The 52,787-nt window shown below is 46.0% G+C and carries 73 protein-coding genes and 1 pseudogene (1 of these 74 only partly in view); 62 read left to right on the forward strand and 12 right to left on the reverse strand.

Features of this window, described 5'->3' with window-relative positions; all coding sequences use genetic code 11:
• The first annotated feature begins 114 nt into the window (after positions 1 to 114).
• The 32 genes from rpsJ (at position 115) to ICN49_RS00345 (ending at position 17,015) form a co-directional block, all read left to right on the forward strand.
• Positions 115 to 426, forward strand: a complete 312-nt coding sequence (gene rpsJ, locus ICN49_RS00190; protein WP_011901899.1) for a 30S ribosomal protein S10 — start codon at positions 115 to 117, stop codon at positions 424 to 426.
• A 198-nt stretch (positions 427 to 624) separates the two neighbouring features.
• Positions 625 to 1,281, forward strand: coding sequence for a 50S ribosomal protein L3 (rplC, locus tag ICN49_RS00195; RefSeq protein ID WP_216164387.1), 657 nt, complete (start codon positions 625 to 627; stop codon positions 1,279 to 1,281).
• Positions 1,282 to 1,292: 11 nt separating this feature from the next.
• Positions 1,293 to 1,913, forward strand: a complete 621-nt coding sequence (gene rplD, locus ICN49_RS00200; protein ID WP_216164225.1) for a 50S ribosomal protein L4 — start codon at positions 1,293 to 1,295, stop codon at positions 1,911 to 1,913.
• The gene (gene rplW / locus ICN49_RS00205; RefSeq protein ID WP_076024545.1) at positions 1,910 to 2,224 is read left to right on the forward strand and encodes a 50S ribosomal protein L23; all 315 of its coding nucleotides are present in this window, start codon (positions 1,910 to 1,912) and stop codon (positions 2,222 to 2,224) included. The genes rplD and rplW overlap by 4 nt, the downstream gene beginning before the upstream one ends.
• A 2-nt stretch (positions 2,225 to 2,226) precedes the next feature.
• The gene (gene rplB / locus ICN49_RS00210; RefSeq protein WP_216164228.1) at positions 2,227 to 3,057 is read left to right on the forward strand and encodes a 50S ribosomal protein L2; all 831 of its coding nucleotides are present in this window, start codon (positions 2,227 to 2,229) and stop codon (positions 3,055 to 3,057) included.
• A gap of 20 nt (positions 3,058 to 3,077) precedes the next feature.
• Positions 3,078 to 3,356 (forward strand): 30S ribosomal protein S19, encoded by a 279-nt coding sequence (gene rpsS, locus ICN49_RS00215; RefSeq protein WP_216164231.1) that lies wholly within the window; start codon positions 3,078 to 3,080, stop codon positions 3,354 to 3,356.
• Positions 3,357 to 3,366: 10 nt separating this feature from the next.
• Positions 3,367 to 3,696, forward strand: coding sequence for a 50S ribosomal protein L22 (gene rplV / locus ICN49_RS00220; protein ID WP_216861054.1), 330 nt, complete (start codon positions 3,367 to 3,369; stop codon positions 3,694 to 3,696).
• 8 nt (positions 3,697 to 3,704) lie between these two features.
• On the forward strand, positions 3,705 to 4,526 hold the full coding sequence (gene rpsC / locus ICN49_RS00225; protein ID WP_216164234.1) for a 30S ribosomal protein S3: 822 nt from the start codon (positions 3,705 to 3,707) through the stop codon (positions 4,524 to 4,526).
• A 2-nt stretch (positions 4,527 to 4,528) separates the two neighbouring features.
• Positions 4,529 to 4,942: a 50S ribosomal protein L16 gene (rplP, locus tag ICN49_RS00230; protein ID WP_100379479.1), complete on the forward strand. Its 414-nt coding sequence runs from the start codon at positions 4,529 to 4,531 to the stop codon at positions 4,940 to 4,942.
• Between the two features lie 14 nt (positions 4,943 to 4,956).
• On the forward strand, positions 4,957 to 5,151 hold the full coding sequence (rpmC, locus tag ICN49_RS00235) for a 50S ribosomal protein L29 (protein WP_216164238.1): 195 nt from the start codon (positions 4,957 to 4,959) through the stop codon (positions 5,149 to 5,151).
• 12 nt (positions 5,152 to 5,163) lie between these two features.
• Positions 5,164 to 5,433 (forward strand): 30S ribosomal protein S17, encoded by a 270-nt coding sequence (gene rpsQ / locus ICN49_RS00240; protein ID WP_216164241.1) that lies wholly within the window; start codon positions 5,164 to 5,166, stop codon positions 5,431 to 5,433.
• A 186-nt stretch (positions 5,434 to 5,619) separates the two neighbouring features.
• Positions 5,620 to 5,988 (forward strand): 50S ribosomal protein L14, encoded by a 369-nt coding sequence (gene rplN, locus ICN49_RS00245; RefSeq protein WP_087908804.1) that lies wholly within the window; start codon positions 5,620 to 5,622, stop codon positions 5,986 to 5,988.
• A gap of 9 nt (positions 5,989 to 5,997) precedes the next feature.
• The gene (gene rplX / locus ICN49_RS00250; protein ID WP_216164244.1) at positions 5,998 to 6,306 is read left to right on the forward strand and encodes a 50S ribosomal protein L24; all 309 of its coding nucleotides are present in this window, start codon (positions 5,998 to 6,000) and stop codon (positions 6,304 to 6,306) included.
• Between the two features lie 16 nt (positions 6,307 to 6,322).
• On the forward strand, positions 6,323 to 6,865 hold the full coding sequence (gene rplE / locus ICN49_RS00255; RefSeq protein WP_216164247.1) for a 50S ribosomal protein L5: 543 nt from the start codon (positions 6,323 to 6,325) through the stop codon (positions 6,863 to 6,865).
• A 9-nt stretch (positions 6,866 to 6,874) separates the two neighbouring features.
• Positions 6,875 to 7,180, forward strand: a complete 306-nt coding sequence (gene rpsN / locus ICN49_RS00260; protein WP_011901913.1) for a 30S ribosomal protein S14 — start codon at positions 6,875 to 6,877, stop codon at positions 7,178 to 7,180.
• Between the two features lie 24 nt (positions 7,181 to 7,204).
• Entirely contained in the window at positions 7,205 to 7,600 is a 396-nt protein-coding gene (rpsH, locus tag ICN49_RS00265) for a 30S ribosomal protein S8 (RefSeq protein WP_216164250.1), read from the forward strand.
• Between the two features lie 11 nt (positions 7,601 to 7,611).
• Positions 7,612 to 8,145, forward strand: coding sequence for a 50S ribosomal protein L6 (gene rplF, locus ICN49_RS00270; RefSeq protein WP_216164253.1), 534 nt, complete (start codon positions 7,612 to 7,614; stop codon positions 8,143 to 8,145).
• 13 nt (positions 8,146 to 8,158) lie between these two features.
• A complete protein-coding gene (rplR, locus tag ICN49_RS00275) occupies positions 8,159 to 8,512 on the forward strand; it encodes a 50S ribosomal protein L18 (RefSeq protein WP_216164256.1) in 354 nt (117 codons plus the stop codon).
• 18 nt (positions 8,513 to 8,530) lie between these two features.
• On the forward strand, positions 8,531 to 9,049 hold the full coding sequence (rpsE, locus tag ICN49_RS00280) for a 30S ribosomal protein S5 (RefSeq protein ID WP_215328357.1): 519 nt from the start codon (positions 8,531 to 8,533) through the stop codon (positions 9,047 to 9,049).
• A 24-nt stretch (positions 9,050 to 9,073) separates the two neighbouring features.
• Positions 9,074 to 9,265 (forward strand): 50S ribosomal protein L30, encoded by a 192-nt coding sequence (rpmD, locus tag ICN49_RS00285; RefSeq protein ID WP_216164259.1) that lies wholly within the window; start codon positions 9,074 to 9,076, stop codon positions 9,263 to 9,265.
• 24 nt (positions 9,266 to 9,289) lie between these two features.
• Complete coding sequence (rplO, locus tag ICN49_RS00290) at positions 9,290 to 9,730, forward strand: 50S ribosomal protein L15 (protein WP_216164261.1); 441 nt, start codon at positions 9,290 to 9,292, stop codon at positions 9,728 to 9,730.
• Positions 9,731 to 9,748: 18 nt separating this feature from the next.
• Complete coding sequence (secY, locus tag ICN49_RS00295; protein ID WP_216164264.1) at positions 9,749 to 11,086, forward strand: preprotein translocase subunit SecY; 1,338 nt, start codon at positions 9,749 to 9,751, stop codon at positions 11,084 to 11,086.
• 4 nt (positions 11,087 to 11,090) lie between these two features.
• The gene (infA, locus tag ICN49_RS00300; RefSeq protein ID WP_015420252.1) at positions 11,091 to 11,309 is read left to right on the forward strand and encodes a translation initiation factor IF-1; all 219 of its coding nucleotides are present in this window, start codon (positions 11,091 to 11,093) and stop codon (positions 11,307 to 11,309) included.
• 34 nt (positions 11,310 to 11,343) lie between these two features.
• Positions 11,344 to 11,460 (forward strand): 50S ribosomal protein L36, encoded by a 117-nt coding sequence (gene rpmJ, locus ICN49_RS00305; RefSeq protein ID WP_012357167.1) that lies wholly within the window; start codon positions 11,344 to 11,346, stop codon positions 11,458 to 11,460.
• 24 nt (positions 11,461 to 11,484) lie between these two features.
• Positions 11,485 to 11,850 (forward strand): 30S ribosomal protein S13, encoded by a 366-nt coding sequence (rpsM, locus tag ICN49_RS00310; RefSeq protein WP_216164267.1) that lies wholly within the window; start codon positions 11,485 to 11,487, stop codon positions 11,848 to 11,850.
• 18 nt (positions 11,851 to 11,868) lie between these two features.
• The gene (rpsK, locus tag ICN49_RS00315) at positions 11,869 to 12,276 is read left to right on the forward strand and encodes a 30S ribosomal protein S11 (RefSeq protein WP_011901923.1); all 408 of its coding nucleotides are present in this window, start codon (positions 11,869 to 11,871) and stop codon (positions 12,274 to 12,276) included.
• A gap of 117 nt (positions 12,277 to 12,393) precedes the next feature.
• Positions 12,394 to 13,017 (forward strand): 30S ribosomal protein S4, encoded by a 624-nt coding sequence (gene rpsD, locus ICN49_RS00320; RefSeq protein WP_216164271.1) that lies wholly within the window; start codon positions 12,394 to 12,396, stop codon positions 13,015 to 13,017.
• A gap of 23 nt (positions 13,018 to 13,040) precedes the next feature.
• Positions 13,041 to 14,021 (forward strand): DNA-directed RNA polymerase subunit alpha, encoded by a 981-nt coding sequence (locus ICN49_RS00325; protein WP_015420255.1) that lies wholly within the window; start codon positions 13,041 to 13,043, stop codon positions 14,019 to 14,021.
• 16 nt (positions 14,022 to 14,037) lie between these two features.
• Positions 14,038 to 14,430 (forward strand): 50S ribosomal protein L17, encoded by a 393-nt coding sequence (gene rplQ / locus ICN49_RS00330; RefSeq protein WP_216164274.1) that lies wholly within the window; start codon positions 14,038 to 14,040, stop codon positions 14,428 to 14,430.
• A 68-nt stretch (positions 14,431 to 14,498) separates the two neighbouring features.
• Positions 14,499 to 14,840 (forward strand): divalent-cation tolerance protein CutA, encoded by a 342-nt coding sequence (cutA, locus tag ICN49_RS00335; RefSeq protein WP_216164277.1) that lies wholly within the window; start codon positions 14,499 to 14,501, stop codon positions 14,838 to 14,840.
• A 5-nt stretch (positions 14,841 to 14,845) separates the two neighbouring features.
• The gene (gene dsbD, locus ICN49_RS00340) at positions 14,846 to 16,507 is read left to right on the forward strand and encodes a protein-disulfide reductase DsbD (RefSeq protein ID WP_255535343.1); all 1,662 of its coding nucleotides are present in this window, start codon (positions 14,846 to 14,848) and stop codon (positions 16,505 to 16,507) included.
• Between the two features lie 4 nt (positions 16,508 to 16,511).
• Entirely contained in the window at positions 16,512 to 17,015 is a 504-nt protein-coding gene (locus ICN49_RS00345) for an MOSC domain-containing protein (RefSeq protein WP_216164282.1), read from the forward strand.
• On the opposite strand, the gene hemB is transcribed toward ICN49_RS00345, so the two are convergent.
• Positions 16,995 to 18,014: a porphobilinogen synthase gene (gene hemB, locus ICN49_RS00350; RefSeq protein ID WP_216164283.1), complete on the reverse strand. Its 1,020-nt coding sequence runs from the start codon at positions 18,012 to 18,014 to the stop codon at positions 16,995 to 16,997. The genes ICN49_RS00345 and hemB overlap by 21 nt on opposite strands.
• Positions 17,998 to 18,663, reverse strand: coding sequence for a ribosome biogenesis GTP-binding protein YihA/YsxC (gene yihA / locus ICN49_RS00355; RefSeq protein ID WP_216164287.1), 666 nt, complete (start codon positions 18,661 to 18,663; stop codon positions 17,998 to 18,000). Before yihA ends, hemB begins: the two co-directional genes overlap by 17 nt.
• A gap of 114 nt (positions 18,664 to 18,777) precedes the next feature.
• Here yihA and ICN49_RS00360 point away from each other — a divergent pair, with 114 nt between their 5' ends.
• Positions 18,778 to 19,509: a c-type cytochrome gene (locus ICN49_RS00360; protein ID WP_216164290.1), complete on the forward strand. Its 732-nt coding sequence runs from the start codon at positions 18,778 to 18,780 to the stop codon at positions 19,507 to 19,509.
• Between the two features lie 86 nt (positions 19,510 to 19,595).
• Here ICN49_RS00360 and lysA read toward each other — a convergent pair whose 3' ends face one another.
• Both lysA and lptM read right to left on the reverse strand, forming a co-directional pair.
• The gene (lysA, locus tag ICN49_RS00365; protein ID WP_216164293.1) at positions 19,596 to 20,894 is read right to left on the reverse strand and encodes a diaminopimelate decarboxylase; all 1,299 of its coding nucleotides are present in this window, start codon (positions 20,892 to 20,894) and stop codon (positions 19,596 to 19,598) included.
• Positions 20,891 to 21,082 (reverse strand): LPS translocon maturation chaperone LptM, encoded by a 192-nt coding sequence (lptM, locus tag ICN49_RS11710; protein ID WP_223146601.1) that lies wholly within the window; start codon positions 21,080 to 21,082, stop codon positions 20,891 to 20,893. Before lptM ends, lysA begins: the two co-directional genes overlap by 4 nt.
• 47 nt (positions 21,083 to 21,129) lie before the next feature.
• On the opposite strand from lptM, the gene cyaY reads away from it, so the two are divergent.
• The gene (gene cyaY / locus ICN49_RS00370; RefSeq protein WP_216164295.1) at positions 21,130 to 21,510 is read left to right on the forward strand and encodes an iron donor protein CyaY; all 381 of its coding nucleotides are present in this window, start codon (positions 21,130 to 21,132) and stop codon (positions 21,508 to 21,510) included.
• 12 nt (positions 21,511 to 21,522) lie between these two features.
• Here the strand turns inward: cyaY and aroB are convergent, their stop codons facing one another.
• Genes aroB through ICN49_RS00390 form a run of 4 tightly spaced genes read right to left on the reverse strand, consistent with a single transcriptional unit; the run spans position 21,523 to position 24,936 of the window.
• Positions 21,523 to 22,605: a 3-dehydroquinate synthase gene (gene aroB, locus ICN49_RS00375; protein ID WP_216164298.1), complete on the reverse strand. Its 1,083-nt coding sequence runs from the start codon at positions 22,603 to 22,605 to the stop codon at positions 21,523 to 21,525.
• A gap of 7 nt (positions 22,606 to 22,612) precedes the next feature.
• Positions 22,613 to 23,143 (reverse strand): shikimate kinase, encoded by a 531-nt coding sequence (locus tag ICN49_RS00380; protein WP_439650834.1) that lies wholly within the window; start codon positions 23,141 to 23,143, stop codon positions 22,613 to 22,615.
• A 6-nt stretch (positions 23,144 to 23,149) separates the two neighbouring features.
• Positions 23,150 to 24,259, reverse strand: coding sequence for a secretin GspD/PilQ domain-containing protein (locus ICN49_RS00385; protein WP_216164300.1), 1,110 nt, complete (start codon positions 24,257 to 24,259; stop codon positions 23,150 to 23,152).
• Positions 24,256 to 24,936 carry a hypothetical protein gene (locus ICN49_RS00390; protein WP_216164303.1) on the reverse strand — a complete coding sequence of 227 codons (681 nt, stop codon included), beginning with the start codon at positions 24,934 to 24,936 and terminating at the stop codon, positions 24,256 to 24,258. The genes ICN49_RS00385 and ICN49_RS00390 overlap by 4 nt, the downstream gene beginning before the upstream one ends.
• 139 nt (positions 24,937 to 25,075) lie before the next feature.
• On the opposite strand from ICN49_RS00390, the gene ICN49_RS00395 reads away from it, so the two are divergent.
• From ICN49_RS00395 to hisD, 16 genes and pseudogenes are all read left to right on the forward strand, one after another.
• Positions 25,076 to 27,412, forward strand: a complete 2,337-nt coding sequence (locus ICN49_RS00395) for a penicillin-binding protein 1A (protein WP_216164306.1) — start codon at positions 25,076 to 25,078, stop codon at positions 27,410 to 27,412.
• An 11-nt stretch (positions 27,413 to 27,423) separates the two neighbouring features.
• Positions 27,424 to 28,128 (forward strand): transposase, encoded by a 705-nt coding sequence (locus tag ICN49_RS00400; RefSeq protein ID WP_216164309.1) that lies wholly within the window; start codon positions 27,424 to 27,426, stop codon positions 28,126 to 28,128.
• A gap of 194 nt (positions 28,129 to 28,322) precedes the next feature.
• Positions 28,323 to 33,068, forward strand: a complete 4,746-nt coding sequence (locus ICN49_RS00405; protein WP_216164311.1) for a glutamate synthase-related protein — start codon at positions 28,323 to 28,325, stop codon at positions 33,066 to 33,068.
• A gap of 47 nt (positions 33,069 to 33,115) precedes the next feature.
• Positions 33,116 to 34,579, forward strand: a complete 1,464-nt coding sequence (locus ICN49_RS00410; protein ID WP_216164314.1) for a glutamate synthase subunit beta — start codon at positions 33,116 to 33,118, stop codon at positions 34,577 to 34,579.
• 10 nt (positions 34,580 to 34,589) lie between these two features.
• Positions 34,590 to 35,444, forward strand: a complete 855-nt coding sequence (locus ICN49_RS00415; protein WP_216164317.1) for an ABC transporter ATP-binding protein — start codon at positions 34,590 to 34,592, stop codon at positions 35,442 to 35,444.
• Between the two features lie 2 nt (positions 35,445 to 35,446).
• Positions 35,447 to 36,229 carry a lipid asymmetry maintenance ABC transporter permease subunit MlaE gene (mlaE, locus tag ICN49_RS00420; RefSeq protein ID WP_216164396.1) on the forward strand — a complete coding sequence of 261 codons (783 nt, stop codon included), beginning with the start codon at positions 35,447 to 35,449 and terminating at the stop codon, positions 36,227 to 36,229.
• A gap of 21 nt (positions 36,230 to 36,250) precedes the next feature.
• Positions 36,251 to 36,733, forward strand: coding sequence for an outer membrane lipid asymmetry maintenance protein MlaD (mlaD, locus tag ICN49_RS00425; protein ID WP_215321296.1), 483 nt, complete (start codon positions 36,251 to 36,253; stop codon positions 36,731 to 36,733).
• Positions 36,730 to 37,482: an MlaA family lipoprotein gene (locus ICN49_RS00430; protein WP_255535345.1), complete on the forward strand. Its 753-nt coding sequence runs from the start codon at positions 36,730 to 36,732 to the stop codon at positions 37,480 to 37,482. The genes mlaD and ICN49_RS00430 overlap by 4 nt, the downstream gene beginning before the upstream one ends.
• Positions 37,483 to 37,535: 53 nt before the next feature.
• Positions 37,536 to 38,177: an MlaC/ttg2D family ABC transporter substrate-binding protein gene (locus ICN49_RS00435; protein WP_216164320.1), complete on the forward strand. Its 642-nt coding sequence runs from the start codon at positions 37,536 to 37,538 to the stop codon at positions 38,175 to 38,177.
• A gap of 18 nt (positions 38,178 to 38,195) precedes the next feature.
• Complete coding sequence (locus ICN49_RS00440; protein WP_216164323.1) at positions 38,196 to 38,453, forward strand: STAS domain-containing protein; 258 nt, start codon at positions 38,196 to 38,198, stop codon at positions 38,451 to 38,453.
• A gap of 5 nt (positions 38,454 to 38,458) precedes the next feature.
• Positions 38,459 to 39,142: pseudogene (locus tag ICN49_RS00445) on the forward strand (ABC transporter ATP-binding protein); the annotation flags it as partial.
• A gap of 64 nt (positions 39,143 to 39,206) precedes the next feature.
• Entirely contained in the window at positions 39,207 to 39,995 is a 789-nt protein-coding gene (locus tag ICN49_RS00450; protein WP_216164328.1) for an ABC transporter permease, read from the forward strand.
• Between the two features lie 33 nt (positions 39,996 to 40,028).
• Positions 40,029 to 40,277: a BolA family protein gene (locus tag ICN49_RS00455; protein ID WP_216164331.1), complete on the forward strand. Its 249-nt coding sequence runs from the start codon at positions 40,029 to 40,031 to the stop codon at positions 40,275 to 40,277.
• A 49-nt stretch (positions 40,278 to 40,326) separates the two neighbouring features.
• Positions 40,327 to 41,601: a UDP-N-acetylglucosamine 1-carboxyvinyltransferase gene (murA, locus tag ICN49_RS00460; protein ID WP_216164334.1), complete on the forward strand. Its 1,275-nt coding sequence runs from the start codon at positions 40,327 to 40,329 to the stop codon at positions 41,599 to 41,601.
• A 20-nt stretch (positions 41,602 to 41,621) separates the two neighbouring features.
• On the forward strand, positions 41,622 to 42,248 hold the full coding sequence (hisG, locus tag ICN49_RS00465; protein ID WP_215358857.1) for an ATP phosphoribosyltransferase: 627 nt from the start codon (positions 41,622 to 41,624) through the stop codon (positions 42,246 to 42,248).
• 28 nt (positions 42,249 to 42,276) lie between these two features.
• Entirely contained in the window at positions 42,277 to 43,599 is a 1,323-nt protein-coding gene (gene hisD / locus ICN49_RS00470) for a histidinol dehydrogenase (RefSeq protein WP_216164336.1), read from the forward strand.
• A 35-nt stretch (positions 43,600 to 43,634) separates the two neighbouring features.
• Here the strand turns inward: hisD and hisC are convergent, their stop codons facing one another.
• Positions 43,635 to 44,702, reverse strand: a complete 1,068-nt coding sequence (gene hisC / locus ICN49_RS00475) for a histidinol-phosphate transaminase (protein WP_216164339.1) — start codon at positions 44,700 to 44,702, stop codon at positions 43,635 to 43,637.
• Between the two features lie 116 nt (positions 44,703 to 44,818).
• Between hisC and hisB the strand changes: the two genes are divergently transcribed.
• Genes hisB through hisF form a run of 4 tightly spaced genes read left to right on the forward strand, consistent with a single transcriptional unit; the run spans position 44,819 to position 47,652 of the window.
• Positions 44,819 to 45,406, forward strand: coding sequence for an imidazoleglycerol-phosphate dehydratase HisB (hisB, locus tag ICN49_RS00480; protein WP_216164342.1), 588 nt, complete (start codon positions 44,819 to 44,821; stop codon positions 45,404 to 45,406).
• 51 nt (positions 45,407 to 45,457) lie between these two features.
• A complete protein-coding gene (gene hisH / locus ICN49_RS00485; protein WP_216164346.1) occupies positions 45,458 to 46,114 on the forward strand; it encodes an imidazole glycerol phosphate synthase subunit HisH in 657 nt (218 codons plus the stop codon).
• An 18-nt stretch (positions 46,115 to 46,132) separates the two neighbouring features.
• Positions 46,133 to 46,894 (forward strand): 1-(5-phosphoribosyl)-5-[(5-phosphoribosylamino)methylideneamino]imidazole-4-carboxamide isomerase, encoded by a 762-nt coding sequence (gene hisA / locus ICN49_RS00490; RefSeq protein ID WP_216164348.1) that lies wholly within the window; start codon positions 46,133 to 46,135, stop codon positions 46,892 to 46,894.
• On the forward strand, positions 46,894 to 47,652 hold the full coding sequence (gene hisF, locus ICN49_RS00495; RefSeq protein WP_216164351.1) for an imidazole glycerol phosphate synthase subunit HisF: 759 nt from the start codon (positions 46,894 to 46,896) through the stop codon (positions 47,650 to 47,652). The genes hisA and hisF overlap by 1 nt, the downstream gene beginning before the upstream one ends.
• 9 nt (positions 47,653 to 47,661) lie before the next feature.
• On the opposite strand, the gene ICN49_RS00500 is transcribed toward hisF, so the two are convergent.
• Entirely contained in the window at positions 47,662 to 48,054 is a 393-nt protein-coding gene (locus ICN49_RS00500) for a type II toxin-antitoxin system HicB family antitoxin (RefSeq protein WP_216164402.1), read from the reverse strand.
• A 41-nt stretch (positions 48,055 to 48,095) separates the two neighbouring features.
• Positions 48,096 to 48,248 (reverse strand): type II toxin-antitoxin system HicA family toxin, encoded by a 153-nt coding sequence (locus ICN49_RS00505; RefSeq protein ID WP_216164354.1) that lies wholly within the window; start codon positions 48,246 to 48,248, stop codon positions 48,096 to 48,098.
• Positions 48,249 to 48,382: 134 nt separating this feature from the next.
• On the opposite strand from ICN49_RS00505, the gene hisI reads away from it, so the two are divergent.
• From hisI to tatC, 8 genes are all read left to right on the forward strand, one after another.
• Positions 48,383 to 48,772, forward strand: a complete 390-nt coding sequence (hisI, locus tag ICN49_RS00510; protein ID WP_216164357.1) for a phosphoribosyl-AMP cyclohydrolase — start codon at positions 48,383 to 48,385, stop codon at positions 48,770 to 48,772.
• 83 nt (positions 48,773 to 48,855) lie between these two features.
• Positions 48,856 to 49,119 carry an antitoxin gene (locus tag ICN49_RS00515; RefSeq protein ID WP_439650833.1) on the forward strand — a complete coding sequence of 88 codons (264 nt, stop codon included), beginning with the start codon at positions 48,856 to 48,858 and terminating at the stop codon, positions 49,117 to 49,119.
• The gene (locus tag ICN49_RS00520; protein WP_216861056.1) at positions 49,119 to 49,514 is read left to right on the forward strand and encodes a type II toxin-antitoxin system VapC family toxin; all 396 of its coding nucleotides are present in this window, start codon (positions 49,119 to 49,121) and stop codon (positions 49,512 to 49,514) included. The genes ICN49_RS00515 and ICN49_RS00520 overlap by 1 nt, the downstream gene beginning before the upstream one ends.
• Positions 49,515 to 49,531: 17 nt before the next feature.
• Positions 49,532 to 49,933: a phosphoribosyl-ATP diphosphatase gene (locus ICN49_RS00525; RefSeq protein ID WP_216164362.1), complete on the forward strand. Its 402-nt coding sequence runs from the start codon at positions 49,532 to 49,534 to the stop codon at positions 49,931 to 49,933.
• A gap of 23 nt (positions 49,934 to 49,956) precedes the next feature.
• Entirely contained in the window at positions 49,957 to 50,313 is a 357-nt protein-coding gene (locus ICN49_RS00530) for a histidine triad nucleotide-binding protein (RefSeq protein ID WP_215358866.1), read from the forward strand.
• Positions 50,314 to 50,329: 16 nt separating this feature from the next.
• A complete protein-coding gene (gene tatA / locus ICN49_RS00535) occupies positions 50,330 to 50,551 on the forward strand; it encodes a Sec-independent protein translocase subunit TatA (RefSeq protein ID WP_216164365.1) in 222 nt (73 codons plus the stop codon).
• Between the two features lie 46 nt (positions 50,552 to 50,597).
• A complete protein-coding gene (gene tatB, locus ICN49_RS00540) occupies positions 50,598 to 51,074 on the forward strand; it encodes a Sec-independent protein translocase protein TatB (RefSeq protein ID WP_215358868.1) in 477 nt (158 codons plus the stop codon).
• Positions 51,075 to 51,111: 37 nt separating this feature from the next.
• Positions 51,112 to 51,903 (forward strand): twin-arginine translocase subunit TatC, encoded by a 792-nt coding sequence (gene tatC, locus ICN49_RS00545; RefSeq protein WP_216164368.1) that lies wholly within the window; start codon positions 51,112 to 51,114, stop codon positions 51,901 to 51,903.
• Here the strand turns inward: tatC and ICN49_RS00550 are convergent.
• Positions 51,879 to 52,787, reverse strand: the 3' portion of a protein-coding gene (locus ICN49_RS00550; RefSeq protein ID WP_216164371.1) for a tetratricopeptide repeat protein. Its footprint extends 546 nt past the window's final position; only the last 909 of its 1,455 coding nucleotides appear in the window; its start codon lies off the right edge, out of view; it ends in the stop codon at positions 51,879 to 51,881. The genes tatC and ICN49_RS00550 overlap by 25 nt on opposite strands.

Here is a 52,787-nt window from a genome sequence, read left to right on the forward strand (position 1 = left end):
TAGTAGAAGTAAATATATTTAGCGGTTTGCTAACCGGTGACGTCTGTGCTGCAGATGTCACCGTGCTCTTTAGTTGTATAACGCGGCAGCACCGCACCGCTCTTTGGAATTAATATGCAAAACCAAAAAATTCGTATTCGCCTTAAAGCATTTGATTACCGTTTGATCGACCAGTCTGCTGCTGAAATCGTTGATACAGCTAAGCGTACTGGTGCAGTTGTTAAGGGTCCAGTACCTTTGCCAACCCGTATCGAGCGTTTTGATATCTTGCGTTCACCACACGTGAACAAGACATCACGTGATCAGTTAGAGATCCGTACCCATCTCCGTTTGATGGATATTGTTGATCCTACAGAGAAAACTGTGGATGCTTTGATGAAATTAGACCTTCCAGCAGGTGTGGATGTCGAAATTAAGTTGCAGTAATCCAGTATTTCCAGTCTTAGCCCTTGCCAAGACTGGGTTTTCGGGATAGAATCTAAGGCTTCGCTCCATTAATTGGGCGAATTTTGAGGTTTTATCAGCACTAAAAACGTTGTAACTTATTGATTTAGAAGTACTTTTACTTGTAAATCACTTAAATTAAATTTTGCCGACCAATCGAAGTCGGCGTGGAGCATGAATATGAGCTTAGGCTTAATCGGTCGCAAGATCGGCATGACCCGTCTTTTTACGGACGAAGGGGAAGCAATTCCTGTAACCGTAATCGACGTGAGCGACAACAGAATCGCTCAAATCAAGACCCAGGCAACTGATGGCTATGACGCTATCCAGTTGGCACATGGCACACGTAGAGCTACTCGCGTTACCAAATCAATGGCTGGTCACTTTGCTAAAGCAGGTGTCATGGCTGGTAACGGTCTCAACGAATTCCAATTAGATGCAGCAAAAATTGCAGAAATGACGCCAGGACAAGTTATTCCTGCTGAAACTGCTTTTACTGCTGGTCAAAAAGTGGACGTGCAAGGCGTAACAATTGGTAAGGGCTACGCCGGTACCATTAAACGTCACCATTTCAAATCTGGCCGTGCATCACACGGTAACTCACGTTCGCATAACGTGCCAGGTTCTATCGGTATGGCACAAGATCCAGGACGTGTTTTCCCAGGTAAGCGCATGACTGGCCACCTTGGTGACGATACCCGTACTGTACAAAATTTAGTCATCGCACGCATTGATGCAGAACGTAATCTCATCATGGTTAAAGGCGCTATTCCAGGTGCCCCAGGCGGTAAAGTTATTGTTACTCCAGCGGTGAAGACACCGTTGAAGAAGAAATAAGGAGAGCGACTATGGAACTTAAGCTTCTCCAAGATAACGGTACTTTAGGCGCAGGCATTCAAGCCTCACCAGAAGTATTCGAACGCGAATATAACGAAGCATTGATTCACCAAGTTGTAGTGGCGTATCAAGCAAATGCACGCAGCGGTAATCGTGCGCAGAAGGATCGTGAGCAAGTTAAGCACACAACCAAAAAACCTTGGCGTCAAAAAGGTACTGGTCGTGCTCGTGCTGGTATGAGCTCATCACCACTGTGGCGCGGAGGCGGTCGTATATTCCCGAATTCTCCAGAAGAGAATTTCAGCCAAAAAGTAAACAAGAAAATGTACCGCGCCGGCATGAGATCTATTTTGTCTCAGTTAGCTCGCGAAGGTCGTTTGAATGTTGTTGATCAATTCAATCTTGATGCTCCTAAGACCAAAGAATTAGCTGACAAAGTTAAAGCGATGGGCTTGGATTCAGTCTTGATCATTGTTGATCAGGTTAGCGAGAATTTGTACTTGGCATCACGTAACTTGCATAAAGTTGCTGTATGTGAACCACAGCACGCTGATCCATTAGCCTTGGTTCAATACAAAAAAGTATTGGTCAGCAAATCAGCGATTGCAAAAATTGAGGAGTTGCTTAAATGAGCCAAGTCCGTAAAAACGATCACAGCTTGATGAAGGTTCTGCTTGGACCCGTCATCTCTGAAAAAGCCACTATGGTTGCAGAGAAAAACGAACAAGTAGTTTTCCAAGTCACTCGCGACGCTAATAAAAGCGATGTAAAACAAGCGGTTGAATTGCTCTTTAAAGTGCAAGTTGACTCAGTTCAAATCGTTAATCAAAAAGGTAAGCCTAAGCGCTATGGCCGTTTTGAAGGTCGTCGTGACCATACTAAGAAGGCCTACGTCAGCTTGAAGCCAGGTCAAGAAATTAACTTTGAAGCGGAGGCGAATTAATCATGCCTTTGATGAAAACAAAACCGACCTCACCAGGTCGTCGCTCAATGGTCAAGGTGGTCAATCCTGATCTGCATAAAGGTAAACCTTTCGCAGCTCTCGTAGAGCCACAGTTCCAAAAAGCGGGTCGTAACAATAATGGTCACATCACTACCCGTCATAAAGGTGGTGGTCATAAGCATCACTATCGTGTCGTTGATTTCAAACGCAATGACAAAGATGGCATTCCAGCAAAAGTTGAACGCTTGGAATACGATCCAAACCGCAGTGCAAATATTGCATTGATCGTGTTTGCTGATGGTGAGCGTCGCTACATTCTTGCTGCTAAAGGCATGACTGTTGGTCAACAATTAATGAGTGGTTCAGAAGCGCCAATCAAATCTGGAAATAATTTGCCAATTCGCAATATTCCAGTTGGTAGCACGATTCACTGCGTAGAAATGTTGCCAGGTAAAGGTGCTCAGATTGCACGTTCAGCTGGTGGTTCAGCAGTATTGTTGGCGCGTGAGGGTGTATACGCTCAGGTCCGTTTGCGCTCTGGTGAAGTTCGCCGTATCTTGATCGACTGCCGTGCAACTATCGGTGAAGTTGGTAATGAAGAGCACAGCTTGCGCGTGATTGGTAAAGCTGGTGCAAATCGCTGGCGTGGTATTCGCCCAACCGTTCGCGGTGTGGCAATGAACCCAGTAGACCATCCACACGGTGGTGGTGAAGGTAAGACTGGCGAAGGCCGCGTACCTGTATCCCCATGGGGCACACCAACCAAAGGTTATCGTACACGTCGTAACAAGCGTACAACATCGATGATCGTTCAACGCCGTCAGAAGCGCTAAGCGATTAAGGAAAAATAGATATGACACGTTCAGCTAAAAAAGGCCCATTTTGCGAAGCCAGTTTGGTAAGCAAAGTTGAAGTCGCACAAGCCAACAAAGACAAAAAGCCGATTAAGACTTGGTCACGCCGTTCAACAATTCTTCCAGACTTTATTGGTCTGACAATTGCTGTACACAACGGTCGTCAACACGTTCCGGTTTATGTATCAGAAAACATGGTGGGTCATAAGTTAGGCGAATTTGCCTTGACCCGTACTTTCAAAGGTCACGCTGCTGACAAGAAAGTAACGAAGAAGTAAGGGGATGATTATGGAAGTTAAAGCTATTCACCGCAGCGCCCGCATTTCTGCACAAAAGACACGTTTGGTCGCAGACCAGATCCGTGGCTTGCCGATTGCTCGCGCATTGAACATTTTGAATTTCAGCCCCAAAAAAGCTGCCTTCATTGTGAAAAAAGTAGTTGAGTCAGCGATTGCTAATGCTGAACACAATAAAGGTGCTGACATTGATGAGCTCAAGGTATCAGCTGTGATCATTGATAAAGGGACATCTTTGAAGCGCTTTACAGCGCGCGCTAAGGGTCGCGGCAATCAAATTGAAAAACAAACTTGTCACATTAGCGTGACCTTGAGTAACTAAGGAAAGATATGGGCCAAAAGATAAACCCCACCGGATTCCGACTCTCGGTAACGAAGAACTGGACATCCAAGTGGTATGCAAACAATACTGATTTTGCAAAGATGCTTAAAGAGGACGTAGATGTCCGCATCTACCTGAAGAAGAAGCTGAAAAATGCATCCGTAAGCAAAGTCATCATTGAGCGTCCTGCAAAGAACGCACGTATTACGATTTATAGCTCACGTCCAGGTGTTGTGATTGGTAAAAAAGGCGAAGACATTGAAGTTCTCCGTCGTGAACTCCAAAAGCGTATGGGCGTTCCAGTCCACGTGAATATCGAAGAAATTCGTAAGCCAGAAGTTGATGCTCAATTGATTGCTGACTCTATTACTCAGCAGCTCGAAAAGCGCATCATGTTCCGTCGTGCAATGAAGCGTGCAATGCAAAATGCAATGCGTCTTGGTGCACAAGGTATCAAGATCATGTCATCTGGTCGTTTGAACGGTGCTGAAATTGCACGTCGCGAATGGTATCGTGAAGGTCGCGTTCCACTTCATACATTGAAAGCTGATATCGATTACGCTACTTCGGAAGCGGAAACAACATACGGCATCATCGGTGTAAAAGTTTGGGTATACAAAGGCGATACATTGGGCCGTGGTGCTGATGCTCCTGCAGTAACAGCAGAGCCAGCAGCTGAAGAGAAAAAGCCACGTCGCGCACCGGCAAAAACAACCGCACGTAAACCAGCAGCTGATAGCAAGCCTTTAGTTGCTGCTAAGCCAACAGTTAAGCGTGCACCTAAAGTCGTTGAAGCCCCTAGTGCTGAAGCGCAGAAGTCAGGAGAGTAAGCATGCTACAACCAAAGCGTCGCAAGTATCGTAAGGAACAAAAAGGTCGCAATACTGGTGTGGCAACACGCGGTAGCTCAGTAGCTTTTGGTGACTTTGGATTGAAGGCCGTTGGTCGTGGACGTTTAACCGCTCGTCAAATCGAGTCGGCACGTCGCGCAATGACCCGTCATATTAAGCGTGGTGGTCGTATCTGGATTCGCATTTTCCCAGATAAGCCAATTTCACAAAAGCCAGCCGAAGTACGTATGGGTAACGGTAAAGGTAATCCAGAGTATTACGTTGCAGAAATTCAACCAGGCAAGATTTTGTACGAGATGGATGGCGTGGATGAGACTTTGGCACGCGAGGCCTTCAAGCTTGCAGCTGCTAAGTTGCCATTGCAAACCACTTTCGTGATTCGCCACTTGGGTTGATCGGAATAGATATTATGAAAAATACAGAATTAGCATCAAAAGATCTGAATGCTTTGAACACAGAGTTAACCGAGCTCCTCAAGACCGGTTTTAAGCTCCGTATGCAAAAAGGCACTCAGCAACTCACAAATACCAGCCAATTGGGTAAAAATAAGCGCGACATCGCTCGCGTTAAAACTTTTATTGCCCAAAAATCTGCACAGAAATAAGGAAAAAGGGATATGACAGAATTAGCTAAACCCTTGCGCCGCACCCTGGTGGGTCGTGTCGTTAGCGACAAAATGCAAAAAACTGTGACTGTGCTAGTTGAGCGCCAAGTGAAGCACGCGCTTTATGGCAAATATGTTGGACAGTCCAAAAAGTACCATGCTCATGACGAAGCTGGCACATACAAGATGGGTGATACCGTTGAAATTGCTGAATCTAGACCAATTTCACGTACTAAATCTTGGGTTGTGACCCGTTTAGTAGAGGCTTCAAAAGGTATTTAAGTAAATATTAGGGAATTTGGCGAACTTTCTTGCCAAACCCCTGTTTTACGTAGTATGATAGAAGGCTTCTCTGGTTTTATTGAGAGAAGCAGTGTTTTTTCATTAATTCCGGGTTATAGCTTTCGCTAGCACCCATTGACGGAACCAAGACTGTTTGCCTTTGGCAAATAAGTTGGGAATTAAAAAATGATTCAGACCGAAAGTAGATTACAGGTCGCCGATAACACAGGCGCCAGTGAAGTTTTATGCATCAAGGTATTAGGCGGCTCTAAGCGTCGTTATGCCAGCATTGGTGATGTCATAAAAGTAACAGTGAAGTCCGCTGCTCCACGTGGCCGTGTAAAAAAAGGTGACATTTATAACGCCGTAGTAGTGAGAACTGCTAAGGGTGTTCGCCGTCCAGACGGTTCATTGATTAAGTTCGATGCAAACGCGGCGGTATTGCTCAACGCTAAGTTAGAGCCAATTGGCACACGTATCTTTGGACCAGTAACGCGCGAATTGCGTACTGAAAAGTTCATGAAGATCGTTTCTCTCGCCCCCGAAGTTATTTAAGAGGCTGATATGAAAAAGATTCGCAAAGGTGATTCCGTAGTTCTGTTGACTGGCCGTGATAAGGGCAAGCAAGGAACTGTAACGGCTGTTCTCGAGAACAAATTAGTAATCGAGGGCGTTAATATTTATAAAAAGACAGTTAAGCCAAACCCAGCAGCTGGTGTTACCGGCGGCATGATTGACAAGACTATGCCTGTTCACATTTCTAATGTGGCTGTAGTAGACGGTAACGGCAAGCCATCACGTGTAGGTATCAAGCTCGTTGATGGTAAAAAACAGCGTTTCCTGAAAACTACTGGCGCAACTTTAAGCGCATAAGGGGCACGGAGAAATTATGAGCACACGTTTTCAAGAACACTACAAAGACAAAGTCGTCGCTGACCTGGTTGCCAAATTTGGCTACAAGTCAGTAATGGAAGTGCCACGCATTACCAAGATCACCCTCAATATGGGCTTGGGAGATGCAGTGAACGACAAGAAAATTATCGAGAATGCAGTTGGCGATTTAACTAAAGTAGCGGGCCAAAAGCCAGTGGTTACTAAGGCGAAAAAAGCGATTGCTGGTTTCAAAATTCGTCAAGGCTACCCAATCGGTGCAATGGTGACATTGCGCGGTGCGCGTATGTACGAATTCTTGGATCGTTTCGTTACTGTGGCATTGCCACGAGTACGTGACTTTCGTGGAATCTCCGGTAAAGCTTTTGATGGCCGCGGTAACTACAACATCGGCGTTAAAGAGCAAATCATTTTCCCAGAAATCGAATACGACAAAATTGATGCCCTGCGAGGTCTCAATATCAGTATTACGACGACCGCTAAGACTGACGAAGAAGCAAAAGCTTTGTTAGCAGCGTTCAAATTCCCTTTCCGCAATTAAGAGGCTAACGTGGCAAAACTATCCCTAATTGAGCGCGAGAATAAGCGCGCAAAAACTGTAGAGAAGTACGCTGTTAAGCGTGCGGAACTCAAGGCAATCATTGCTGATCAATCACGCAGCGATGAAGAACGCTATGAAGCGCGCTTGAAGCTACAGGCACTTCCACGTAACGCAAGTCCGATTCGTCAAAGAAATCGTTGTTCATTAACCGGTCGTCCACGTGGCACATTCCGTAAGTTTGGTTTGGCCCGTAGCAAGATTCGCGAAATCGCCTTCCGTGGCGAAATCCCCGGTTTAACCAAGGCCAGCTGGTAAGCGGCGAAAGAATTAGGAGAACTCATGAGTATCAGCGATCCAATCGCCGACATGTTGACCCGGATCCGCAATGCGCAAGCAGTGCAGAAACCTGTAGTCATGATGCCGTCGTCAAAAGTTAAAGTAGCTATTGCAAAAGTTTTGCAGGATGAAGGCTATATCGATAGTTTTGAAATCAAAGGTGAAGCAGCTAAGCCAGTGCTAAACATTGAACTCAAATACTATGCAGGCCGTCCTGTGATTGAACGTATTGACCGTGTATCAACACCAAGTCTACGTATCTACAAAGGCCGCCACGACATTCCTGAAGTAATGAATGGCTTGGGCATTGCAATTATTTCAACCCCACAAGGCGTAATGACAGACCGCAAAGCTCGTGCAAACGGCGTTGGTGGTGAAGTTATTTGCTACGTTGCGTAAGGAGAGAAATAATGTCCCGCGTAGGTAAATCACCAATTACAGTCCCAAAGGGCGCTGAAATCAGCATCAATGGTGCAAACATTACTGTTAAAGGCCCATTGGGTACATTGACACATAATTTGCATCCTTCAGTTGGTTTGAAACAAGAAGATGGCGTATTGACAGTTGTTTTAAATAACAACTCACCAGAAGCTGGTGCCCAGTCAGGTACGGCACGTGCTTTAGTAAACAACATGGTTGTTGGCGTCACTAGCGGCTTTGAGCGCAAGCTCAGCTTGGTAGGCGTTGGTTACCGTGCTGCTGCTCAAGGTGAAACATTGAAGTTGCAGTTAGGTTTCTCACATGACATTATTTACAACCTTCCAAAAGGTGTAAAAGCTGAGACTCCATCACAGACTGAAATCATTATCAAAGGCTCCAACAAGCAGCAAGTTGGCCAGGTCGCAGCTGAAGTTCGCGCATACCGTTCACCAGAGCCATACAAAGGCAAGGGTGTTCGCTACGTTGACGAAGTTGTGCATCTGAAAGAAACCAAGAAGAAGTAAGCGAGATTAAAAAATGAATAAAGACGAATCCAGACAAAGACGTGCTCGGCAGACTCGCATTCGCATTGCCGAAGCATTGGCAAATCGCTTAACAGTTATCCGTAGCAATACTCATATTTCTGCGCAGGTATATAGCCCATGCGGAACCAAGGTTGTAGCAGCAGCTTCAACCATGGAAAAAGAATTGCGCCAAGCGATCAAAAACGGCGGCAACGCTGATGCGGCTAAACAAATTGGCAAGTTAGTTGCTGAGCGTGCTGTTAAAGCAGGCGTTGTTGATGTTGCTTTTGATCGTTCCGGTCATCGTTACCACGGCCGTATTAAGGCCTTAGCTGAAGCTGCGCGTGAAGCCGGCCTGAAGTTCTAATAGGGTTTAGGAAAAAACATGGCAAAAATGCAAACCAAGATGCAAAACGAAGAGCGTGATGATGGTCTTCGCGAGAAGATGATCGCTGTTAATCGTGTAACTAAAGTGGTAAAGGGTGGTCGTATTCTCGGCTTCGCTGCACTTACTGTAGTTGGCGATGGCGATGGCCGCATCGGCATGGGTAAAGGCAAATCAAAAGAAGTTCCAGTTGCCGTTCAAAAAGCAATGGATGAAGCCCGTCGCAAGATGATCAAGGTTTCCTTACGCAAAGGTACTTTGCAACATACAGTGACAGGTCAACATGGCGCATCACGCGTTTTGATTTCACCTGCTAAAGACGGTACTGGAATTATTGCTGGTGGCCCAATGCGCGCTATTTTCGATGTAATGGGCGTAACTAACGTAGTAGCTAAATCACTTGGCTCTACTAACCCTTACAACCTGGTTCGTGCAACGATAAATGGTTTGAGCAAGATGAGTACTCCTGCTGAAATTGCTGCTAAGCGCGGCAAATCAGTTGAAGAGATTCTCGGCTAAGACCAAAAGATTAGGAATCAAAAAATGACAACTGCATCCAACTCCAAAGTCAAACTGCAACTAGTACGCAGCTTGATCGGTACTCGCGAAAGCCATCGTGGAACTGTTCGTGGCTTAGGCCTACGACGCATCAATTCTGTTTCAGAATTGGAAGACACACCAGCTGTACGCGGAATGATTAATAAAGTTTCTTATCTAGTTAAAGTTATTAGCTAAATAGCAGGTAAATAGGCGAAGAATATGCAACTCAATACAATTAAACCCGCAGCGGGCTCAAACAAAAATCGTCGTCGCGTAGGTCGCGGCATCGGTTCTGGTCTTGGTAAAACAGCTGGTCGTGGTCATAAAGGTCAAAAATCCCGTTCAGGTGGATTCCACAAAGTGGGATTCGAAGGTGGACAGATGCCTATGTACCGTCGCTTGCCAAAGAGAGGCTTTGTGTCTTTGACACGTCGCCACGTTGGTCAAATTACGCTAAATGAATTAGCAAGCATCGGCTTGCCAGAAGTAGATTTGTTGGTTTTAAAGCAGCATGGTTTTGCTGGTGAGCAAATTACTTCCGTAAAAGTTATTAAAACTGGTGAGATAAAGATTGCCGTAACCCTCAAGGGCATTACAGCAACTGCCGGCGCAAAAGCAGCTATTGAAGCAGCTGGCGGCAAATTTCTTGAGCAGGCTTAATCGGTAATTTATTAGATCATGGCATTAGCACCTACCAATAACGCAAGCACTGCACAATCAGGAGGCAAGTTTGGCGAATTACGTCAACGCTTGGTATTCCTAGTATTGGCATTGCTGGTATTCCGTTTGGGTGCTCATATTCCAGTTCCGGGTATTGACCCAGATCAGCTTGCACAATTGTTCTCAGGTCAAAAAGACGGTATTTTGGGAATGTTTAACTTGTTCTCAGGCGGCGCTTTATCCCGTTTCACGGTTTTTGCCTTGGGAATCATGCCTTATATTTCTGCATCGATCATCATGCAGCTCATGACGATTGTTGTTCCATCGCTTGAGTCTTTGAAAAAAGAAGGTCAGTCTGGACAGCGCAAGATTACCCAGTACACCCGCTACGGCACCGTGTTCTTGGCAACTTTTCAAGCTTTGGGAATCTCAGTTGCATTGCAAGCTCAGCCAGGCTTAGTTATTAATCCAGGCTTGATGTTTGAACTCAATACTGTAGTCACTTTGGTTACCGGTACGATGTTTTTGATGTGGCTCGGTGAGCAAATTACAGAACGTGGTTTGGGTAACGGTATTTCCATCATCATCTTTGGCGGTATCGTTTCTGGTTTACCAAATGCCTTGGCAAGTCTGCTTGAGTTGGTGCGCACTGGTTCAATGAATATTTTGTCAGCAATGCTGATCGTTGTGATCGTGATTGCAGTGACCTATTTTGTAGTGTTTGTAGAGCGCGGTCAGCGTCGTATCTTGGTGAACTACGCTAAGCGTCAAGTTGGCAATAAGGTATACGGCGGCCAATCTTCTTATTTCCCATTGAAGTTAAATATGGCGGGTGTTATCCCTCCAATTTTTGCTTCTTCGATTATTTTGTTCCCTGCAACGATTGCTGGCTGGTTTACATCAGGCGAGCCAACCAATGTGTTCAGCAGAATTATTAAAGATTTGGCTGCAACATTGGCACCAGGTCAGCCCGTGTACACCATTTTGTATGCAGCTGCGATCATTTTCTTCTGCTTCTTCTACACAGCCCTGGTATTTAACAGCCGTGAAACTGCTGAGAATTTGAAGAAGAGCGGTGCATTTGTTCCAGGTATTCGTCCTGGCGATCAGACTGGCCGTTATATCGACAAGATCTTGGTTCGCCTGACATTGGCTGGTGCTATTTATATGGTTCTGGTTTGCTTGCTACCAGAATTCTTAGTATTGAAGTACAACGTGCCGTTTTATTTCGGCGGTACTTCATTATTAATTATTGTTGTTGTTGCGATGGATTTCATGGCTCAAGTTCAGTCATTCGTGATGCAACAGCAGTACGGCTCTTTGATGAAAAAAGCCAATTTTAAGATGGGCGCCTAACTGAATGTCTAAAGACGATGTAATTCAGATGGCGGGAGAAATTATTGAGAATTTGCCGAACGCAATGTTTCGCGTGAAGCTAGAGAACGGACATGTAGTTTTGGGGCACATTTCCGGAAAGATGCGGATGCACTATATCCGAATTTTGCCGGGAGATAAGGTGACGGTGGAGATGACTCCTTACGACCTGACGCGCGCAAGAATTATTTTCCGTGCGAAGTAATAGTTAAGTTGTACCTATTTTTAAGAGGTGAGTTATGAAAGTTTTGGCATCCGTTAAGTGTATTTGCAGAAATTGCAAGATCATTAAGCGCAAGCGCGTTGTGCGCGTGATCTGTTCTTCAGACGCACGTCATAAGCAGCGTCAAGGCTGATCTAGTTAATTAAGAGGAAATCTCATGGCACGTATCGCTGGGGTAAATATCCCAAATCATCAACACACTGTCATTGGTTTGACAGCAATTTTTGGCATTGGCACAACACGTGCTCACAAAATTTGCCTGACCACTGGTGTTGCAATTGATAAAAAAATCAAAGATCTTACAGACGCTGACTTGGAAAAGTTGCGTGATGAAGTAGGTAAGTTTGTTACTGAAGGTGACCTTCGTCGTGAAGTAACGATGAGCATCAAGCGTTTAATGGACTTAGGCTGCTATCGCGGCGTTCGTCATCGTAAGGGCTTGCCTGTACGTGGTCAACGTACCAAGACTAACGCGCGTACCCGTAAGGGCCCACGTAAGTCCGGCGTGCAACTGAAGAAATAATCAAGAAAGTTTATTGACATGGCAAAACAACAATCCGCTTCCGCTGCTTCACAGCGCGCACGCAAGAAGGTTAAAAAGAACGTTGCTGACGGTATCGCACACGTTCATGCTTCTTTTAATAACACTATTATCACGATCACTGATCGTCAAGGTAATGCGCTTTCATGGGCAACATCTGGCGGCCAAGGTTTCAAGGGTTCACGCAAGTCAACACCTTTTGCTGCTCAGGTAGCCGCAGAAGTTGCAGGCAAAGCAGCCGTTGAATGTGGCATTAAGAACTTAGAAGTTCAGATCAAGGGCCCAGGCCCAGGTCGTGAATCTGCAGTTCGTGCATTGAATTCTTTGGGTATCAAAATTACCGAGATTCAAGACGTAACTCCAGTTCCGCACAATGGTTGCCGTCCTCCTAAGCGTCGTCGTATCTAAGCTGGGAAGTTGGCAGTACACAAGTTTTAGTAGTTTTTTATAAAGCCCACTGTTCATCTGAATTAAAGGGTGAACTCACCGCCGGTCGTAAGGCTGCGGCAAAGAAAGGAAAGCATCGTGGCACGTTACTTAGGGCCTAAGGCCAAGTTAGCACGTCGGGAAGGTACCGACTTATTTTTAAAGAGCGCACGTCGCGCCCTGTCAGACAAGTGCAAGTTAGATACTAAGCCTGGTCAACATGGCCGTACATCTGGCTCAAGAACTTCTGACTACGGCAATCAATTGCGTGAAAAGCAAAAGGTTAAGCGTATGTACGGAATTTTGGAGCGTCAGTTCCGTCGTTACTTCGCCGAAGCTGAGCGTCGTAAAGGAAATACTGGTTCTACATTGCTCCAGTTGTTGGAATCACGTCTCGATAACGTTGTTTATCGTATGGGCTTTGGTTCTACTCGTGCTGAAGCGCGTCAGTTGGTTTCTCACTGTGCAATTTTGCTCAATGGTAGCCCAGTGAATATTCCATCAATTCAGGTTAAACCTGGTGATGTAGTCGCTATTCGTGAAAAAGCGAAGAAGCAAACCCGTATTACAGAATCACTCAATTTGGTTCAGCAGATGTCTGCTGTCGGCTGGGTTTCAGTTGATGCAGCCAAGCTGGAGGGAACATTTAAGCAAGTGCCTGACCGTGAAGACATCAGCGGTGAAATTAATGAAAGTTTGATCGTCGAATTGTATTCACGCTAATTAGGCACTCTCAAGGAAAAAATATGCAAACAAATTTGCTCAAGCCAAAAATTATTTCTGTTGAAGCGCTTACTGCCAACCAAGCTAAGGTTGTTATGGAGCCGTTCGAGCGTGGCTATGGCCACACCCTCGGCAACGCATTACGTCGTGTGTTGTTATCCTCGATGGTTGGTTATGCACCAACTGAAGTAGCTATTGCAGGTGTTGTTCATGAATACTCCACTTTAGATGGTGTTCAAGAGGACGTAGTAAATCTCTTGTTGAACCTCAAAGGTATCGTATTCAAATTGCAGTCGCGTGATGAAGTCACTATCAATTTGCGTAAAGAAGGTCCAGGCGTTGTTACAGCAAAAGATATCGATTTGCCACATGATGTAGAAATCATTAATCCTGATCACGTTATTGCTCACTTGTCCGCTGGTGGCAAGTTAGATATGCAGATCAAGGTTGAAAAAGGCCGTGGCTATGTACCAGGCAATATGCGTCAATACCACGACGAAGCTACCAAGATTATTGGTCGTATCGTGTTGGATGCCTCATTTAGCCCAGTAAGCCGTGTTAGCTATGCTGTTGAATCTGCTCGTGTTGAGCAGCGTACCGACTTAGATCGTCTCGTTATGACAATCGAAACAAACGGTGTGTTGTCTCCTGAAGAGGCCATTCGTCAAGCTGCTACCATTTTGGTTGATCAGTTAGTTGTATTCGCGGCCCTTGAAAGCAGCGAAGTTTCTGGTGATCTCGCTCCAAGCCGCTCATCAATGGTTGATCCAATGTTGATGCGTCCAGTTGATGACCTCGAACTGACAGTTCGCTCTGCAAACTGCTTGAAGGCTGAGAACATTTATTACATCGGTGACTTGATTCAACGTACAGAGAATGAATTGTTGAAGACGCCTAATTTAGGTCGTAAGTCCTTGAATGAAATTAAGGATGTATTGGCGGCTCGTGGCTTAAGTCTTGGCATGAAACTCGAAAGCTGGCCTCCAGCTAACCTCGAGAAATAATTAGAAAGGAAGCATCATGCGTCACGGAAACGGCTTACGCAAACTAAACAGAACATCATCACATCGCTTGGCGATGCTGCGCAACATGTCCAATTCTCTTTTGGAGCACGAAGTGATTAAAACCACTTTGCCAAAAGCAAAAGAATTGCGCATGGTTGTTGAGCCTTTGATTACCTTAGGTAAAAAAGATAACTTAGCAAATCGTCGCTTGGCATTTAATCGCACACGTGATCGCGATATCGTAGCTAAACTCTTTACAGAGCTCGGCCCACGTTACGCAACACGTCCAGGTGGCTACCTTCGTATTTTGAAGTTTGGCTTCCGTCATGGCGATAATGCACCAATGGCATTAGTAGAGTTGGTAGATCGTCCAGAAGTTGATGAAACAGCTGTAGTTGAAGAGGCTTAAGCCCTTTAGCGCAATTAAAAGCCAGGCTTCGGTCTGGCTTTTTTCATTTATACGGTTATAAATACGGAATGGCTGAAATTCAATCCACTCAACTCCTGATCGTCATCACTAGCTTTGCCAAGCTTGGGGATGCACAAGTCATGGCCCGTAAACTCATCCAAGAGCGGCTAGCAGCATGCGTCCAGATTAACGAAGGGGTGCATTCGGTATATCGTTGGAATGGAAAAATTTGCGAAGAGCAGGAAGTAAGCCTCGCGGCCAAAACCGTTGCAGGAAAATGGGACGAGATAAGCACATTCATTAAAGATAATCATCCCTACGAATTACCAGAGTTAATCGGCATGACACCAGCGGAATATGATCTGGCATATGGCCAATGGGTACAAGCAGAGGTACATTCAGAATCATGAAATTGATGCAAACACTTTTCAAGATAATTGCTCTATCGGTTTTATTGGCAGGGCAGGCATTTGCTGCCCCAGATTTTTTACCGCCAGAAAAAGCGTTTCGAATTGAGGCCGCATGGCTGGAGAACTCAAATCAAATAGAAGTTGAGCTCTCTCCAGTAAAGGGCTATTACATTTATCAAGAGTCTTTGCATTTTCGAGCTGGCTCAGATTTAAATAAGCTCAGTACATACAAGCCTGCTTTGCCCATGGGCGAAAAAAAGTTTGATCAGACCTTTCAGAAAACACTACAGATTTATAAGCAGCCCTTTATTGTGTTTTTTGATGTACAGGCCGCCCCAGGTAAGCCAATCCATCTAGAAGCTGAGTTGCAAGGATGTGCTGAGGCTGGTATTTGTTATCCGCCGATGACATTGAAATTTTTATTAGCGGGCCCAGGTGTGAAAGCAGCGCCTATTCCGGATGTGCTGGATGAGGCCAACAATCCATCCACCGACAAAGCATTAAGCCTGATGGATTTGTGGCGTGAGCGGGACGATATCAATGCCATTAATAACTTCCTCGCGAGCACTTCAACAGCCTACTTATTTTTGGTCTTCTTCGTTCTTGGGCTGGCACTTGCCTTTACTCCCTGTGTACTGCCTATGCTCCCCATATTGTCGAGTGTGATATTTGGCACGCAAGGAGGCAAGGCGGTTTCTAAATCCCGCGCTAGTTTGCTCGCAATGGCCTATGTACTAGGCATGGCGCTGATGTATGCCATGGCGGGAGTGTTAATGGCTGCACTAGGTGGTAGCGTGCAGAGAGCCTTGCAGAGTCCCATTGCATTGGCTGGCTTTGCCTTGCTGTTATTAGCCCTATCAGGCAGCTTATTTGGGCTGTATGACCTACGACTACCCCAATCCTGGCATCAGCATATTGACCGCATTGCAGGGCGCCAAAAGGGTGGCAGCATCCTTGGCGCGCTTGCCTTGGGCGGAATCTCTACTTTAGTAGCGAGCCCTTGCATTACAGCCCCTCTGGCAGGTGTGCTGGCTTTTATTGCTCAAACAGGATCCATGACACTAGGCGCAGGTCTACTGTTTGTGATGGCGCTGGGGATGGGCTTACCACTTTTATTTATTGCCGTAGAGGCGCGCATCTTAATTCCATCTACAGGCATTTGGATGATTTGGCTGCAACGGACTTTAGGAGTCTTATTGGTAGCCACAGCTTTTTGGATTGCTTCACCGCTATTTCAAAAGGGTGGGATTTCAGGGGGGAGCCAAAGTGTTAATGGTCAGGTGATTCGCCAAATAGGTGGAGATCTTCGCTTCACCATCATTCAGTCGCCAGCCGATCTTGACCGTGAGCTTGCAAAAGCGAAGATTGAAAATAAACTGGTATTGCTCGATTTCTATGCCGACTGGTGTATTAGCTGCAAAGAGATGGAAGTCAACACCTTTGAGAATCCCGATGTTGCAAAGCAATTAAAACAATTTGTTTTGTTGCAGGCTGACGTTACAAAAAACAGCGCAGACAACCAGGCCCTATTAAAGCGTTTTGGTTTATATGGCCCACCCGGAATTTTAATTTTTAATCTGACCTCACAAGAGCAAAAAGAGCAGCGTGTGATTGGCTATATGCCACCACAGCGTTTTCTTGAGCGCTTGCAAAAAGCTAACCAGTAAAAGCATGCCAAGCATACAGAGTATCTATACGGCTCTTGAGGCTGGCTCGCCAATGATCCAAAAAGAAAGCGTCAGGGCCATTCGCAACAAGGGTATCGAAGAGGATAGATATGCAGCAGGCGTGGGCGCATACTCAAAATCAAACCCGCCAAAGGTGAGAGATATCTCTCTCATCACGCGAGAAGGAATTGATGCTGCCAATGAGGGACTGCACGCAGGGGGCTTAAAAAAATACCTCGATAGCGAGACTAGAAGAAATATTGTGATTGAGGGAATGTCGGCAGAAGCGCTCAATCATTTACTTGGGAAGGAGTTTTACTTGGGGACGGTCAGGCTTAAAGCTACTGAACTGTGTATTCCTTGTGAGCGCCCAGCCAAGTTATCTAAGAAAATTCATTTTCTGACAGCCTTTGAAAACAAAGGTGGCATCAGGGCTCAAGTCTTAGAGGGTGGCGATATCAGGGTCGGAGACCCACTCACTACTGCTTTACTTGCTCAGCTTGATTAGTCTTGCTGCTTCAAGTGCAAAGTAAGTTAATACTCCATCTGCTCCAGCACGTTTAAATGCGAGCAAGGATTCCATCATGACGGCATCGTGATCTAGCCAGCCATTTTGTGCAGCGGCTTTGAGCATGGCATATTCACCGCTTACTTGGTACGCGTAAGTAGGATATTCAAAAGTATCTTTCACTCTGCGCACAATATCTAAATAAGGCATACCTGGTTTCACCATCACCATATCAGCACCTTCGCTGATATCAAGTGCAACCTCATGAATAGCTTCATCGCTATTAGCCGAATCCATTTGGTATGTTTTTTTATCGGCTTTGCCTAAATTTTTTGCAGAACCAACGGCATCACGGAAGGGGCCGTAGAAAGCGGATGCATACTTTGCAGAGTAGGCCATGATGCGGGTGTGAATTAAATTCTTCTGTTCGAGCGCTTCACGAATTTTCCCGATGCGGCCATCCATCATGTCGGATGGAGCAACAATGTCTACGCCAGCTTGCGCTTGCGCGACTGCCTGCTGAACCAATATAGCTGTAGTTTCATCATTGAGAATACGACCTTCAGCATCTAAAACACCATCTTGCCCATGACTGGTATAGGGATCCAAGGCAACATCGGTCATGATGCCAAGAGTAGGGAAACGCTTTTTGAGTTCTTTAACAGCCGTAGGAATCAATCCATTTGGATTGAAAGCTTCCTTGCCATCAGGTGTTTTTAAAGCAGAATCAATGACGGGGAACAAAGCCATGACAGGGATGCCCAATGCCACGCATTCTTGCGCTACTGAGAAAAGTAAATCTAATGACACACGATTTACCCCTGGCATCGAGGCAACGGCTTGCGATTGATTGCTGCCTTCAAGCAAAAATACTGGATAGATGAGGTCGTTAGGGCTTACGCTGTTTTCTTGCATTAAACGGCGCGACCAATCATCGCGTCGCATGCGACGGGGGCGATGTGCTGGGAAGTGTAATAACGAGTTAGCTGGTGATTTCATCTTCTGTAGTCTCTGCTTCAAATAACCATTTAAGCACTAAATTATCTGCTTCTTCAAGCCCAATGCGCTTGGTGCTGGAGAACAATTGTGCCGTAAGTTGCTTAGAGTCACCCACGCCACCTGGGAGTACTGGATCGTATTGTTGCAATTGTTTTGTTACCGCTTCAAGGGTGTGCTTGCACTCGGTCTTATTAAGCTTGTCGCATTTGCTGAGTAGGACATGAATTGGTTTACCAGTTGGCACAAACCATTGAATCATTTGTTCGTCTAGATCGGTAATGCCGCGACGGGCATCAACAATCAGCACCATACCCACCAATTGATCTCTGACTTGTAAGTAATCGCTCAGGAGGGTATTCCAGTGGTATTTGGTTTCGCGATTGACCGCTGCGTAGCCATAACCAGGCAAATCCACCAAATAAGCCAAAAGATCATCTTTTGCGAAAAGGCCAAAATAATTGATATGTTGCGTGCGACCAGGCGTTTTACTAGAAAAAGCCAATCTTTTTTGGTTACAAAGGACGTTAATAGCGCTAGATTTGCCCGCATTTGAGCGGCCAGCAAAGGCAACCTCACGCAATGGGGTGCTGGGCAGACAATGGGTGTCATTGACTGTGGTTGCGAAACGGGCTTGAAAGAGTTTAGACATGTCCTGAAGCTATTGTAAAATCACGCAAAATCATGAAATATCTCATGGTGTTGGGTAAAAGGTTGTAAATGTAGGGCCCAAACACTTTTAGGAATTTTTGCCAAGGTAAACATAATGCGTCAAAGCTCTCAAATCTCCAAATTAACTGGTCTTCGTGCTGGTTTCGCGGCCCTCTCTATTTTCGCCCTGTTCAGTGTTTCTGGCCTGGCAAATGCTGCTGATGCAGCCCCTATGGCAGCTCCTGCCGCTGAAGCCAAGGCTCCAGCGGTGCCTGGCAAGCCAAAAACAGATGCAGCCGCTGGCGAGACCCTCTATAGCGCTGGAGACTCTACGCGTGGCGTTGTAGCCTGCATTACTTGCCATGGTCCCAAGGGCCAAAGCGCAGTAGGTACATGGCCTAAATTGGCTGCCCAGCATGCTGCTTACACAGCCAAGCAGTTGAAAAACTTTAAAGATGGTAGCCGTGCGAACCCAATCATGATGGGTATGGCTGCTACCCTGACCGAACAAGATATGAACAATATCGCTGCGTTCCTTTCTAAGCAGGCTCCATCTCAAGGCGTTGCGCAAAATAAAGACACTATTGAACTGGGCCAGAGTATTTATCGCGGTGGCATCGCCTCAAAGGGTGTCCCAGCATGTGCAGCTTGTCATAGTCCAAATGGCGCTGGTATCCCAGCTCAATATCCTCGCTTAGGCGGTCAATGGGCAGAGTATTCAAATGCTCAATTACTCGCTTTCCGTGAAGGCACTCGTAAAAATAGTCCGCAGATGGCAATCGTTGCCGCAAGACTCTCCGATCAGGAAATGAAAGCAGTTGCAGATTACATGGCCGGCTTGCGTTAATAGTTAGCAGCTCCAAAACAAAAACCCCGCTGAACTGAGCGGGGTTTTTTATTGCCTAAGATTGATTGCTTTTCAATTGAATATTCTTATTTGGGCAGAACCATTTCATGAGCGAAAAGGTCTTTCATATTTTCGCGGGCCCGAATGACGTAAGCATTTTTTCCATCAACCATAATCTCTGCTGGCTTGGGTCTAGTGTTGTAGTTCGAGGCCATCACAAAGCCATAAGCCCCTGCAGACAGAATAGCCAAAAGATCGCCTTCCTCAACTGCAAGATCGCGATCTTTTCCTAGCCAGTCACCGGATTCACAGACAGGACCAACGACGTCATAGGTCGAACTTTTCACTGCTTTAGTTTCCACCGGAACGATGCCGTGATACGCCTCATAAAGAGCGGGGCGCATGAGTTCTGTCATTGCTGCGTCAACAATACAAAAGTTTTTCTCTGCACCAGGCTTGAGATATTCCACCTTGGTCAGCAGAACGCCAGCATTGCCTACCAATGATCTACCTGGCTCAAGCACGACATCAAGATGTCCAAAGCCACGTTCAGCAACGCGATCAAGCAATGTATTTGTGAAGGCCGTAATGTCAGGTGGCGTTTCTTCGCCGTAGGAGATGCCAAGGCCACCACCTAAATCAAGATGATGAATTTCAATACCTTCTTTATGAAGGTGGGAGACAAGATCTAAGACCTTGTCGAGTGCATCTAAATACGGTGCAGTAGTGGTAATTTGTGAACCAATATGGCAGTCAATACCAACCACATCAATTTGCGAAAGTAAGGCGGCCTCACGATATGTTTTTAAAACTTCGTGATATGCAATACCAAATTTATTGCCTTTTAAGCCAGTAGAAATATAAGGATGCGTTTGCGCATCCACATCTGGATTTACGCGCAAAGAAATCGGCGCGCGACAGTTGAGTTCTTGGGCAACGCGGTTAATTTTATGAAGCTCTGCAATGGATTCAACGTTGATACATTTAACGCCCGCCTTTAATGCTTGGGCGATTTCTTCGGCGGATTTTCCAACGCCAGCAAATACCAGGCTTTGAGGATCGGCTCCGATTGTTAAGGCGCGGGCTAGTTCGCCGCCGCTAACCAAGTCAAATCCTGCGCCTAATTTTTTGAAGCAATCAATGACCGCTAAATTGCTATTAGCCTTCATTGCAAAATGAACGCGGGCGCGACGCTTGCCTTTGCCATCGAGGCAGGCGCGGTCATAGGCTTGGTAGGCCTCCGTTAACGCTTTTTTGCTATAGATATAGAGTGGCGTCCCAAACTCTTTTGCTAAATCAGCCAATGGGACATCTTCTGCGTACCAGGCGCCATTGCGCTCTGAGAATCCAGATAATGTGGGAAGAGGGATTACAGGGCTTTTCATTGCTTTACCGGAGGTGGAGTGGTTACGCTAGTGCTTTGGGGTGGATACAGCTTGCCTTTAGGCTCTGGCTCGCTTGGGGCTGTTGGTGCGGGCAGCGGGTTTGGTAAATAAAGCGGTCCTCTAACCCCACATCCCACAAGGGATATTAGGAGGCTAATACCGAGGGTTCTTATAAGAATCGCTATCATGAATGTCTCTAAAACGAATGATTGAATATAGCATGCAGGACTCGCCAATGAAGCCAAATAATGCCACTTCAGAACGGATTGATGACAAGCAATTTCATCAGTTGGGGGCTAATTTGCTGCACTCAATCGAGGTGGCTTTAGAGACTGCCGACGACGAACTAGATCTGGATCTAGATGTAGAGCGTCAAGGCGGTAATGTGATTAATATTCGGTTCCGCGATCGCAGTGTCATCGTAGTGAACACGCAAACACCATTGCATGAGATTTGGGTGGCAGCTAAGTCTGGCGGCTACCACTATCGCTGGTCGGGAACCCTAGTTGCCCCATTATGGTTAGACACCAAAACGGGACGTGAGCTATTGAGTGACTTATCTGAGTTTGCTAGTGCTCAGGCAGGTAAATCAGTCAAGATTGATTTGCTAAAGTAATTCCTGAATGCATTAAGCCGCGCCCGTGGCTTTTAGAGTTTCAAGCACGGTTGCATCAGCTACGCTCTTAATCTGTGCTTTGCCGATTTTTTCTAGAAGGACATAGCGGATGGTTCTGCCCTCAGTCTTTTTATCTACTTGCATGAGTTCCATGTAACGCTCGGCACCAAATTTAGGTGGCTTAATTGGAAGGCTCATCGATTGAATAATCTTTGTTAAGCGATCGACTTCCACTTGGGTGATGTGGCCAAGTCGGCAAGATAGGTCTGCGCCCAATACCATTCCGCAGCCTACCGCTTCACCGTGCAGCCATTCTCCATAACCCATACCGGCTTCGATGGCGTGACCAAAGGTGTGGCCAAAGTTGAGGGTAGCGCGAATACCACCCTCTCGTTCATCTGCAGAAACTACGGCAGACTTGATTTCGCAAGAACGCAATACTGCGTGAGCCATTGCTTCTGTATCGCAAGCCAACAAGGCTTTGGGGTTAGCTTCAATCCAATCTAAAAATTGGGCATCAGCAATTGCACCATGTTTAATGACTTCAGCCAGACCGGCAGACAGCTCACGTGGAGGAAGTGTTTTTAAAGTATTTAAATCTGCGATGACAGCTTCTGGCTGATGAAAGGCGCCAATCATATTTTTGCCAAGCGGATGATTAATGCCTGTTTTGCCGCCAACTGATGAATCGACTTGCGCTAATAGCGTAGTGGGTACTTGAATGAAGCGAATACCGCGCATAAAGCTAGCGGCCGCAAAGCCAGTCATGTCACCAATGACACCACCTCCCAGCGCAACCAACATCGTTTGGCGATCAGCGCCATGGGTCAGCAGGGCATCAAATATCAGCTGTAGATTTTTCCAGTCTTTATAAGATTCGCCATCTGGCAAAACAATTCTTCTGACGGGCTTACCAAGTTTTTCTAAAGTTTTCGTAAGGCGTTCGGCATAGAGCGGCTCGACTGTTGTATTGGTAACGATATAAATTGAAGTGGCTTTCTCGCAGGCGCTAAAAAGTGCGGGCTGATCAATCAGGTCCGTACCAATGTGGATTGGATAGCTTCTAATGCCGAGATCTACTTCAAGTGTTTTCATAAGAATTTCAGGAGGACAGTTCAAGCTGCATGATTAAAGTGTTGACCAATTGATTTACGCTGGGTTTACCAGTCTCAATCACATGGTCTGCGATTTCACGATAGAGGGGGTCGCGAATGGCATATAAATCCTCTAGAATTTTTTTGGCATCACCATTTCTTAACAGTGGGCGACCTTCCCCACCTTTTGTGCGATGCCAAAGTTCAATTGGGTTTGCATGGAGGTAAATGACAACCCCTCGCTCGCCAAGTGCTTTGCGATTTTCTGGAAGCAGCACTGCGCCACCTCCAGTCGCCAAAATAATATCGTGCTCAGCGGTAATTTCATTGATCGCTTGCGCTTCACGCTTGCGGAAACCTTCTTCACCTTCCATCTCAAAGATGACAGGAATCTTGACTCCGCAGCGATCTTCAATGACATGGTCAGCATCCAGAAAACGACGCCCCAATTTTTTGGCAAGCACTTTTCCAACAGTCGATTTTCCTGCGCCCATCAGGCCGATCAGAAAGATATTGTTGGATGAAGAGTTCACCCTCAGATTTTATTAGGGTTTATCAAGGACAGTGGGAGTTAAGAAGACCAGTAGCTCAGTTTTATCTTCTAACTTTGATTTATGGCGAAATAAATGACCTATGAGGGGAATATCGCCCAATAAGGGGACTTTGACTTCATCCTCGCGTTCGGTTGTCTGAAAGATGCCCCCAATGATGGCAGTCCCTCCATTTTCTACAGTGACTTCTGAGCTGAGGTTTTTGGTATCAATGGCATAACCCTGCTCAGTTTTCATGCCAATCGTGTCTTTATTGATGCCTACCAGCATGGATATCTTGCCATCCGGATGGATTTTCGGCAAAACCTCCAAGCGTAGATTGGCTTTGCGGAACTGCAATTTGCTGCCACTTTGGGAGGTGGTTTGATAAGGTAGCTCAGTACCTTGTTCGATCGTTGCCTTCACCTGATCCCCAGTCATGATGCGAGGATTAGAGAGAATTTTTCCTTGACCATCGGACTCTAGGGCAGAAAGCTCCATTTGCAATAAGCGGCTTGCATTCTTAGAAACCAAGATGGCAGCCAGGCTTGCTGGGTTGAAACCGCTGAGGCCAGTACCTGCTAAATCTAGATTGGCATTCAGCTTTTGGTCTGGATGGCCCCCAATCTCATTTGCTTGATACCCCAGCTTCATGCCGAGTTCGCGGGCAAATCGTTGGTCTGCCTCCACGATTCTTGCCTCAATGAGAATTTGCCTTGGGCTATTAATGTGGTCTCCTCCAAAGGGTAATGCGGCATCTTCTCTGCGGAATTTTTGAAATGCCTGTATTTCTGAATGAGGGCCAATCCAGTAGATATCACCATTGCGCGCCAATCGCAGACCCCTGCTAGCAATGATGGAATGAAGGGCTGTTTGCCAAGGGGTATTAGTCAGGTCAACTGAAATCGTCCCTTTGATAGATTCGCTCAAAAGAAAATTGGCTCCCCCTATTTTGGCCAGAATTTGGAGAAGTTCAGATAGCTCAATATCGGTAAATTGCAAACTGATAGGAGTATCCAGAGGCACTTGGGATGGGATAGTTGCCTTTGCTGAACCCAGCCAAAAACTGATGGAAAAGGCAAAAGAGGCGATACAAATTTGGAGCTTGAAGAGTGGTGGTTTCATTCGATTTTTGACGCTTTCAAGATTAAGGATTTACCTTTGGGGTTGGTGATAGTTGCTTGGGTTTTTTGGATTTCAGAAAGGCGCCAATCACCCAAAACTGGGCTTCCTAGTTGCAAGGAGAATCGAGCTTGGCTGCTGAGGAAAAAAGCTTGCTGGACGCCCCCAACTTGGGTCATCCCCAAATACCGCCAACGACGCAGTTCAGTCTCATGGGGATCGATCTTCGGGGCGCTTGAAGTCTTGGTCTGGGGTGTTGTTATTAATTTAGAGTGAATACTTACTTCTAATTCATCCATTGCTAGATATAAATCATCTTGCTCTATCTCTATATTATTTTGGTATTGTGCAAATTCTTTTTTGAGCTCCATCAGTTGATGTTGAGTCTTCTCAAGCGCGAGCTGGGAATCATTTTTGAACGGCTCAAGCGCTAAAAAGAGGATCGAAAATATGGCAACAGCAGAGCCTATCAAGACTAGAAATAGCCATATATTTTTACTCTTGGCCTGGAAATCAAGGCTCCCTAGAAGGTCACTTTTTACGGAGTTGGAGCTTGGGTAGGCAGGCTCCTTAGGCGCGGAAGATTTACGAATTCCATGGGGGTCAGGGATGGCGGGGTCATCCCCCAATTCACTGAGAATGTCATCAAATGACTGCGGGGAAATATGTCTCTTAGGCATATCTCATTGTTCAGTCGCCTATGTGGAAATGCCATCAGACGGGTCAGATCCTTCTGTCAGAAAAAGCCTGCAAGATTTTCTGAGTCCTGGGGTTTTAGAGTTTTAGGAAAATAGCCCAAGCACCCTATAATTTGAGCTTATGGCTCTCCCCCCAAAAGACAGGCCGCCGCTAAATCAGCGGTCGAATAGATTCCCTGATAGACGCCCGCGTCAATATGGAGTGAAGTCTGCCTCCAATGGGAAATCAGGTAGCAATCCATTAGTTAAGGCTTTGCTCATTATTGGCGTCGTGTTTGCTTTGGTGTTTACTTTGCTGCTGGGCTATGCCTTTTTGATCGCTAAACCAAATCTACCCAAAATTTCTGCGCTAACGGACTACAACCCTAAGACGCCACTGCGGATTTATACGGCAGATAAGGTTCTGATCGGAGAGTTTGGCGAGGAGCGGCGCAAAGTGATCCCTTTAAGCGAAATTCCGCTCAGTATGCGTAATGCGGTGATAGCCACCGAGGACGATCGTTTTTATTCGCATGGCGGTGTGGACTATGTGGGCGTTATAAGGGCAGCCACCGCCAATTTACGAGGCCACTTATCGCAAGGCGCATCAACTATCACCATGCAGGTTGCTCGCAACTTCTTCTTAAGCAATGAAAAAACCTTTAGCCGGAAGATTTATGAAATTCTGCTTGCCTGGGAAATCGAGTCACAGTTAAGCAAAGACAAGATCCTCGAAATCTATATGAATCAGATCTTCTTGGGTCAAAGGGCTTTTGGCTTTTCTAGTGCTGCCCAAATTTATTTTGGCAAAGAGTTGAAAGATATCAGCATTGCTGAGTCAGCTATGTTGGCGGGATTGCCAAAAGCACCTTCCGCCTATAACCCGGTTACCAATTTTCGCCGCGCAAAAATACGCCAGGAATATATTTTGCAGCGTATGCGGGATTTGTCTTACATCACGCCTGAAGACTATAAAAAAGCCATGACCGAAGAATTACATATTCGCGGTCTTGGTAATGAGTTCAGTACTCGTGCTGATTTTCCGTCAGAGATGGTGAGGCAAATATTGCTTGCCCAGTATGGGGACGCAATCTACTCACAAGGAATAGATGTCTACACGACTATCTTGAAAGCAGATCAAGATGCAGCTTATAAGGCAGTGCGTCATGGAATTTTTGAGTACGACTTGCGTCATGCCTATCGAGGGCCTGAAGGATTTATTGATCTTCCTGAGGACACTGTAAAGCGGCAGCGTGCAATTGATGAGGCTTTGCTTGCTTATCCACAGTTAGATGACTTGCAATCAGGCGTGGTGTTGGATGCCAAGCCAAAGGAAATGCAGGTCATGATCTCTACAGGAGATGTCATCACGATTAAAGGCGACGGCCTGAAATTAGCCTCAGCTTCTTTAACGGATAGCAGTCAACCGAAAAAACGTTTGCGCCCCGGTGCGGTAGTAAGACTGTTATTTGATAGTGGCGTTTGGAAATTAGCGCAGTTGCCACAAGTTGAAGCGGCTTTTGTTTCTATGAATGCAGAGACGGGCGCGATTCTTTCATTGGTCGGTGGCTTTGATTTCCGTCGCAATCAATTTAATCACGTGACCCAAGCCCTGCGTCAACCAGGCTCTTCGTTCAAACCTTTTATCTACGCAGCTGCGATTGAAAAAGGCTTCACACCCAGCACCATGGTCAATGATGCTCCTTTATCGATTGGCAGCATGGAGACAGGCAGTCAGGCTTGGGAGCCTAAGAACTACGATGGTAAGTATGAAGGCATGATGCGCTTGCGCACTGCCCTAGCAAAGTCTAAAAACTTGGTGTCCGTTCGGATTATTCGTGCGATTGGACCTTCCTATGCTCAGGAATATATTCAGCGTTTTGGTTTTGAGCCAGAGAAACACCCACCCTATTTAACAATGGCCTTAGGCGCGGGATCAGTAACGCCCTTGCAAATGGCATCCGCATATAGTGTTTTTGCAAATGGTGGATATCGCGTAGATCCTTACCTAATCAATAAGATGGTTGATTCGAAAGGAAACATTCTATTTGAGGCTAAGCCGACGAGTGTTGAAGATGGTGCTCCACGAGTGTTAGATGCCCGCACGGCCTTTGTCATGGATAGCATGTTGCAAGAAGTGACAAAGACGGGAACGGCAGCCAGTGCCAGAGCCAAATTGGGACGTAACGATATTGCCGGTAAAACAGGCACGACTAATGATTCTCATGATGCTTGGTTTGCTGGCTACAACCCTAAAGTAGTCGCGATTGCCTGGATTGGCTTTGATAAGCCAGCAAGCTTAGGTGATCGAGAGACTGGCGGCGGTCTGGCATTGCCAATGTGGATCTCTTATATGACTACCGCATTGAAAGATATCCCGCAAACGTCTCGCGAGGTTCCGACTGGTGTAACGCAAGCAGATGGCGATTGGTTTATTCCAGAGTTTGCGACAGGTGGCGGTACTCGCGAACTTCAATAGTTCGCATAGTCATGGCTAGACAGGCACGTACTGTTATTCCTGGTCAGGCCATGCATGTCATGGTGCGTGGGAATAATCGTGAAATGCTTTTTTATAGCGACGCCGATCGCAGAATATATCTAGACTGGTTGCGCGAAGCAGCCAAACAATTTTCTTGTGCGGTTCATGCCTACGCGCTAATGCCTAATCATGTGCATTTACTAATGACCCCGCAGAATGCAGATTCCTTAGCAAAAACGATGCAATCTTTAGGTAGGCGGTACGCACAGTACTTCAATCAGCAGCATCATCGCTCGGGAACGATTTGGGAAGGGCGCTATCGTTCCTCTCTGATTGACCCAGATTACTTCCTGCGTTGTCAGCGCTATATAGAGCTCAATCCAGTGAGAGCTGGATTTGAGTCAACGCCACAAGATTCGGGGTGGACTAGCTTTGGAACGCATATTGGTGGAAATGCTGAGCCGTGGCTGGTCGATCACCAACACTTTTGGAAGTTAGGTAATACGCCCTTTGAAAGGCAGATGAGTTGGTCAGGCTTTGTAAAAGAGGGCGCACCCCATTGGGAAGATCGGCAAATCACAGAATCTCTCATTCGCTCTAAGCCATGGGTGAGTGATATCTATGCTAAAAAATTGTTTAAAGACGATCCTGATCTAGCTCAAATTCGCTATCGTGGCCGACCCAGAAAGATAAAGTCTTTTAATACAGAAGCTTAGAGAATTCTCAGACCCAAGGGTATTACAGACGTAGGCGCTAATCTTATTAGTCTGTCCCCATTTTAATAATTCATTTTGGTGCGGTCTATAAATAAATGGGACAGACTCATTTTATTTCTATTGCATCAACATGGGTATTCACCTATATTTGATCCTCCAAAAGTAATCAGGCCTTTGTCGCCCTCGGAAATACTATGACTACACAAACAAATACAGATCTTCGTCCAATAGCTCAGGGCTTATACGACCCACGAAATGAGCATGATGCATGCGGCGTCGGATTCGTCGCGCACATAAAAGGTAAGAAATCGCACGAGATCGTTGCTCAGGGTCTGAAGATTCTTGAGAACTTAGATCATCGGGGAGCAGTGGGTGCCGATCCACTAATGGGTGATGGCGCCGGAATCTTAATTCAGATTCCAGATATGCTCTATCGCGAAGAGATGGCTAAGCAAGGCGTGACATTGCCACCATTTGGTGAGTATGGTGTTGGCATGATTTTTTTGCCAAAAGAAAACGCATCACGTTTGGCATGTGAACAAGAGTTAGAACGCACAGTGCGTTTAGAAGGCCAAGTTGTTTTAGGTTGGAGAGATGTACCGGTAGATGTGAAATTACCAATGTCTCCAACTGTTAGAAAGACTGAGCCATTCATTCGTCAAATTTTTATTGGCCGTGGCCGAGACATCATGACAACCGATGCGCTGGAGCGTAAGTTGTATGTGATTCGTAAAACCGCTAGCCATGCGATTCAGGATTTACATCTAAAGCATGGCAAAGAATATTTTGTTGCATCCATGTCTGCCCGTACCATTGTGTACAAGGGCTTGCTCTTGGCAAACCAAGTGGGCGCGTATTACGAAGACTTGCAAGATCCACGTACCGTTTCAGCATTAGCGTTAGTACATCAACGCTTTTCTACAAACACATTCCCAGCTTGGGAATTAGCCCATCCTTATCGCATGATTGCTCACAACGGTGAGATCAATACCGTTAAAGGAAACGTTAACTGGGTTAACGCACGTGAAGGGGCTGTTAGCTCACCAGTATTAGGCGATGACCTCAAAAAACTATGGCCACTGATTTATCCAGGTCAATCAGATACTGCTTGCTTTGATAACTGCTTAGAGCTGTTAGTTATGGCAGGCTACCCGTTGGCGCAAGCCATGATGATGATGATTCCAGAGGCATGGGAACAACACACATTAATGGATGAAAACCGTCGTGCTTTTTATGAATACCATGCTGCAATGATGGAGCCATGGGATGGCCCAGCCGCAATGGCCTTTACGGATGGTCGTCAAATTGGCGCAACCTTAGATCGCAATGGTTTACGTCCAGCACGCTATTACGTAACAGACGATGACTTAGTCATCATGGCTTCTGAAGCCGGCGTATTACCTATTCCAGAAAACAAGATTGTTCAAAAGTGGCGCTTGCAACCAGGCAAGATGTTCATGATTGATATGGAGCAAGGCCGCATTATTGACGACATTGAATTGAAAAATGCCGTTTCAAAAGCAAAACCTTATAAGAGCTGGATTGATGCAGTACGCGTTAAGCTGGACGAGGTAGATTCCAGCAAGGACGACATCGTTGATGAGAAAACAACCATTCGCCCAGCTGCAAAATTATTAGATCGCCAGCAAGCCTTTGGTTATACCCAAGAGGATATTAAGTACCTCATGGCGCCGATGGCAATGAATGGCGAAGAGGCTATTGGCTCGATGGGTAACGATAGTCCATTAGCCGTTCTTTCAAATAAGAACAAGCCGCTATATAACTACTTCAAACAGTTGTTTGCGCAAGTTACCAATCCTCCGATCGATTCGATTCGTGAAAATATGGTGATGTCATTAGTGTCGTTTATTGGACCAAAACCCAATTTGCTCGATACCAACAATATCAATCCACCAATGCGCTTGGAAGTCAGTCAGCCCATTTTGGATTTTGACGATATGACGAAGATTCGCCATATTGGTCATTACACCAATGGCAAATTCCGTTCGTATGAATTGGATATTTGCTATCCAGCAGTCTGGGGTAAAGCCGGGATTGAAGCGCGTTTGGCCTCACTTTGTGCAGAGGCTGCAGATGCTGTGCGCTCTGGCTACAACATCTTGATTGTGAGTGATCGCCAAGTAGACGAGAAGCACGTTGCGATTCCTGCCTTGTTGGCAACCTCAGCAATTCATCAGCATTTGGTTGAAAAAGGTTTACGTACCAGTGTTGGCCTCGTGGTTGAAACCGGTAGCGCACGTGAGACACATCACTTTGCACTCTTGGCTGGCTATGGTGCAGAAGCCGTACATCCGTATCTCGCGATGGAAACTCTGGCTGAATTGGCCAAAGGCTTATCAGGCGACTTGTCGGCTGAAAAGGCAGTGAAGAACTTTATTAAAGCCGTTGGTAAGGGCTTACAAAAAGTCATGTCCAAGATGGGCATCTCCACTTATATGTCGTATACCGGCTCACAAATTTTTGAAGCCATTGGTTTAAATCATGAAGTGATCGATCAGTATTTCAAAGGCACCCCATCCAATGTTGGTGGTATCGGTGTATTTGAAGTGGCTGAAGAAGCTTTACGCATGCACACAGGTGCATTTGGTGATGACCCAGTATTGACCAATATGCTTGAAGCTGGTGGTGAGTATGCATTCCGTATCCGTGGTGAAAACCACATGTGGACACCCGACACCATTGCGAAGTTGCAACACTCCACCCGTATTGGAGCTGAGAAGGGTTATCAGACCTATAAAGAGTACGCTAACATCATCAATGACCAAAGCAAGCGTCAAATGACATTGCGTGGTTTGTTTGAATTCAAGATTGACCCAGCAAAAGCGATTCCATTGGATGAAGTGGAATCTGCAAAAGAAATCGTGAAACGTTTTGCTACGGGCGCGATGTCTTTAGGTTCTATTTCTACTGAAGCGCATGCTACTTTAGCGATCGCCATGAATCGTATTGGCGGTAAGTCCAATACTGGTGAGGGTGGCGAAGATCCAAATCGCTACGTGAATGAGCTCAAAGGCATTCCTATTAAGAAGGGTGAAACTTTAGCCAGCATCTTAGGTAGCGATGTTGTTGAGGCGAATATTCCTTTGTTGGATGGTGATTCATTACGTTCCAAAATTAAACAGGTCGCATCTGGTCGTTTCGGTGTGACCACCGAGTACTTGCGTTCCGCTGACCAGTTACAGATCAAGATGGCTCAGGGCGCTAAGCCCGGTGAAGGCGGTCAATTACCTGGTGGCAAGGTTTCTGATTACATTGGTAAGTTGCGTTACTCAGTGCCAGGCGTTGGTTTGATTTCTCCGCCTCCGCACCATGACATTTATTCAATTGAAGATATTGCCCAGTTGATTCATGACTTAAAGAACGTCAATCCTGCTGCCGATGTTTCTGTAAAGCTGGTCTCCGAAGTAGGCGTTGGCACGATTGCCGCTGGTGTTGCTAAAGCGAAGGCGGATCACGTTGTGATTGCTGGTCATGATGGCGGTACTGGCGCATCTCCTTTGTCTTCGATCAAACATGCTGGTTCCCCATGGGAATTAGGCTTAGCTGAAACCCAACAGACATTAGTGCTCAACCGCTTGCGTAGTCGCATTCGTGTTCAGGCTGATGGCCAAATGAAAACTGGTCGTGACGTAGTGATCGGTGCTTTGTTGGGCGCAGATGAATTTGGTTTTGCAACGGCACCATTGGTTGTTGAAGGTTGCATCATGATGCGTAAGTGTCACTTGAATACCTGCCCGGTGGGCGTTGCTACCCAAGACCCAGAATTACGTAAGAAGTTTGCCGGCAAGCCAGAGCATGTTGTGAACTTCTTCTTCTTTATTGCAGAAGAAGCACGCGAGATCATGGCGCAGTTAGGTATTCGTAAGTTTGATGATCTGATTGGTCGCGTTGATCTTTTAGATACCAAAAAGGGTATTGATAACTGGAAAGTGCATGGCTTAGATTTCAGTAAGATTTTTGCTGCGCCACAGGTGCCCGCAGATGTTCCGCGTTATCAAGTACTCACACAAGATCATGGTTTGGCAAGTGCGCTCGACAATATCCTGATTGAGAAGAGTCAGCCTGCAATCCAGCGCGGCGAGAAAGTTTCTTTCATCGTTCCAGTAAAGAACGTCAACCGGACTGTCGGCGCGATGCTCTCTGGTGAAATTGCTCAGCGTTATGGCCACGCAGGCCTGCCTGATGACACTATCCACATTCAATTAAATGGCACTGCCGGACAAAGTTTTGCTGCTTTCTTGGCGCATGGCGTTACTTTGGACTTGGTTGGTGACGGCAATGACTACGTTGGTAAAGGCTTATCAGGCGGACGTGTGATTGTGCGTGCGCCACATGAGTTCCGCGGCGATACAGCTCAAAACATTATTGTTGGCAATACGGTTCTGTATGGCGCTATTGGTGGCGAAGCCTTCTTCAACGGCGTAGCGGGAGAGCGTTTTGCTGTTCGTAACTCTGGTGCCACAACGGTAGTTGAAGGCACAGGCGATCATGGTTGTGAATACATGACTGGCGGCACAGTAGTAGTGTTAGGCACAACCGGTCGTAACTTTGCCGCTGGTATGAGTGGTGGTATTGCTTATGTATATGACGAAGATGGCTTATTCGACAAGCGTTGCAATACCAGCATGGCTACTCTTGAAAAAGTATTGCCTTCTGCAGAGCAAATTGCCAAGATGCCTCAGGCACAGTGGCATGCTCCTATTGATGTTAAAGACGGTGGTGAGCGCTTAACGGACGAGCAAATTCTGAAGGGCTTAATTGAGCGTCATTTCCGTCACACCGGTTCAGAGCGTGCAAAAGCGCTCTTGGCCGATTGGGAAAATTCTCGTGGACGTTTTGTGAAGGTGCTCCCAACCGAGTACAAGCGTGCTTTAGGTGAGCTGTGGGAAAAAGCGCAAAACAAACCCGTTACCGCTTAATTTACTTAATCAACACAGACAGTTAGAAAAGATACTAAGGATTCGATATGGGTAAGGTCACAGGATTTATGGAGTTTGAGCGCGTAAATGAAACTTACGAAGCGCCTGCTAAACGCCTCCATCACTACAAAGAGTTTGTTGCTGCTTTAACGGATGAAGAGGCAAAAGTTCAGGGCGCACGTTGTATGGACTGCGGCATCCCGTTTTGTAATAACGGTTGCCCAGTAAACAACATCATTCCGGATTTTAATGACTTGGTATTTCACAACGATTGGAAGAATGCATTAGATGTATTGCAATCGACCAATAACTTCCCTGAATTTACTGGCCGTATTTGCCCAGCGCCTTGTGAGGCTGCTTGTACTTTAGGTATTAATCGCGCTCCGGTTGGCATTAAGTCAATCGAGCACGCCATTATTGATAAGGGTTGGGAAAGTGGTTGGGTTAAGCCACAACCTGCTAAAACTAAAACTGGTAAAAAAGTGGCTGTAGTTGGTGGCGGCCCTGCTGGTATGGCAGCTGCGCAGCAATTGGCGCGCGTTGGCCATGATGTCACTGTATTTGAGAAGAACGATCGCATTGGTGGTTTACTCCGGTACGGTATCCCTGACTTCAAAATGGAGAAGTGGTTAATTGATCGCCGCGTTGAGCAGATGCAAGCTGAAGGCGTCAAGTTTGAAACAGGTGTCTTTGTTGGTAAAGAAGCTATCGGCGCTGAAGTTAAAAATTATTCAACAAAAACAGTTTCACCAGATCAGTTGATGAAAGATTTTGATGCGGTAGTGATCACGGGTGGTGCAGAGCAACCTCGTGATCTTCCTGTTCCAGGTCGTGAGCTAGCTGGCGTTCATTACGCTTTGGAATTTTTGATTCCACAAAATAAAGAGAATGCTGGCGACTTTAAGAATGACATTTCTGCGGCAGGTAAGAGTGTGGTCGTGATTGGTGGTGGTGATACTGGGTCTGACTGCGTCGGCACATCAAATCGCCATGGCGCAGCAAAAGTCACTCAATTTGAGCTAATGCCACAACCACCGGAAGAAGAAAATAAGCCATTGGTATGGCCTTATTGGCCAACGAAATTGCGCACTTCCTCATCGCATGATGAAGGTTGTGATCGTGATTGGTCGGTCGCTACTAAGCGTTTTGAAGGTAAAAACGGCAAACTTGAGAAACTCATCTGCGTTCGCTTGGAGTGGAAAGACGGCAAGATGACAGAAATGCCAAATTCAGAATTCGAAATCAAGGCCGATCTAGTCTTCTTGGCAATGGGCTTTGTATCTCCAGCACAACAAGTGCTCAATGCTTTTGGTGTTGAAAAAGATGCTCGCGGTAACGCAAAAGCAACAGTAGAGGGTCAAAAAGCCTATCAAACGAACGTTGCTAAGGTGTTTGCTGCAGGTGATATGCGTCGCGGGCAATCTTTGGTGGTTTGGGCGATTCGTGAAGGCCGTCAATGCGCCCAAGCAGTAGACCAGTATTTAATGGGGTCATCTGTTTTACCCCGATAATATCGGAGATATGAACAGTAGCCAGCCAAACTCATTGGATGTAAGTAAGCAAGCTGCAGGTGAAGTTGTCGTCTCTATTAAAGACGTCAACTTTTCTTATGCACCAGGCGAAAGACAAATTTTATCTGGCCTCAGTATGGAGTTTCGACGTGGTCAGGTAGTTGCTGTGATGGGTGGCTCCGGATGTGGCAAGACCACAATCCTTCGTTTGATCGGCGGGCAATTTAATGCTCAATCAGGTCAGGTTCTATTTGAAGGTCAAGACATTGGCAAGATGAATGGTGCCAAGTTGATGGCTGCCCGTCGTCGCATGGGAATGCTTTTTCAGTTTGGCGCTTTGTTCACCGACCTGAGTGTTTTTGAAAACGTTGCTTTTCCACTTCGCGAACATACAGATCTCAGTGAAGAACTCTTGCACTCCTTAGTGCTCATGAAGTTGAATGCAGTAGGTTTGCGCGGTGCGAGAGACTTAATGCCTTCACAAATTTCTGGTGGTATGGCAAGGCGTGTTGCCCTCGCTAGAGCAATTGCTTTAGATCCACCGCTCATCATGTATGACGAGCCATTTGCTGGCCTGGACCCTATTTCTCTTGGTATTACAGCGCGCCTAATTCGCGATCTGAATAACGCCCTGGGAGCCACGAGTTTATTGGTTACGCACGATGTTGAAGAAACTTTTGCCATTGCTGATTATGTGTATTTCATAGCGAATGGCCGCATTGGTGCAGAAGGAACTCCTGAGGAATTGAGTCGCTCAACAGATCCTTTTGTCAGACAATTTTTAGATGCGGCGCCAGATGGCCCTGTACCCTTTCATTACCCAGGAAAAAGTTTAGAAGAAGATTTTGGAGTGAGCATCTCATGACCATGCTTCTGAATTTATTAGGCGATCTTGGATTCTTTGTGCGTCGCAATTTAAGCAGCCTTGGTTTGGCTGCTCGTATGTTTGCAGCAGTGATCGCACGCTCAGGATTCTTGCTCAAAAGACCGCGTTTGGTGATTGATCAAATTCTGTTTGTGGGCAATCATTCTTTTGTGATCATTGCAGTCTCAGGATTATTTGTTGGCTTCGTTTTGGGTTTGCAGGGTTACTACACCTTAAATCGTTATGGCTCAGAACAAGCGCTTGGCCTATTGGTTGCCCTCTCGTTAACTCGTGAGTTGGGCCCCGTGATTACCGCTTTATTGTTTGCCGGTAGAGCTGGCACTTCCTTAACTGCGGAGATTGGCCTGATGAAGGCTGGCGAACAATTAACTGCTATGGAAATGATGGCAGTTGATCCCTTGGGCCGTGTGATTGCGCCACGACTTTGGGCAGGCATTATTTCCATGCCAATCTTGGCAACTATTTTTACAGCGGTCGGTATTCTTGGGGGCTACCTTGTTGGCGTGCCTTTGATTGGAGTCGACTCCGGAGCCTTCTGGTCGCAGATGCAGGGCGGGGTTGATCTGTTTTCAGATATTGGCAATGGCTTAATTAAAAGCACGGTGTTTGGTGTGGCGGTCACTTTTATTGCCCTATACCAGGGCTATGAATCCAAGCCTACACCTGAAGGCGTTTCGCAAGCCACTACTCGTACGGTAGTGATTTCTTCTTTATCGGTTTTAGCATTAGATTTCTTGCTAACCGCGATGATGTTCTCAAATTAGAAAGAATAAACTGGGGCTCTTATGAGAAAAAGTGCAATTGATGTTTGGGTAGGAATTTTTGTTGCTATTGGTTTACTAGCAGCTCTATTTCTCGCACTGAAGGTTGGCAATATGAATGCAGTGTCATTCGCGCCAACATACAAAATTTCTGCACGCTTTGACAATATCGGCGGCCTCAAACCTCGCGCACCAGTGAAAAGTGCGGGTGTAGTGGTTGGCAGAATTGCTAATATTTCTTTCGATGACAAAACTTATCAAGCAACTGTGGTGATGACTATTGAAGATTCCTATAAGTTTCCGAAGGACTCTTCCGCAAAGATTTTGACATCTGGTTTATTAGGTGAGCAATATATTGGTCTTGAGGCGGGCGGCTCAGATGATATGTTGACCAACGGCGAAAAGATTGCGCAGACACAATCAGCCATTGTTTTAGAAAATTTGATCAGCCAGTTCCTTTACAACAAAGCAGCAGATAGCGGCCAAGAAAAGGGCGCAGCAAAATGATGTTGTTCCTTATGCGCAAAGTCAAGATGGCAGTCTTGCTAAGTTTGATTGCCTCCTTCGTTGGCTGCGCATCCATTCCTGCTGGCGTAGAGCGCTCTCCTCAGGATCCTTGGGAGCCATTTAACCGTTCAGTGTTTGAATTTAACGAAGGCCTAGATGCTTATCTGTTAAAGCCAGTGGTTGCGGGTTATCGATTTGTATTGCCTGAATTTGTACGCGAAGGAGTTTATAACTTCTTTAGTAATTACAACGACATTTACACCGCCCTATTTAACTTGTTGCAAGGTAAGCCAGACTATGCCCTTAATGACTTCATGCGGGTAGTGGTCAATACCACTATGGGGCTCGGTGGGCTTATCGATCTTGCAACTCCCGGTGGACTGGAAAAGCATAAGGAAGATTGGGGTCAAACATTGGGTGTTTGGGGTGTACCCTCTGGACCTTATGTGGTCTTACCTTTCTTTGGCCCAAGTAATGTGCGCGATACCTTTGGTACGGTGGCAGATTTGGAGTCAGACTATTTATTTAGCTTCGTGAAGGATATTGGTCTGCGAAATAGTATTACTGGTTTGCGTGTAGTGAACGCACGTAATACCTACTATGAGGCTGGTGATTTATTAGATGGCGCTGCAATTGATAAGTACAGCTTTATGCGTGATGCGTATATTCAAAGACGCGCCTATCAGATTGACGAGGGAAGAGACGACGAGGAGCCTCGAATGCCTCCTTACGAGAATGGATATCAGTAAGTCTGAGTAGCTCAATAAAATCTCATCGATATATAAATAACTAAATAGAACATATGAAAATCCACACAATAACTTCTAAATTTTTAGCCGCAAGCGCGTTATTAGTTTCTGGCGCCCTTTTCGCGCAGGTGCCCGATCAATCAACGCCCCCAGACGTCTTAATTAAGATGGTGGTTACTGAAGTGATGGCAATGGTAAAGGCTGATCCCGATACCCAAAAAGGCAATATTCCTAAGGTTGTGGATTTAGTTGAGAAGAAAATTGTTCCATATACCGACATGCGTCGCACTACAGAAATGGCGATGGGCCCTAATTGGAAAAAGGCAACTCCTGAGCAACAGGCTCAATTGACCTCCGAGTTTAAGAATTTGCTCATTCGCACATACTCGGGGGCTTTGAGTCAGCTACGTGATCAAACTGTGCAATTCAAAGCTCTACGTGCCGCACCTGATGACAAAGAAGTGGTTGTTAAAACCGTAGTGCTTGGTCGTGGTGATCCGGTGCCTTTAGATTACCGTCTTGAGAAAACAGCCACTGGTTGGAAGGTCTACGACATGAACATCATGGGCGTTTGGTTGGTTGAGGCTTATCGCAATCAGTTCTCTAACCAAATTAATCAAAACGGCGTTGAAGGCCTTGTGAAGTTTTTGCAAGACCGCAATAAACAATTGGCTACTGCTAAGCCAGTCAATTAATCATTCAGTATAGACATCATGCCCTTTCTTTTGCCTAAAAAAGTAACGCAAGAAAATGCTTTGCAGCTGCAAAAAGAGGGCTTATTAAATAGCCCAAGTTTGCGCTCGATTGATTGCTCTGAATTAAAAGACTTTGATTCGACAGTGTTAACTGTTTTGTTGGCGTGGCAGAAAAAACTAGTAGCTGAAGGCCAATTTATTTCGATAGATGGCGCACCGGCTAAGCTGAAGGTGTTGGCCGGTGTTTACGGTGTTGCTACATTGCTAGGCTTGTAATGGCGATGCATTCTGCAATATCTATTCAAAATATATCCAAGCAATATGGAGCACTGCAGGCCTTAGATGATGTTTCATTGACCATTGAGCCAGGAGAGTTTTTCGGTTTGTTGGGTCCGAATGGTGCCGGCAAAACTACTTTGATTTCTATCTTGGCTGGCCTGGTTAGGCCCACTCATGGTCATGCAGCCATTATGGGCGCTGATGTTCAGAAGGGGTTTCGTGAGGCGCGCCGGATGCTGGGCGTGGTTCCTCAAGAGCTGGTCTTTGATCCCTTCTTTACCGTTCGTGAAACTTTACGTTTTCAATCCGGTTATTTCGGGATTAAAAACAACGATTCGTGGATTGATGAGATTATGGCCAATCTTGATCTCACCTCCAAAGCGGATAGCAATATGCGTTCCTTGTCTGGTGGGATGAAGCGTCGAGTGCTTGTCGCTCAGGCTTTAGTCCATAGACCGCCAGTCATTATTTTGGACGAACCGACTGCTGGAGTGGATGTTGAGTTGCGTCAATCCTTATGGCAATTTATTAGTCGATTGAATCAAGATGGCCATACGATTGTTCTGACTACCCATTACCTGGAAGAGGCGGAAGCTTTGTGTCAACGCATTGCAATGCTTAAACAAGGCAAGATTGTGGCTTTAGACACCACTGCTAATTTATTAAGTCGTTACGGATCTGTCAAAAAAGATGGTGAAGGTAAAACTGACTTAGAAGAAGTCTTCGTCAACATCATGTCGGGGGTGCGCAATGAAGCATAGCCTTAATCGACCCGCCCTTGAGTACGGCAGCGGTTTCCCGACATTATTGTTTAAGGAAGTAAAGCGCTTTTATAAAGTGGCTTTCCAGACGGTCGCTGCGCCGGTGCTTACGGCAGTGCTCTATCTCATGATCTTTGGCCATGTTCTTGAGGGTAGGGAAGTTTATGGACGCTTAAGTTATACGGCTTTCTTAATACCGGGTCTTGTGATGATGAGCGTTTTACAAAATGCGTTTGCTAATACATCGTCTTCCTTGATTCAATCCAAGGTGACCGGTAATTTGGTGTTTGTTTTGCTGGCTCCCCTAAGTCATTTCGAGTTTTACTCTGCTTATATTTTGGCTGCAGTATTTCGGGGAATTGTTGTGGGACTAGGCGTACTGTTAATTACTATCTGGTTCGCAACGCCTACCTTAGAGTATCCATTGTGGATTTTGGCGTTTGCTTTCTTGGGTGCAGCAATTTTGGGAAGTCTTGGTTTGATAGCAGGTATTTGGGCTGATAAATATGACCAGTTAGCTGCTTTTCAGAACTTCATCATCATGCCTGCAACAATGTTGTCAGGCGTTTTTTACTCCATCCACTCTTTACCGCCAGCGTGGCAAGTAGTGTCACATTTCAATCCGTTTTTTTACATGATTGATGGCTTCCGTTACGGCTTTTTTGGAGTTTCAGATAACTCCCCTTGGAGCAGCTTAGTGATTGTGTTCTGCTTTTTTGTAGTGGTGTCAGTCATTGCTTTACGCCTGTTGCAAAAGGGCTATAAGCTCCGTTATTAATTGTTGAAAACCCGAGTTTGATTAGGAAAAGAAATGCTACCCACCCCAGAACAAATTGAAGACTACATCAAGCAAGGGATAACCTGCACCCACATTCAAGTTGAGGGCGATGGCCAGCACTTTTTTGCAACCATCGTGAGCCCTGAGTTTGAAGGCAAGCGTTTGGTGCAGCGCCACCAATTGGTATATGGTGCAATGGGCGATCGTATGAAAGCAGAAGTCCACGCCTTATCAATTAAGGCATTTACACCTGAAGAATTTGCACAAAATTCAGCGGCATAAAAAATACATCATCACACATTAATTAATAAGTTTTTACTGGAATCGTTTCATGGATAAATTACGAATGGTTGGCGGCACTCCTCTCAATGGAGAGGTGGTGATTGCTGGCGCTAAAAATGCCGCATTGCCAATTCTGTGTGCTTGTCTATTGACTGATCAACCAGTTGTATTGCGCAATGTTCCTGATTTGCAAGACGTGCGTACCATGCTCAAACTTTTGCAAGAAATTGGCGTAACGGTTGATTTTCCGAGTCCTGACGATCAAAGTCATATGGTGTTGAATGCGGCGGTCATTAAAAGTTCAGAAGCTACTTATGAGATGGTAAAGACCATGCGCGCTTCCATCTTGGTACTTGGCCCACTGTTGGCCAGAATGCATAGCGCTAAGGTTTCATTGCCAGGTGGTTGCGCTATTGGTGCACGACCAGTGGATCAGCACATCAAAGGCTTGAAGGCGATGGGCGCCAGCATCAAAATTAAGAGCGGCTATATTCAAGCTGAAACTAAGTCACAGTCAGATCGTCTAAAGGGCACCTCCATCTTGACTGACATGGTTACCGTAACCGGTACTGAGAATTTGTTGATGGCTGCCACTTTGGCATCGGGCACTACCATTTTAGAAAATGCTGCTCGCGAGCCTGAGGTTGGCGACTTGGCTGAATTGTTAGTGAAGATGGGCGCAAAGATTTCTGGCATTGGTAGTGATCGTCTGGTAATTGAAGGAGTGAAAAAACTTCATGGTGCTGAGCATTCAGTTATCCCAGATCGTATTGAGGCGGGTACATTCTTGTGTGCTGTTGCTGCCACTGGGGGTGAGATCACCGTTAAGCATTGTCGTCCCGATACTTTGGATGCTGTGATTGTTAAGTTAAAAGAAGCGGGTTTGCAAATGGAGGTTGGTCCCGACTGGATTAAGGCCTCGATGCAAGGTCGCCCCAAGGCAGTCAATTTCCGTACCTCTGAGTACCCAGCTTTCCCGACAGATATGCAGGCACAGCTGATGACAGTTAATGCAATCGCATCGGGTAACTCAACGATTACAGAAACGATTTTTGAAAACCGCTTTATGCACGTACAAGAGCTCAATCGTTTGGGAGCCGATATTGCCATTGAGGGTAATACGGCGATTGCTCAGGGAGTGGAAAAGCTCTCTGGTGCGATTGTGATGGCTACCGATTTACGAGCCTCAGCTAGTTTAGTGATTGCTGGATTGGCTGCCCAGGGCGAAACCCAGGTAGACCGGATTTACCACTTAGATCGTGGCTATGACCGCATGGAGCAGAAGTTAACTCTCTTAGGCGCCAATATTGAGCGCGTGAAGTAAGGCTGATGGATAATTAGTCCATGAAATTGACTTTAGCCCTCTCCAAAGGGCGCATCTTCGAAGAAACTGCAGAGATCTTATCCAAGGTCGGCATAGTGCCGCTGGAGGATCCTGAGAAGTCACGCAAACTCATTATTGAGACTTCTAATCCAGATGTCCGCCTGATTATTGTTCGCGCCTCAGATGTGCCTACTTATGTGCAATTTGGCGGCGCTGATTTTGGTGTTGCCGGATTGGATGTATTGATGGAAAAAGGGAGCGATGGTTTGTACGTTCCTTACGACTTGAATATTGCAAAGTGCCGGATGTCTGTGGCGGTTCGCGAAGGATTTGACTACGCGGCTGCAGTAAAACAAGGCTCCCGTTTAAAAGTTGCAACGAAGTACGTCAATTGTGCGCGTGAACACTTTGCCAATAAAGGTGTGCACATCGATACGATTCAACTATACGGTTCGATGGAGCTCGCACCTTTGGTAGGCTTGGCGGATGCGATTGTGGATCTGGTGTCTACTGGCAATACGCTTAAAGCGAATGGTTTAGTGGAAGTTGAGCCAATTGCTGATATCAGCGCTCGCCTAGTAGTCAATCAAGCTTCATACAAACGTAAGCGAGCTCAGCTACAGCCTATTTTTGAGCTACTGAAATAATAGTAGTCAGATCGAAAAGTCTTCTCCCATGCCCTCAAATATTAACGTAAAACGCCTCAATAGCAAGGATGCAGGCTTCAGAGAAACACTGTTGTCGAGTTTGTCCCTGCCGACTGCTGATGATGAGGCGATAGATGCTGCAGTAGTAAAGATTTTGGCAGCAGTTAAAGCCCAGGGTGATGAAGCGGTTCTGGGATTTACAAAGCAGTTTGATCGCTTGAATATTGCAAGCGTTTCTGATTTAGAGATTCCTCGCAAAGATTTAGAGCTTGCTTACAGCTCTTTATCTTCTGAACAAAAAAATGCCCTCGATATTGCTGCGCAAAGAGTGCGCGCTTATCACGAGCATCAAAAGATTGAAGCAGGTTGCCATTCTTGGGAGTACGAAGAGAAGGATGGAACACGTCTTGGTCAAAAAGTAACTCCATTGGATCGTGTTGGCATTTATGTGCCGGGCGGTAAAGCAGCTTATCCATCATCTGTGTTGATGAATGCCATTCCCGCAAAAGTGGCGGGTGTTGCTGAGGTGATTATGGTGGTGCCTACCCCTGATGGCGCGCGCAATCCTTTAGTTCTGGCGGCAGCTCATCTTGCTGGTGTAGATCGCGTCTTTACGATCGGTGGCGCTCAGGCAGTCGGCGCCTTGGCTTACGGTACCAAAACGATTCCATCGGTTGACAAGATTGTTGGGCCTGGTAATGCGTATGTGGCTGCAGCCAAGCGCAGAGTATTTGGCATTGTGGGCATCGATATGATTGCTGGCCCATCTGAAATTTTGGTGCTTTGTGATGGTTCAAGTAATCCGGATTGGGTTGCAATGGATCTGTTCTCTCAGGCGGAACATGATGAGCAGGCGCAATCGATCTTGCTGTGTCCAGATGCTTCATATATTGAACAAGTGCAAGCAAGCATCAATAAGCTCCTCCCAGAAATGCCAAGAGCAAAGGTGATTGAAACTTCGCTCACAAATCGCGCTTTGTTGATTCAGGTAAAAGATATGTCTGAGGCCTGTGAGATTGCGGATGCGATTGCTGCTGAGCACTTGGAGATTTGTGCTGCTGATCCACGCAAGTGGGCTGACCAGATTCGTCATGCGGGCGCCATCTTTATGGGTAACTACACCAGTGAATCATTGGGTGATTATTGCGCCGGTCCCAATCACGTTTTACCGACAGCACGTACTGCGCGATTCTCGTCACCATTGGGTGTGTATGACTTCATCAAGCGCTCAAGCATGATTGAGGTGAGTGAGGCTGGTGCTCAAACCTTGGGTGCAGTAGCGAGCACGCTAGCTCATGGTGAGGGCTTACAAGCTCATGCACGTGCAGCTGAGATGCGCTTGAAGAGGTAAGAGCGCAATCTACCTGCGCTTGCTTCTTAAAAAAATTAATTCAGGATTTGTTTTAAAGCAGCAACAAGTTCGTTGCTTTGTTCATCTGTGCCAATCGTAATGCGCAAGAACTCTTCTATGCGTGGTGATTTGAAATGACGCACGATGATCCCGCGATCCCGCAAGGCTTGATATAGCTTTGCTCCAGCATGCTGTGGATGGCGCGTGAAAATAAAGTTTGCAGTCGAAGGCAGAGTTGCAAATCCTAAAGCATCGAGTTGCTCAATTAACTTTGTGCGAGTTTGAATCACCTTAGCTGAGCTTGCTTCCAGATGCGCTTGGTCCTCAATGGCTGCAATCGCACCAGCTTGAGCAAGACGTCCTAAGGGGTATGAGTTAAAGCTATTCTTGACTCGTTCCAAGCCCTCAATCAAGGCTGGATGGCCAACAGCAAAGCCGACACGTAGACCGGCTAGAGCACGTGATTTAGAGAGCGTGTGAACTACCAACAAGTTTTCTGGACAGTTGGCGCCACGCAATAGTGGAACGCAAGATTCAGTTCCGTAATCTACGTAAGCTTCATCAATAACAACTACTGAATCTTTGTTGTGCAAGACTAGTGTTTCAATTTCTGAGCGGGGAATCGATCTACCAGTAGGAGCATTGGGATTAGGGAAAATAATTCCGCCGTTAGGAGTTTGGTAGTCAGCAGTTTTTATCTCAAAATTTTCGTTCAGGGGAACTATTTGGGCATTAATTCCAAAAAGTTTGCAGTAGACAGGATAGAAGCTATAGGTAATGTCTGGAAAATGCACTGGCTTACTTTGCTTGAGTAAACCAGCAAAGACATGTGCCAACACTTCATCAGAGCCATTGCCTACAAAGACTTGATTTGCATCTAAGCCATGTAAATTAGCGATGGCTTGTTTTAAGGCTGCACCTTCTGGATCCGGATAAAGGCGTAAATCCGCAGTATTTTGACCTTCAATAGCAGCAAGCGCTTTGGGTGATGGGCCATAGGGACTCTCGTTGGTATTGAGTTTTACCAGCCGCTGCATTTGCGGCTGTTCCCCCGGAACATAGGGGGTTAGGGTTTGAACAACGGGGCTCCAAAAACGGCTCATGAGGGTTCTCAGGTCAAAAATCAGGATAAAAGTGCAGCGATATCGATATTTAAATCTCTTCTAGGAATGATATTATGAGGCTTCAATCAACACTTCGCCTCGCGGCGCAATGAAGCATGCGGCAAGCCGACGTCACCCGAAACACTTCGGAAACCAAAATTCAGATTTCCATCAACTTAGATGGAACCGGTAAGGCTGAGCTAGCCTCCGGGGTTCCTTTTCTAGACCACATGCTCGATCAGATTGCCCGTCACGGCATGATTGACCTCAAGGTGGTTGCTAATGGCGATACCCATATTGATGACCACCACACCGTTGAGGATGTGGGAATCACCCTTGGTCAGGCCTTTGCTAAAGCAGTGGGTGATAAAGCGGGCATTACTCGTTACGGTCACTCCTATGTACCTCTTGATGAGACCCTTTCTCGCGTTGTGATTGATTTCTCTGGCCGTCCAGGTTTGGAATTCAACGTTCCATTTACTCGTGCACGCGTAGGCGATTTTGACGTCGATCTCAGCATTGAGTTCTTCCGTGGTTTTGTGAACCACGCTGGAGTCACTTTGCACATCGATAATTTGCGCGGTATTAATGCGCATCACCAAATTGAAACTGTGTTCAAGGCTTTTGGTCGCGCTTTGCGTATGGCCTTGGCGGTTGATTCACGTGCTTCAGGCGCCATTCCTTCAACTAAAGGAAGTCTTTAATCTAGACTCCCCACGGCTGCTCAGAAGACAACAGTAGACAACAGGTAAATTTTGGCGCAAACCATTGCGATCGTCGACTATGGAATGGGTAATCTCCGTTCCGTATATCAAGCATTTCATCATGTTGCACCTGATGACAATGTATTGATTGCTCATCAGCCGGAAGAGATTCATTCTGCAGATCGCGTCGTTTTGCCTGGTCAAGGCGCTATGCCAGATTGCATGAAGCATTTGGAAGAATCCGGATTGTTAGATGCCTTACTGGAGGCTTCCAAAAGTAAGCCACTTTTAGGGGTCTGCGTAGGCGAGCAAATGCTCTTTGATAGAAGTGCAGAGGTACGCGCTGCCGAGCAATGGACACCTTGTTTGGGTTTGATTCCTGGGGAAGTGCGTCGTTTTGAGCTGGCTGGTAAAAAGCAGCCAGATGGATCCTCTTATAAAGTCCCTCATATGGGCTGGAACCAAGTCCGCCAAGACCGAAAGCACCCCCTTTGGGATGGCATACCTGATCTAACGAGCTTCTATTTTGTGCACAGCTACTATGTTGTGCCGCAGCGCAATGAAGATACAGTCGGTTCCACTGAATATGGCGATTGGTTTACTTCTGCGGTGGCGCGAGATAATATTTTTGCAACTCAATTTCATCCAGAAAAAAGTGCAGAATACGGTTTAAAGCTTTATAAAAATTTTGTTTCTTGGCAACCTTAATATTCCTAACCATTCGCTATGCTGCTGATTCCCGCAATTGATCTTAAAGACGGCCACTGTGTTCGACTCGAACAAGGTGATATGGATAAAGCTACGGTATTCTCAGAAGACCCTGGCGCAATGGCAGCGCATTGGATTAGCAAAGGTGCTCGACGCTTACATTTAGTAGATCTCAACGGCGCATTTGCTGGCAAGCTCAAAAATGAGTCTGCGATTAAATCGATCCTCAAAGCGGTTGGCAACGAAATCCCCGTGCAACTCGGTGGCGGTATTCGTGATCTTGAAACCATTGAGCGCTTATTGGATGACGGTATTAGCACTGTCATTATTGGTACGGCAGCTGTGAAGAATCCCGGCTTTGTACAAGATGCTTGCACAGCATTTCCTGGTCATGTGATGGTTGGTCTTGATGCACGCGATGGCAAGGTGGCTACTGATGGTTGGAGCAAGATTACCGGTCATGAAGTCATTGACCTCGCTAAGAAGTTTGAAGATTGGGGCGTAGAGGCCATTATCTATACCGACATTGGTCGGGATGGCATGCTTAAGGGCGTCAACATCGAAGCCACAATCAAGCTGGCTCAAGCCATTCGTATCCCGGTCATTGCCAGTGGCGGCCTCTCTAACAATCAAGATATTGAAGCGCTTTGTAAAGCCGAAGAAGAGGGTGTCATGGGAGTGATTGCGGGACGCGCAATCTACGCTGGCGACCTTGATCTTGCAGCCGCCCAAAAATATGCTGATGAGTTAACCCTCAAGTACGCAAAGAAAATCATCTAGTGTTAACGAAGCGAATTATTCCTTGTTTAGATGTCACTGCAGGGCGCGTTGTTAAGGGTGTTAACTTTGTTGGCCTCAGAGATGCAGGTGATCCTGTAGAAATTGCTAAACGTTATGACACACAAGGTGCTGATGAGCTGACGTTTTTAGATATCACCGCTACTTCTGATGGGCGCGATCTGATTTTGCACATCATTGAGGATGTGGCGTCACAAGTTTTTATCCCTTTAACTGTTGGCGGTGGCGTGCGTGCCGTTGCTGATGTGCGACGCTTGCTGAATGCTGGTGCAGATAAAGTGAGTATGAATTCTTCCGCGGTAGCTAATCCTGATTTAGTTTCGGATGCTGCTGCTTATTACGGCTCCCAATGTATTGTGGTGGCGATTGATGCCAAGCAAACCGAAGCTGGCAATTGGGAGGTGTTTACCCATGGCGGTAGAACTTCGACTGGAATGGATGTAGTCACATGGGCTACTGAAGTTGCTAAACGTGGTGCAGGCGAGATTCTTTTAACAAGTATGAACCGCGATGGCAGTAAGGATGGTTTTGATTTGGCTTTAACTGCTGCAGTAAGCGATGCTGTTTCTGTTCCCGTGATTGCCTCTGGCGGCGTTGGTAATTTGCAGCATTTGGTGGATGGCATTACTAAGGGCCATGCAGATGCAGTATTGGCGGCTAGTATTTTTCATTATGGTGATTACACCGTTGGGCAGGCTAAAGAATATATGGCAGCGCAGGGAATTCCGGTTCGGATGTAGGTGGGGTTCTTAAGCGCTAATCGCCATATGTGCGATAAAGGCGGAGCGGTTTTTACCAGCGGATTTGGCCTTAGCATCTAATCTTGCCAACACTCTTTTTGGTAAAGAGATATTTACTCTTTCGATATCGTCCGATAGTAATGCCGGGTCAATCTCAGCAATTGCCCAGATATATCCTTTGAACTCTTTCTTCTTCTGTAAATCAGTAATAGAGCTGGGTTTAGGTATATCTTCACCGGCATCTAGCGCTGACTCAATCCAAAACTCAATTGCCTCTTTAGCATTTTCAATGGCCTCATCAATTCCGCTGTCAGCGGCCGAGAAGCAGCCTGGCATATCAGGAACGATTACGCCCCATGCCAGCTTATCTCCACCCGGTTCAATAGCAATTGGATATTTCATCATTGACCCCTCTATTTAATTTCTGCTTGTTTCAGTATCTTTTACACCAATCCAATGCCCAGATCTTTTTTAGGGTGTGGAACGGTAATGTGTCCAACCTTGCGGGGATGGTTAAAAACATGATGAGAGCCTTTTGAGCCCCGCAATACCCAGCCATCTTTTTCTAATGTCTTGATGAGTTCTTTGCTATTCATCTGCGCATTATAAGTTTTATACACATTATACACACAAAAAGGGTTATTGTCCAGAAGGTGGGATGGGCTGCTGCAGTAAGCCGAAGGCGATTCTTATTTGGGTAGCTCTTAATAATTCTGTCAAAATTGGATAAATGTCAGATACAAATAAAAACTCACTAGACCAGGCTCTCCTAGAAGCGGTAACTTGGAATGATCAAGGATTGGTTCCAGCAATCGCCCAAGAAGTTGGCAGCAAGGATATCTTGATGATGGCCTGGATGAATCGGGACGCCTTATTGGAAACCTTGCGCCTAGGTGAGGCAGTCTATTGGACCCGTTCCAGACAAAAACTGTGGCACAAAGGGGAAGAGTCTGGCCACACTCAGAAAGTAAAAGAAATTCGCTTAGATTGTGACGGCGATACGATTTTGCTTATGGTTGAGCAAAAAGATGGCATTGCTTGCCATACAGGCGAGCATAGTTGCTTCTTTCGGCAGTGGGACTCTATAAGTTCAACTTGGCAAAAAATCAGTGAAGCCTGACTCAAGCAAGTATTTGGGGACTTTATTTACATTTTGTTATGGATCAGAATGGTATATACTTTGATATATACCAAGGAGCCGGGATGATGAGCCTAATAGCAAAAATCTTTATGAATGGACGCAGCCAGGCCATACGCTTGCCTGCGGCATTTCGTTTCGAGGAAAAAGAGGTTTTTATTCGGCGCGATGCTAATACTGGTGATTTAATTCTTTCCAGAAGACCTGAAAACTGGGATAGTTTTTTCATGGCGCTTGCGAGCGCGGACGTTCCTGTGGATTTCTTAAGCCCTGAAGATCGAAATCAAGGGTCGCAAGATCGAGATCCTTTTGCTGGAGTCAATGAGTGATGAGATATATGCTCGATACCAATACCGTCAGCAGCCTCATTAAGAAAAACCCAGTAGTAAGCAGAAAAATCGCCAGCGTTCCTATGGAAAGACTATGCTTGTCAGTCATATCTGAAGGTGAAATTCTCTATGGTTTGGCAAAAAAGCCGAATGCAAGGAGCTTACATTTGGTTGTACAAGAGTTTTTAAAGCGAGTGGATGTTTTGGTTTGGGATACTGATGTGGCGGAGCATTATGGTGTTTTAAGAGCCCAGTTAGAGAGTAATGGAAATTTACTAGGCTCTCTTGACATGCAAATTGCAGCACACGCTTCTCAGCTTGGAGCAGTTCTAGTGACAAATGACCAGGCTTTTAAAAGGATTAAGCAGTTAAAGGTAGAGGATTGGACTGTATAGTCTGAAAAAATATATTAATGAACAAAATACTGAATTCAGACAAAAAAATTGAATCTGGATTAATCCATTTAGCCGATGTAGTTGATCAACGTCGTGATGCATTTAAGGCGGGCCAAGCAGATCCAAAAACTTCTTATACCGCTTTGCTCTTTTCAAAGGGTGATGACGGGATCTTGAAAAAGATTGGTGAAGAGGCTACTGAGGCTGTAATGGCTGCAAAGGATGCGCGTAACTCGAATTTGGCGGCTGACCAGCAAAAGCTCTTAGTCGGCGAAATGGCTGATTTGTGGTTTCACTGCTTGATTGCTTTGTCTCAATTTAACTTGCGCCCGGAAGATGTTATTGCCGAGCTCGATCGTCGCCTGGGAACTTCTGGTATCGAAGAGAAGGCTGCGAGAAAAGCTACTGGTAAAGAGTAAGCACGCATAAATACGAAAAAAGTATGTCACACGATCCTAACTGCCTGTTTTGTAAGATTTCTCAAGGTTTGATTCCTTCCCAGAAGGTGTATGAGGACGAGGAAATCTATGCTTTTAAAGATATCAACCCGGCTGCGCCAATCCATTTTCTGATGATTCCTAAAAAGCATATCCCTATGCTGGAGTCAGCGGAAAGCGTAGATGCGCCTTTGCTGGGTAGAATGATGGAGTTAGCACCGCGTCTTGCCAAAGAGCAAGGCTGCCGTCCTGGTAAGGATGGCGGCTTTAGATTGATGGTAAACAATGGTGCGGATGGTGGGCAGGAGGTTTATCACTTGCATTTACATGTGATGGGCGGTCCCCGCCCCTGGAAAAAATAATCCAAGGAGATTAAAAATGGGTTCATTTAGCATTTGGCATTGGTTGATTGTTTTGGTTATCGTGATGTTGGTATTCGGTACCAAAAAATTGCGCAATATCGGACAAGATTTGGGTGGCGCTGTAAAAGGTTTTAAAGATGGCATGAAAGCTGCTGAAGAGCCTAAAGAGCAGATTCAACAAAGTTCTGCAACAACAGAAAAGACTGTTGATGTTCAGGCAAAAGACGTAAACAAATAATTGAATTGCAATTGAAACTCATGCTGCATTTAAATAACTGCGTTAAATGATTGATCTCGGAGTTTCAAAGCTTGCGCTCATTGCTGTAGTTGCTTTGGTGGTCGTTGGGCCAGAGCGCCTGCCTAAAGTAGCTCGCATGGCTGGTAATTTGTTTGGGCGTGCGCAGCGCTATATGGCGGACGTCAAATCTGAAGTAAGTCGTCAGATGGAAGTGGAAGAATTTAAAAAGTTTCGAGAAGAAACTGCTGCCACTCTCAAAGAGGTTGAAAATAGTATCGGCTCTACAGTTCAAGAGGCTGGCGCTAACTTAAGCGATCAAGCGGATATTTTTGAAACTAGGTTTGATAAGCCGGCCTTAGATGAAAAAGAAGTGCTGCGCAAAACTAAGCGCCAAGGGCGCAATAGCTGGGGTGTGCGTCGTGCTGCAAGGCCGCTTTGGTTCAAACGTTCTGCAGGAATTCGTACTCGAGTGCAATCTGGTGCTGCTAGGATGAAGCGCTTTCATCACAGCGCTGGCAAATAAAAATAATAGTAAAAAGCAAGAATAAAAATACTTACGCATGACTGAAAACAGTTCAACTCAAGACTCGGGATTACAGGAAACCTTTCTTTCCCACTTATTTGAATTGCGTGATCGCGTAATTAAAGCGGCGCTCGCAATTATTGTTGTCTTCGTATGTCTAGTCTATTGGGCGCCTGATATTTTCCATTTGTTCGCACAGCCTTTATTGGAGGCTTTGCCTGCTGGCGGCAAGATGATTGTGACTGACGTTACAGGCTCCTTCTTTGTACCCATGAAGGTAACAATGCTAGTGGCATTCATCATCGCCTTACCAGTGGTGATGTATCAACTATGGGCATTCATTGCGCCTGGTTTGTATTTGCACGAAAGAAAACTCATTCTGCCTTTGGTGGTGAGTAGCTATACCTTGTTCATTATTGGTATGGCATTTGCGTACTTCTTAGTGTTTCCAACGGTATTTAAGTTCATGGCAAGTTACAACGCACCATTGGGCGCGGAGATGTCGACCGACATTGATAACTATTTAAGTTTTGCTATGACAACCTTCTTGGCATTTGGTATTACTTTTGAAGTACCTGTTGTGGTGGTTGTCTTGGTGCGTATGGGCATGGTGCCCTTGGCTAAGCTGAAAGAAATTCGCCCATACGTCATCGTTGGCGCATTTGTGATTTCCGCTGTTGTAACTCCGCCGGACGTGCTCTCGCAATTGTTGCTAGCTGTGCCAATGACCTTGCTCTATGAGTTAGGTTTGATCGTAGCGCGCTTTTATGTACCAAAACCCTCAGATGATGAAGGTTCAAGCGATCACTCAACCTCTGCGTCTACTTGATTCTTGGAAAAGGTATTTTTTAGCCAATTTGTGGCACGATCAAAGCGATAGCGCCTTTGGCGTAAGTTGCCCTCAAGATCTATTTCAGAACCAGCAAAAGCTTTGCCAGCAGCCAATAGGGCGCGACGTTGTTGAATGGTTTCGATCTGAATCAGTCTGGGCAGTATCTTTGGAAGCTCCCAGCGAATATCTACCACTACACAATGCTCATGCTGTAGTTGACCTACTTCGCATAACAAAAGCTCTGCTTTGCTGAAATTAAATTGATTGGCAATGATGATGCGGTGACATAGCAATAGCCAGTCTTCATCAAACTTGTGTTCGGCGTGATGATTTATGGCGCTTTCAGCATATAGCGCCAATTCATGCCATTCATTTGTTTTTGGGTCTGGGCAACTTTCTAAAATCTTACTTAATAGCTCTTTTGCTTCTACTATGCCCTGCTGGTGTGCTTGCCATATAGAGTATGAAGCCTGTAGCCCGCGTACTTTTTCTTCGCTCTTTTCGCGCTTACGCCAAAGATTGGCACCTTTGCGAAGTTGCGCTTGGGGATGGCCAAGATCGGCAGCGCGATCAAAGCAGCGATCACTTTCAGTAGCGTTGTAACCAGAAAATTGGGGGCGACGATAAATTTCACCAAGCGCGTACCATGCATCTCGATCACCGTCCTTGGCGGCAAGCTCTAACCAATGCGCTGCTTTTTTAAGAGATGCGTTTGATTTGTTTTCAACATTTCCACTTAATTGAGCAAGGCGTAATCCCAAAGTAAGTTTTGCAACGGTTAGCCCTAGCTCCGCCGCCTGAATCAATGCTTCTTCATTTTGCGTTGTTAACCAAGCATTCCATAGGGAAGATAAGGCTTCATTTTTTGGCTGTAGCTTTAT

Origin of the sequence: Polynucleobacter finlandensis, from assembly GCF_018881755.1 — a bacterium.
Classification (GTDB): domain Bacteria; phylum Pseudomonadota; class Gammaproteobacteria; order Burkholderiales; family Burkholderiaceae; genus Polynucleobacter; species Polynucleobacter finlandensis.

Excerpts from the sequence above, each read along its gene's own strand:
- rpsJ (WP_011901899.1), top strand. The coding sequence starts at position 115 with ATGCAAAACCAAAAAATTCGTATTCGCCTTAAAGCATTTGATTACCGT.
- rplC (WP_216164387.1), top strand. The coding sequence starts at position 625 with ATGAGCTTAGGCTTAATCGGTCGCAAGATCGGCATGACCCGTCTTTTT.
- rplD (WP_216164225.1), top strand. The coding sequence starts at position 1,293 with ATGGAACTTAAGCTTCTCCAAGATAACGGTACTTTAGGCGCAGGCATT.
- rplW (WP_076024545.1), top strand. The coding sequence starts at position 1,910 with ATGAGCCAAGTCCGTAAAAACGATCACAGCTTGATGAAGGTTCTGCTT.
- rplB (WP_216164228.1), top strand. The coding sequence starts at position 2,227 with ATGCCTTTGATGAAAACAAAACCGACCTCACCAGGTCGTCGCTCAATG.
- rpsS (WP_216164231.1), top strand. The coding sequence starts at position 3,078 with ATGACACGTTCAGCTAAAAAAGGCCCATTTTGCGAAGCCAGTTTGGTA.
- rplV (WP_216861054.1), top strand. The coding sequence starts at position 3,367 with ATGGAAGTTAAAGCTATTCACCGCAGCGCCCGCATTTCTGCACAAAAG.
- rpsC (WP_216164234.1), top strand. The coding sequence starts at position 3,705 with ATGGGCCAAAAGATAAACCCCACCGGATTCCGACTCTCGGTAACGAAG.
- rplP (WP_100379479.1), top strand. The coding sequence starts at position 4,529 with ATGCTACAACCAAAGCGTCGCAAGTATCGTAAGGAACAAAAAGGTCGC.
- rpmC (WP_216164238.1), top strand. The coding sequence starts at position 4,957 with ATGAAAAATACAGAATTAGCATCAAAAGATCTGAATGCTTTGAACACA.
- rpsQ (WP_216164241.1), top strand. The coding sequence starts at position 5,164 with ATGACAGAATTAGCTAAACCCTTGCGCCGCACCCTGGTGGGTCGTGTC.
- rplN (WP_087908804.1), top strand. The coding sequence starts at position 5,620 with ATGATTCAGACCGAAAGTAGATTACAGGTCGCCGATAACACAGGCGCC.
- rplX (WP_216164244.1), top strand. The coding sequence starts at position 5,998 with ATGAAAAAGATTCGCAAAGGTGATTCCGTAGTTCTGTTGACTGGCCGT.
- rplE (WP_216164247.1), top strand. The coding sequence starts at position 6,323 with ATGAGCACACGTTTTCAAGAACACTACAAAGACAAAGTCGTCGCTGAC.
- rpsH (WP_216164250.1), top strand. The coding sequence starts at position 7,205 with ATGAGTATCAGCGATCCAATCGCCGACATGTTGACCCGGATCCGCAAT.
- rplF (WP_216164253.1), top strand. The coding sequence starts at position 7,612 with ATGTCCCGCGTAGGTAAATCACCAATTACAGTCCCAAAGGGCGCTGAA.
- rplR (WP_216164256.1), top strand. The coding sequence starts at position 8,159 with ATGAATAAAGACGAATCCAGACAAAGACGTGCTCGGCAGACTCGCATT.
- rpsE (WP_215328357.1), top strand. The coding sequence starts at position 8,531 with ATGGCAAAAATGCAAACCAAGATGCAAAACGAAGAGCGTGATGATGGT.
- rpmD (WP_216164259.1), top strand. The coding sequence starts at position 9,074 with ATGACAACTGCATCCAACTCCAAAGTCAAACTGCAACTAGTACGCAGC.
- rplO (WP_216164261.1), top strand. The coding sequence starts at position 9,290 with ATGCAACTCAATACAATTAAACCCGCAGCGGGCTCAAACAAAAATCGT.
- secY (WP_216164264.1), top strand. The coding sequence starts at position 9,749 with ATGGCATTAGCACCTACCAATAACGCAAGCACTGCACAATCAGGAGGC.
- infA (WP_015420252.1), top strand. The coding sequence starts at position 11,091 with ATGTCTAAAGACGATGTAATTCAGATGGCGGGAGAAATTATTGAGAAT.
- rpmJ (WP_012357167.1), top strand. The coding sequence starts at position 11,344 with ATGAAAGTTTTGGCATCCGTTAAGTGTATTTGCAGAAATTGCAAGATC.
- rpsM (WP_216164267.1), top strand. The coding sequence starts at position 11,485 with ATGGCACGTATCGCTGGGGTAAATATCCCAAATCATCAACACACTGTC.
- rpsK (WP_011901923.1), top strand. The coding sequence starts at position 11,869 with ATGGCAAAACAACAATCCGCTTCCGCTGCTTCACAGCGCGCACGCAAG.
- ICN49_RS00325 (WP_015420255.1), top strand. The coding sequence starts at position 13,041 with ATGCAAACAAATTTGCTCAAGCCAAAAATTATTTCTGTTGAAGCGCTT.
- rplQ (WP_216164274.1), top strand. The coding sequence starts at position 14,038 with ATGCGTCACGGAAACGGCTTACGCAAACTAAACAGAACATCATCACAT.
- cutA (WP_216164277.1), top strand. The coding sequence starts at position 14,499 with ATGGCTGAAATTCAATCCACTCAACTCCTGATCGTCATCACTAGCTTT.
- dsbD (WP_255535343.1), top strand. The coding sequence starts at position 14,846 with ATGCAAACACTTTTCAAGATAATTGCTCTATCGGTTTTATTGGCAGGG.
- ICN49_RS00345 (WP_216164282.1), top strand. The coding sequence starts at position 16,512 with ATGCCAAGCATACAGAGTATCTATACGGCTCTTGAGGCTGGCTCGCCA.
- hemB (WP_216164283.1), bottom strand. The coding sequence starts at position 18,014 with ATGAAATCACCAGCTAACTCGTTATTACACTTCCCAGCACATCGCCCC.
- yihA (WP_216164287.1), bottom strand. The coding sequence starts at position 18,663 with ATGTCTAAACTCTTTCAAGCCCGTTTCGCAACCACAGTCAATGACACC.
- ICN49_RS00360 (WP_216164290.1), top strand. The coding sequence starts at position 18,778 with ATGCGTCAAAGCTCTCAAATCTCCAAATTAACTGGTCTTCGTGCTGGT.
- lysA (WP_216164293.1), bottom strand. The coding sequence starts at position 20,894 with ATGAAAAGCCCTGTAATCCCTCTTCCCACATTATCTGGATTCTCAGAG.
- lptM (WP_223146601.1), bottom strand. The coding sequence starts at position 21,082 with ATGATAGCGATTCTTATAAGAACCCTCGGTATTAGCCTCCTAATATCC.
- cyaY (WP_216164295.1), top strand. The coding sequence starts at position 21,130 with ATGAAGCCAAATAATGCCACTTCAGAACGGATTGATGACAAGCAATTT.
- aroB (WP_216164298.1), bottom strand. The coding sequence starts at position 22,605 with ATGAAAACACTTGAAGTAGATCTCGGCATTAGAAGCTATCCAATCCAC.
- ICN49_RS00385 (WP_216164300.1), bottom strand. The coding sequence starts at position 24,259 with ATGAAACCACCACTCTTCAAGCTCCAAATTTGTATCGCCTCTTTTGCC.
- ICN49_RS00390 (WP_216164303.1), bottom strand. The coding sequence starts at position 24,936 with ATGCCTAAGAGACATATTTCCCCGCAGTCATTTGATGACATTCTCAGT.
- ICN49_RS00395 (WP_216164306.1), top strand. The coding sequence starts at position 25,076 with ATGGCTCTCCCCCCAAAAGACAGGCCGCCGCTAAATCAGCGGTCGAAT.
- ICN49_RS00400 (WP_216164309.1), top strand. The coding sequence starts at position 27,424 with ATGGCTAGACAGGCACGTACTGTTATTCCTGGTCAGGCCATGCATGTC.
- ICN49_RS00405 (WP_216164311.1), top strand. The coding sequence starts at position 28,323 with ATGACTACACAAACAAATACAGATCTTCGTCCAATAGCTCAGGGCTTA.
- ICN49_RS00410 (WP_216164314.1), top strand. The coding sequence starts at position 33,116 with ATGGGTAAGGTCACAGGATTTATGGAGTTTGAGCGCGTAAATGAAACT.
- ICN49_RS00415 (WP_216164317.1), top strand. The coding sequence starts at position 34,590 with ATGAACAGTAGCCAGCCAAACTCATTGGATGTAAGTAAGCAAGCTGCA.
- mlaE (WP_216164396.1), top strand. The coding sequence starts at position 35,447 with ATGCTTCTGAATTTATTAGGCGATCTTGGATTCTTTGTGCGTCGCAAT.
- mlaD (WP_215321296.1), top strand. The coding sequence starts at position 36,251 with ATGAGAAAAAGTGCAATTGATGTTTGGGTAGGAATTTTTGTTGCTATT.
- ICN49_RS00430 (WP_255535345.1), top strand. The coding sequence starts at position 36,730 with ATGATGTTGTTCCTTATGCGCAAAGTCAAGATGGCAGTCTTGCTAAGT.
- ICN49_RS00435 (WP_216164320.1), top strand. The coding sequence starts at position 37,536 with ATGAAAATCCACACAATAACTTCTAAATTTTTAGCCGCAAGCGCGTTA.
- ICN49_RS00440 (WP_216164323.1), top strand. The coding sequence starts at position 38,196 with ATGCCCTTTCTTTTGCCTAAAAAAGTAACGCAAGAAAATGCTTTGCAG.
- ICN49_RS00450 (WP_216164328.1), top strand. The coding sequence starts at position 39,207 with ATGAAGCATAGCCTTAATCGACCCGCCCTTGAGTACGGCAGCGGTTTC.
- ICN49_RS00455 (WP_216164331.1), top strand. The coding sequence starts at position 40,029 with ATGCTACCCACCCCAGAACAAATTGAAGACTACATCAAGCAAGGGATA.
- murA (WP_216164334.1), top strand. The coding sequence starts at position 40,327 with ATGGATAAATTACGAATGGTTGGCGGCACTCCTCTCAATGGAGAGGTG.
- hisG (WP_215358857.1), top strand. The coding sequence starts at position 41,622 with ATGAAATTGACTTTAGCCCTCTCCAAAGGGCGCATCTTCGAAGAAACT.
- hisD (WP_216164336.1), top strand. The coding sequence starts at position 42,277 with ATGCCCTCAAATATTAACGTAAAACGCCTCAATAGCAAGGATGCAGGC.
- hisC (WP_216164339.1), bottom strand. The coding sequence starts at position 44,702 with ATGAGCCGTTTTTGGAGCCCCGTTGTTCAAACCCTAACCCCCTATGTT.
- hisB (WP_216164342.1), top strand. The coding sequence starts at position 44,819 with ATGCGGCAAGCCGACGTCACCCGAAACACTTCGGAAACCAAAATTCAG.
- hisA (WP_216164348.1), top strand. The coding sequence starts at position 46,133 with ATGCTGCTGATTCCCGCAATTGATCTTAAAGACGGCCACTGTGTTCGA.
- ICN49_RS00500 (WP_216164402.1), bottom strand. The coding sequence starts at position 48,054 with ATGAAATATCCAATTGCTATTGAACCGGGTGGAGATAAGCTGGCATGG.
- ICN49_RS00505 (WP_216164354.1), bottom strand. The coding sequence starts at position 48,248 with ATGAATAGCAAAGAACTCATCAAGACATTAGAAAAAGATGGCTGGGTA.
- hisI (WP_216164357.1), top strand. The coding sequence starts at position 48,383 with ATGTCAGATACAAATAAAAACTCACTAGACCAGGCTCTCCTAGAAGCG.
- ICN49_RS00515 (WP_439650833.1), top strand. The coding sequence starts at position 48,856 with ATGATGAGCCTAATAGCAAAAATCTTTATGAATGGACGCAGCCAGGCC.
- ICN49_RS00520 (WP_216861056.1), top strand. The coding sequence starts at position 49,119 with ATGAGATATATGCTCGATACCAATACCGTCAGCAGCCTCATTAAGAAA.
- ICN49_RS00525 (WP_216164362.1), top strand. The coding sequence starts at position 49,532 with ATGAACAAAATACTGAATTCAGACAAAAAAATTGAATCTGGATTAATC.
- ICN49_RS00530 (WP_215358866.1), top strand. The coding sequence starts at position 49,957 with ATGTCACACGATCCTAACTGCCTGTTTTGTAAGATTTCTCAAGGTTTG.
- tatA (WP_216164365.1), top strand. The coding sequence starts at position 50,330 with ATGGGTTCATTTAGCATTTGGCATTGGTTGATTGTTTTGGTTATCGTG.
- tatB (WP_215358868.1), top strand. The coding sequence starts at position 50,598 with ATGATTGATCTCGGAGTTTCAAAGCTTGCGCTCATTGCTGTAGTTGCT.
- tatC (WP_216164368.1), top strand. The coding sequence starts at position 51,112 with ATGACTGAAAACAGTTCAACTCAAGACTCGGGATTACAGGAAACCTTT.